The following is a 57,671-nucleotide window of genomic DNA, read 5'->3' on the forward strand; positions in this document are numbered from 1 at the left end:
TCGGTTCTGTCCCCGTGAATTTCAAGGATTCCGGACTGGCCGCCATGTCCATCAGTGGCCATAAGATCGGCGGACCAGTTGGTGTTGGTGCCCTTCTACTGGGCCGTGCCGTGAAGCTGACGCCGGTGCAGCACGGCGGGGGACAGGAGCGCTCTGTCCGCTCCGGCACCTTGGACACGGCCGGCATCGCAGCCTTCGCCGCGGCTGCCCAGGACGTCACGGAAAACCTGGCCACCGAGAATCCCCGCATCGCGGCCCTCCGTGACGGGATCATTGCGGCCGTCCGCGCCGCTGTCCCCGAGGCCGTGCTCCGCGGAGTCGACCCCGCCGTGAACCCGGATGGACGCCTGCCCGGCAACGCCCACTTCACCTTCCCCGGCTGCGAGGGTGACTCCTTGCTCTTCCTGCTTGACATGGCGGGCATCGAATCCTCGACCGGCTCGGCGTGCACCGCCGGGGTGCCCCGCCCTTCCCATGTGCTGCTCGCCATGGGACTGGATGAAGACACGGCACGTGGCGCACAACGCTTTAGTTTGGGGCATACATCAAGCCAAAAAGACGTTGACGCCTTTGTGGCCGCGTTGCCGCAAGCACACGCACGCGCAAAACAAGCTGGAATGGCCGGGCACAAATCAAGTATTGAAACCGCGAGCACACGGTGACGACCGCCCGCCAGGCGGCAGTGCCGGAGGCCTTACAGGGTCCCGGGAGCGGCTTCGGGCGTCCGCGAAGCGGGCGGGGATCCCTGTCAGGCGGAGGCTCTGCAGCCTCCGGGTGGTCGGCACCACGGTCCGCACGAACTGAATTTTTGCACCAATTGAAAGGTACGTAATGCGAGTATTGGCCGCCATGAGTGGTGGAGTTGACTCCGCCGTCGCAGCAGCACGAGCAGTGGATGCCGGGCACGACGTCGTCGGTGTTCACCTGGCGCTCTCCCGCATGCCCGGAACTCTGCGCACCGGCAGCCGTGGCTGCTGCACCGTGGAGGATTCCAATGATGCGTGGCGTGCCTGCGATCTGCTCGGGATTCCGTACTACGTCTGGGACTTCTCCGAGCGGTTCAAGGAAGATGTGGTCCAGGACTTCATCGACGAATACGCCGCCGGCCGCACACCCAACCCGTGCATGCGTTGCAACGAGCGGATCAAGTTTGCCGCGCTGTTGGAAAAGGCCATCGCCCTGGGCTTCGACGCCGTCTGCACCGGGCATTACGCCAAGGTCATCACGGACGCCGACGGTAACCCGGAACTACACCGCGCCGCCGATTGGGCCAAGGACCAGAGCTACGTGCTCGGCGTGCTGACCCACGAGCAGCTCAAGCACTCCATGTTCCCGCTGGCCGACACACCGTCCAAGGCTGAGGTTCGCGCCGAGGCCGAGGCCCGCGGCTTGTCCGTGGCCAAAAAGCCCGACAGCCACGACATCTGCTTCATCCCCGACGGCGACACCGCCGGCTGGTTGGCCGAGAAGATCGAGATGACCGACGGTGAGATCGTCGACGAGACCGGGGCAAAGGTAGGCGGCCACACCGGCTCCAACCAGTTTACGGTTGGTCAGCGCCGCGGCCTGAAGCTCGGCACCCCGGCCGCCGACGGCAAGCCCCGCTTCGTGCTGGAAATTCGTCCCAAGGAAAACAAGGTCATCGTCGGCCCCCACGCACTCCTTGCCATCGATGAGATCAATGGCATCAAGGTTTCCTGGGCCGGGCTGCCCATCGCCGAGGTCGCCACCGGGGCCGAGTTCGATTGCTACGCCCAGGTTCGCGCGCATGGCGACCCCGTTCCGGCGCGTGCATTTGTCACCGAGGTAGCGGACGACGGCGTCTCCCGCCAGCGCCTGAATGTCACGCTCGTCGAGCCGCTGCGCGGCGTCGCCCCCGGTCAGACAATTGTTTTGTACCAAGGCTCCCGCGTGCTGGGACAGGCAACCATCGACACGGCTAGGTCCCTGGCCCGCCCCGACCTCCCTTAATTCAAACGCCGCATCACCTTACGGCCGTTTTTTCTAAACGCCGCATCACTTCCGGGTTCGTTATTATCGCCCCCGGTACAAGGTGATGCGGCGTTTGTGTTTTATGGCCCGAAAGTGGTGCAGGGTTGCCAAGAAAGGGCCCGAAAGTGGTGCGGCGTCTGAGGGGTCTAGCAGGATGTCCATGACTTATCGGCGTGGCCCTTGCGGTGTTGGCGTAAACTTCCGTTAAAGGTGATTTGGCACACGGAAGGTTTACATAATGCCCCCGCACACAATTCCCAACCCGCTCCAGTTTCTGGACAACGCACTTAATCAGTGCGCTGAAATCATAAGCGCCATTGCGGCAAATCAGGCGACCTGGCCCACGCCCTGCGCCGACTGGAATGTCCAGGATCTCCTGCACCACTTGGTGGTTCAGGACTTGCATAACTACACCATCATGGCCCGTGGTCACCACATTGACCCGATGGCATCGGGGGCAACGGTGGGTGCCGATTGGTCAACACGTTTCAGCGATGGAGCTGCCCTGCTGATGCGGGCCTGGTCCAGCGCAGATCTCAGTGCGCAGGTGGCCTTGCCGGGCGGGGGAGAGGCGCCACTGCGCAGCCGCATTGGCCTGCAAATCGCAGAGTTCACTGTCCACTCCTGGGACTTGGCGAAGGCTACGGGGGTACCTGTCATCCTGGACCCGGTACTTGCCGATCAGTCCCTGGCATGGTCCCAGCGCATGATGAAACCCGAATATCGCGGTGTTGAACGCGGCTTCGGCCCGGAAGTGCAGGTTCCCATCGCTTCAGACTCGTACACAAAGCTTGCCGGGTGGTTCGGGCGCAATCCCCACTTTCAGGCAGGCCCCCGGGCGGAATCACTTAGGTAATTTCAGGTGCTTCTTGTACTCGTTGGTAACCTTCTGGTTGCAACTCGGTGTCTGATGCAAGTAGGTGCGTTGAAGTCTGGTAGATATTGACTATCAGGCGCGTGTTTTGGATCACACGATGGGGTGTGCTCGGTTACACGCAACGCACAAGAGAAAGTTTGCTGATGGCTAAGAATATGTTTGGGTTCAAGTCGGTCATGGCTGTGGCGGGCGTGTCCGTTTTGGCCATGACCGCGTGCACGGGACCGGCGGGCGACGGCGGTACCGAAAGTAGCGGCTCCACCGGAGCGCCGGTTGTCGTTGGCACCACCGATAAGACCACCTTCCTCGATCCTGCCGGTTCCTACGACAACGGCTCGTTCATGGTTATGAACCAGATCTATCCGTTTGTGCTCAACTCTGCACCGGGCAGTGCCGACCCCAAGCCGGACATTGCCGAGTCGGCTGATTTCACCTCACCCACCGAGTTCACGGTCAAGCTCAAAGCCGGACTGAAGTGGGCCAACGGAACGGACCTTGACTCCAAGGACGTGAAGTTTTCCTTCGACCGCCAGATCAAGATCAATGATCCCAAGGGCCCGGCATCACTGTTGGGTAACCTGGCCAGCGTTGAGGCCCCCGACGCCACCACCGTGGTGTTCACGTTGAAGGCTGCCAACGACCAGACGTTCCTGCAGATACTGCAAAGCCCGGCCGCGCCCATCGTGGACGATTCGGTCTTCAGTGCAGATGCTGTCACGACAGATGAAGACATTGTGGCCGGCAAGTCCTTCGCGGGCCAGTTCACGATCGATTCATACAAGAAGAATGAGCTCATCTCCTTCAAGAAGAATCCCGATTACAAGGGCTTGCTGGGTGCGGCGAAGTCGGAATCGGTCACCATCAAGTACTACGCCGATTCCAACAACCTGAAGCTAGATGTCCAGAAGGGCAATATCGATGTAGCCTGGCGCACTCTGACCGCGACGGACATCGACAGCCTCAAGGAAGACAAGAACGTCAAGGTTGATGTTGGACCCGGTGGCGAGATTCGCTACATCGTCTTCAACATTGACACCATGCCGTTTGGCACCAAGACGGCAACTCCGGACGCCGCCAAGTCCCTTGCGGTCCGCCAGGCCATGGCCAATACCATCGACCGTGAAAAGATTGCCGAGCAGGTCTACAAGGGCACCTACCTGCCGCTGTACTCCCCGGTACCGGCAGGATTCACCGGAGCCATTGAACCGCTGAAGTCCGAATACGGTGACGGTAAGGGTGGCCCGGATGTAGACAAGGCAACCAAGGCGCTGGCTGATGCCGGTGTTGAAACGCCGGTAACTCTTGACCTGCAGTACAACCCGGACCACTATGGCTCCTCTTCCGGTGACGAGTACGCCGCCATCAAGGCTCAGCTGGAAGCAACCAAGTTGTTCAAAGTGAACCTGCAGTCCACAGAGTGGGTTTCCTATTCAGATCAGCGCGTCAAGGATGCCTACCCCATGTACCAGTTGGGCTGGTTCCCGGACTACTCAGATGCTGACAACTACCTGACTCCGTTCTTCAGCAAGAAGAACTTCCTCAACAACCACTACGACAACCCGGAAGTCCAGAAAATGATCACCGAACAGGTGACCACGACTGACGCGGCCAAGCGGACAAAGTTGATTGAGGACATTCAGACGGCGGAAGCCAAGGACCTGTCCACACTGCCGCTGCTGCAGGGTGCTCAGGTTGCCGTTTCCAACGTCAGCGTCAGCGGCACCAAGGACACCTTGGACGCGTCATTCAAGTTCCGGTTGGGCGTCCTGTCCAAGTAATGCCCGCAAGGCATTAGGTAGAGACACAGACACCTAGAGACATAGTCACACGGCACAAAGGCGGGGCCATCTTCCACAGGATGCCCCGCCTTTTGCACGAAACCGCATTGCACGAAACCGCACTGCACCGACAAGCACCCAAGATTCCCTGCAGTAGAAGAAATAGGCGCACATGACCGCACTGATTGACCTGCCGGTGGAAGACCCCGCCGCGCGGGTGCCCAAAAGCAAGAAGAAGTCCGGCGGAAGCCTGGGCAAGTACCTTGCCATCCGCTTTGTTTTGATTTTCCCCACGATCTTCATCCTCGTCACCATGGTGTTCTTCCTTATTAGGATCACCGGTGATCCCATTTCTGCGGCGCTGGGGGACAGACTTCCGCCCGACCAGCTGGCCATCCGCGTCCACGAGGCCGGATATGACCGGCCCATTTTCATCCAATACCTCGAGTATCTGGGTCAGATCTCCACAGGCAACTTTGGCCGCACCATCACAGACAACCTGTTGATCTCAGACATGCTGTCCACCTACGGTTCGGCTACCCTTGAGCTGGTCATCAACTCGCTGGTTGTAGCCTTGGCCATCGGCATCCCGCTGGGCATGCTGGCCGCCTACAAGCGCGACAAGTGGCAGGACGCCATCTCCCGCGTCTTGGCCATCACCTTCTACGCAACGCCGGTGTTCTTTGCTGGGCTGTTGATGAAGCTGATTTTCGCCGTTTGGCTGGGCTGGTTGCCCGTGGCCGGACGCGCATACATCACCACCGAAATCGCCATGACCCAACTCGAGGCGCCCACCGGAATCTACTGGCTGGACGCACTACGCAGCGGCAACATGAATGCTTTTTGGGACGTAGTCCAACACTCAATACTGCCCGCCGTTGCCTTGGGCCTGCTCACGGCCGGGGTCTTCCTTCGTCTGGTGCGTACCAACGTCATCGGCACGTTGAGTAAGGACTATGTTGAAGCCGGTCGCTCCCGTGGCGTCAGCGAATATCGGCTTCTCACCAAGCATGCCTACAAACCTGCGCTGATCCCCATCATCACCGTCATGGGTCTGCAGATCGCACTGCTTCTGGGCGGCGCCGTACTGACCGAGACCACCTTCGAATGGAAGGGCTTGGGTTTCCAGCTGGCCCATTACCTGACCGCGCGTGACTTCGTTGCTGTGCAAGGCATCGTGGCGTTGCTCGCTGTCGTTGTGGCCCTCACCAACTTCATCGTGGACGTTATCGCCGCCCTGATCGACCCGAGGGTGAGGTACTAGCCATGGAGACCAAAAAGTCGCTCTTTAGCCGGCTGCCGATCATTTCCCAGCTGAAGAAAAGCATGGGACTCCAACGCGGCATGCTCGTTGCCGGCGTCGTGCTCACGTTGATGTTCCTGCTTACGGCGGCCCTTGCTCCGTTGCTTGCGCCGTACGGCGCAAGTGAACGCTTCGATGAAACCCAGGCAGCGCCGTCGTCCGCCCACCTGTGGGGCACGACGGCGGGAGGTTACGATGTCCTATCCCGCACCATTTGGGGAACCCAGACAGCGTTCCTCGTGATTGTGGTGGCGGTGGCGCTCTCGATCTTCCTTGGTGTAGCCCTTGGCTTGCTCTCCGGCTACATTGGCGGATGGCTGGACCGGATCCTTGTGGTGGTGGCTGACGCCATCTACGCCTTCCCCACCTTGCTACTGGCAATGGTCATGTCGATCGCGCTTAGCCAGGGCCGTTCGAGTGTGTGGTCTGGTATTTTCTCCGCGGCGATCTCCATCACGGTGGTGTTCATCCCGCAGTACTTCCGTGTGATCCGGGCAGAGACCATCCGCCTGAAGGCCGAACCGTTTGTTGAATCGGCCATTGTGGTGGGTGCTTCAAGTGTGCGCATCATGGCCCGGCACATCTACAAGAACGCCACGCGGACGTTGCCGTTGATCTTTACGCTTAACGCCTCCGAGGCGATCCTGACGCTGGCTGGCCTTGGCTTTTTGGGCTTCGGCATTGAACCGTCGACGGCGTCCGAATGGGGCTACGACCTCAACCACGCGCAGTCCGATGCCACCTCCGGCATTTGGTGGACCGGCCTGTTCCCGGGCCTGGCCATCGTCATGACAGTGCTTGGCCTGACATTGCTGGGCGAATCAATGAACGACCTCAATGACCCGCGGTTGCGCGGGCGCAAGCGGGCAGAGAAAAAGTCTCGCAAGAACAACGGCAAGAACAAGAAGGAGTTGGTGGACGCATGAGCCGCTCCACAACGAAATTCGGCACCTCACCAACAGGGGAGTCTGCTCCGCGGCCCGTGCTGGACATTGCAGATCTGAAGATCACCTTTGCCACAGACCAAGGTGATGTGAAGGCGGTCAAGGATGTTTCCTTTACCGTGGCACCGGGTGAGATCGTCGCCATTGTGGGCGAATCCGGATCCGGCAAGACCGTCACTGCCAAGGCCATCCTAGGCTTGCTGCCGGAGACTGCGCAGAGCAGCGGTGCCGTGGTTATCAGTGGCAACGACGTCATTACAGTCAGCCCGCACCAGCTGCGCCAGATCCGGGGCCGTGATGTGGCCATGGTGTTCCAAGAACCATCCACCGCGTTGAATCCTGTCTATACGGTGGGTTGGCAGATCGCCGAGGGGCTGCGTGCCCACCGGCCCGAAGGCAAACGCGTGGGTAAACGGGAAGCCCGCAAACTGGCCATCGAGGCGCTGGCCAAGGTGGGCATCCCGGAACCCGAAAAGCGGGTCGACTACTACCCCCATCAGTTCTCTGGCGGGCAGAAGCAACGCGTAGTCATCGCCGCAGCACTGGCCCTGAACCCGGGCTTGATTGTGGCTGACGAACCAACCACTGCCCTTGACGTCACGGTGCAGGCCGAGATCCTGGAACTTCTGCGAGACCTGCGTGACCGCTATGGCACCTCCATTGTGTTGATTACGCACAATATGGGCGTTGTGGCCGACCTCGCCGACCGCGTGGTTGTCATGTTCGAAGGCGACGTCGTAGAAGAAGCCACCGCGGAGGTGCTCTTTGCATCTCCGAAGGAGGACTACACGAAGAAACTGCTAGCCGCGGTTCCGCACCTTGGCCGCAATTCCGCCTCGGCGGGGTTCACCGAACGTGCCTTCCAGGACAAGGAAGTTCTTGTCCGTGCCACGGATCTTGAGATTGAATACCCCGGTAGGCTGGGCAGCCCCGCTTTCAAGGCTGTGGATCGGGTGTCCTTCACCATCAGCGCCGGCGAGGTGTTCGGGCTGGTTGGTGAGTCGGGTTCCGGCAAGACCACGATTGGCCGTGCCATCGCGGGGCTGAACCGGACAACGGGTGGTTCCTTGAACGTGCTGGGGTACGAGATGCTCAATTACAAGGAGCGCACCTTCCGTCCGCACCGGAAGGACATTGGTTTCGTTTTCCAGGATCCGGCAGCCTCCTTCAACCCGCACCTGACCATTGGTGAGTGCGTTGCCGAGCCGCTGCTCATCCACACGGATTTGTCCAAGACAGCGGTCATCAAAAAGGTGGAGGATCTGCTGGAATCGGTACAGCTGCCACGTGCGTGCGCCAGGCGATTCCCGCACGAGCTCTCCGGTGGACAACGCCAGCGAGCCTCCCTTGCCCGAGGCTTAGCCTTGCAGCCCAAGTTGCTCATAGCCGATGAGCCCACCTCGGCACTTGATGTCTCCGTTCAGGCCAAGGTGCTTGAACTCTTCCGTGAGATCCAGGCCGAGCTTGGCTTTGCTGCCCTGTTCATCAGCCACGATCTGGCCGTGGTGGACATTTTGGCCGAGTGGGTCGGGGTGCTCTACAAGGGCAAGATGGTGGAGCAAGGGATCGGGAACCAGATCATGGGCAATCCGCAGGATGCCTACACCAAGCGCCTGCTTGCCTCGCTGCCGGTTCCCAACCCGGCCGAGCAAGCGCAGCGGAGGGCCGCCCACCAAGCCCTGATTGCGGCGAGCTAGGCGAAAGTCGATCGCAGGCGCGTTTGGGCGGTGCCCGGAGTGGACAGGAGTTTTGTCCGCCCGGTGCACCGCCTAAACTGTCCCTATGACCGAACCGAGCCACACGCAGCACTTGTCCGTTGAAGACTTTGATCCGGCCGCCAGTTCCCTCTCGGGGGCAGTGGATCCAGCCGTCATGGCCGAACTGTTGTCCATCCGTTCCAGCATCGACAACTTCGACGCGACACTCGTGTACCTGCTCGCCGAACGGTTCAAGGCAACCCAGCGTGTGGGCATCCTCAAGGCCGAGCACCAGCTCCCTGCGGCTGACCCCAACCGCGAAAAGGCCCAGATTCATCGCCTCCGGGCCTTGGCCGAATCGGCCAACCTTGACCCGGCCTTTGCCGAAAAGTTCCTGAACTTCATCATCAGCGAGGTCATCCACCACCACCAGGCCATCTCGGAGAGCCACTCGGCGGTGGCGGCAACCGGTGTGATTCCCGTGGTCAGCCGTGATGGGCAAGGTTTCGTTGCACAAACGGACGACGGCGGCACGCAGTCCAAGTGAATGCCTCACCCAACGCTTTTCCCGAGCAGGTCACTGTCACCTCCCTCGGCGTCTGGCCCGGCACGGATCCGGTGGAGGCCACCAAGGTTTCCCTCGGCTTGTTGACCAGCCCGCACCTTCCGTCGCTGGCGCAGCTGCCTGCGCGCGGCGTCGGATCGGACGCCGTAGGGCGCAGTGCCTCGCTACTCCTTGAGCTCCCCGTTGACGTCCAGCCCTATGGTTGGCGGTTTGTCGACAGGGCTGGACACGATCATCGCCGCGCCGTTTCGGCGCTGTCCACGGACATCAACGTTCTCGCCGACGTTGCCGGTGCCGGTGACATCACCCCCTCCGCATTCAAGGTCCAGGTCATGGGGCCGATCTCCCTTGCCGCTGCCATTCACCTCCACTACGGTGAACGAGCCTTGCGCGATTACGGAGCCCGCCGCGACATCGCCCAGTCATTGGCAGCAGGCTTGGCCGTGCATGCGCAAAAGGTCCAGGCAGCAGTTCCCGGGTCGGCGCTGACCCTGCAAATAGATGAACCAGGTGTGGCCGCGGCGCTGGCCGGCACCATTCCCACGGCCTCTGGATACCGCACCCTGCGGTCCATCCCAGTCTCCGAACTGCGCCACACGTGGAGCACCCTGGCCGCGGCGGCTCGTGAGGCAGGTTTCGCTCAGGTGGCCATCAACTTGGCGCCTGCCGAATCAATCGCAGCGACCAGCGGACCCGGTGACGAAGAAGCCCAAAAAGCCGAAAACAACTCATGGCGCAAGGCACTGGAAACCGCACTTGAATCGGGCATCGACGCGGTGGCCCTTCCGCTGCAGAAACTGGATACGGGGCACTGGGAAATGTTGGCCGGAGCCGTCGAATCCGGCCTTGGCGTGTGGGCCGGAACGGTACCTGCCAGCGCTGGGGCCATGCCGCCGTCGTACTCGGTTTTGGAGGAGAAGATCATGCGCCCTTGGCGTGGATTGGGACTTGGCCAATCATTGTTGAACCAGTTGCGGATCACCCCCGAGTCAGGGCTCGCCGGGCTGACTCCCCACGAGGCCCGCACTGTCCTGAACCGGGCCCTGGAAGTTGCCGAAAGATTGAGCGAGATTCGTTACCTTTAGTTCGCCTGTGATTAATTACCGCAGCCTATGATTGCCTTCTGTAGCTAAGAAAAAGGGAGTCTGGGGCATGGTGCGACGCAGGATATTGGGGGCGACTGTGGTGGTTGCGGCACTTTCTCTCGCGCTTGTCGGGATTGGCCCGAGTGCTGGCATGCCGGTCTCTGGTGCGGTTTCTGAGGCCGATGCCAGCGGGCAAGGAACTCCAACAGCCGCACCCGTCCTAAACATTCCAGACCGCAATGCTGTTCCCGACGGCGGACGTGCCCACGCCGAGAACCCCAAGGATGAAGTCACCACGATTTGGGACCTGCCGGCGGGGACGTTGGTCATGAACCCAGTGTCAGGCAGGCAGGAGGTCATTGACCCGGAGATTGCCCGGTCTGCCGTGCTGATTGGCGATTCGCAATCCGCCGGAGCCGGCGGTGTCAAGCCGGCCGACACGTGGGTGGAACGGGGTTTGTCGGCATCCGGCTACAACGTGCGGTTCATGGGAGCCGGGGGTATCGGTTTCACGGCCACGACGTCCTGGGCAGGGAACTATCCGGACTCACTGGAGAGCGGAAAAATGATCCTCCCGTACGGCAACCCAGCACTCGTGGTTGTCCAAGGTGGGGGTAACGATGCCTCGGCGGGTTCCAGTGATGCGGCGATCCTGACTAATGCTGAGCGGCTGCTGCGTGCATTGAAGGCCAGCTACCCGGAGTCCAAATTCTTGTTCATCGGCACGCTCGCCAGCGGTCATCTTGCCGGTGGACGGCGTACCGAGGTAGATACTCTCCTGTCCGAATTTGCCCAACGCAATGGCGTCCCCTTCGTTAGCGCCGGAGACTGGCTGACCCGATACGGTGTGAGCAACAAGATGGCCGACAGCGTTCACCTCACTGCCGCCGGTCACAAGGAACTCTCGAAGGCCCTCGCCTCGGAGCTGAAAATACTGGGCTTGCAGGCACCTACCTTCACAGGCTGACTTCTGCGGCCATGACCGAGGTGGGTCTTAGAGGCGTCCTGCTGCTTTGAGCCGGATGTACATGTCAGCAAGTTGCGGTGGGAGATCCAGCGGCGCAGCATCGACCACTTCTACGCCTGCTTGCTTCACAACTGCCGTGATGGCGGCCCGGCGATTGAGTGCATGTTCGGCGGCTGCCGCCCGGTAGGTGGAGGTGGTGGAGCTGCGGTCCAGCCTGGCTTGGTCGACGGCGGGGTCGCGGACGGCGGCCACCACCACAACATGTTTTTGAGCCAGACTTGTCACCAGGGGGATCAGGCCTTCTTCGGCCGCACCGGCATCCAATGAGGTCACCAGGACCACCAAGGCGCGATGGGCGGTGACGGAGCGGACGGCGCCGGCCACCGCTTGGGTGTTCAATTCGATCAGCTCTGGTTCCAGCGGCGCGAGGGCCTGCACCATGGCGTTGAGCATATTGCCCTTGCCGGTGGAAGATACCTTGGCCCGGACCCGGCGGTCATAGGCGATGAGGCTGACCCGGTCTCCGCCACGTTCGGCCAGAACGGCCAGCAGCAAGGACGCCTCGATCCCGGTGTCCAACGCTGTTTCATCGTCAATCCGGGCGGCCGACGTCCGCGAGGAATCCAGAACGATGACAACGCGGCGATCCCGTTCCGGCCGCCACGTACGCACCACAACGTCGCGCCGTCGTGCGGTTGCACGCCAGTCGATGGAACGGACATCGTCGCCACGAACATAATCGCGCAGGGAATCAAATTCCGTTCCAGCTCCGCGGATCTGAACGGCTGCCTTGCCGTCAAGTTCACGTAATTTACGCAATTTGGACGGCAAATGTCTCTTGGAATGGAAGGGCGGCAGGACCCTCAGCGTGCCGGGAGCTTTGACGGTGCTTTGCCGGGCAGCCATGCCCAGCGGGCCAAATGATCTGATGGAAACATGGTGTGTCAGCAGGTCACCACGTCGCGATGGGGTCAGATCAATCGTCAACGCCGCCCGTTCGCCTGAGCGGATGATCACCCGCTGCAAAGCATTGACCGCTCCGGCCGAGGGCTGCCAGCCATCCTTGACGTGTGCGCGCATGGGCCGCCGGGATTCATTAGCGAGATGCAGCACCGCAGAACTGGCTTCACCCAGCCGGACCCCGGTTGGGAGTGTTCGGCGCAGCGCAACCTTGCGGGGTGACGCGGCCAGGATCAGGTCAAACACCACTACGAGCGCCAGTACGGAGAGGGCCAACACCCACGTCAGCGCTCCGGGCAGGGCGATAATAGGCACCAGCGCCGCGAGTGCCAGATAAAAGAACCTGCCCGAAATTGCCATAGTTATTTGTGTCCGTCGTCAGAAATCGGTGGCTCAGCGGGGGACCGGCACGGTAGCCAGGATGGATAGCAGAATGCCGTCCACGGCAACGCCGTCCATCTCGGCTTCGGGGCGAAGCGCAACCCTGTGCCTGAGCGTCGGCAATGCCAGGGCCTTGATGTCATCGGGGGTGACGAAGGTCCGCCCGGATAACCAGGCATAGGCGCGGGCGGACTTCAGGATTGCCGTTGCGCCGCGAGGGGAGACCCCCAGCTGGAACGACGGCGCCGTGCGGGTTGCGCGGACCAGGTCAACCACATAGGCCAGAATCTCACCGGCCACCGCAACCTGCGCTACTTCTGCTCGGGCCGCAGTGAGCTCGGCCGCACCTGCCACGGGACGAACTCCTGCCGCGTGCAGGTCTTGCGGATCAAAGCCAAGACTGTGCCGGCGGACCACCTCAATTTCTTCATCGCGCCCCGGCAGATCCATGGTGAGCTTCAGGAGGAAACGGTCCAACTGGGCCTCGGGCAGCGGGTAGGTGCCCTCGTACTCCACGGGGTTTTGGGTTGCCGCCACCATGAAGGGTTGCGGCAGGCGCCGTGAGATCCCGTCCACGGAAACCTGGTGCTCCTCCATGGCTTCCAGCAGCGACGCCTGAGTTTTGGGAGGGGTCCGGTTGATCTCATCAGCCAAAAGAATATTGGTAAAGACGGGTCCCTCGCGGAAGGTGAAAGCGGAGGTGCTGGCGTCATAAATCAAGGAACCCGTAACATCGCCGGGCATCAGATCCGGGGTGAACTGCACGCGCTTGGTGTCAAGGCTCAAAGCAGTTGACAGTGCCCGAACCAACAGTGTTTTTGCGACGCCGGGGACGCCTTCCAAAAGAACATGGCCACCGGCCAGCAGAGCAATAAGCAGGCCGGTTACTGTGGCATCCTGTCCCACAACAGCCTTGGCAACCTCGCTGCGCACCGCGAACAGGGCCTGTGCCGATGGGCTGGCCCCCTGCTGGTGCGGGAGCGTTTGCTGATATTGCCCCGCAACTGCAGGAGCGTTTGGGTGGGTGATCGGGGCCGTCGCCGGAGGCATCGGGGCTGAATTCGTCAATTCTGGGTGGGGCAGGCTCATCGCTGTGCCACTTCTTCCTCTAGTGCCGTGAGTTCAACGGCCATGGACAACATTTCTCGTTCGGTGTGCGGCGCTTCGCCGAGCAGCAGGGCATACACCTGCTGGTGGGGGCGCCCCGTCGCGGTGGCCGCAGCCTCGACGACGGCGGCCGGATCGGCGGCGGCGCCCAGCCGTAGGGCGCGTGCCAAGCGGGTCAAGGTGGCGTGCCGCAAGGTGCGTGATGCCGTGCCAACGGCCCGCGCATCCTGATACAACCTTGCCCGGCCCGTCAAGGTTTCCGACGCCTTAACGATGACCGGCAGCGGCTCGGCCACCAACGGCCCATTCCGCCGACCCTTCCACAGCATGCCCAGCACGGCCACCAACAACAGCCATGACGACGCCGGAAAAATCCACTTGGGCGTCAACTCGGCTAGTGACGGTGCCTGCTCGGCCACCGGAATGTCCTTCAACGAGACGGTGTACCAGAGCAGATGGGGCTTGCTGCCAAGTAGCCTGAAGACCAGGGCTGCGTTGCCCCGGTTCGCCAGGTCTTGATTGATCATGATGCCGGGATTGCCCAAGGCGACAATGTCGCCCGTTGTGTTGAAGGCAAGATGACCGGCCGTGCTCGCGGCCGGGGCGAAACAGGTCTCCGCACCCTTGTACAGATTGATAGGAAGGCTGACGGGTGCCAGGACACCCAAGGCGGGGGATCCGCCGTCGAGCGTTCCGGCCGCAATGGCATCAGGATCGCTGCACCCAGCGGAGACAGATGCGGTTCCCCTGACAGTTCCAGCGCTGGCCAGATCCGGGCTGAACTGTGCCGCAGTCAGGGGCGCGGGGGAGACGGCAACCAGCCTGCCGCCGGCGTCCTGGACGGCTCTGGACAATGCGGCGGCCTGATCGGTCGACAGGAGGTTTTGGGGATCGTAAAACAGCACCGTACTGGCACCGGACCCATTCTCGGAGATCGCCTGTGTGGTACTGGCCAAGGAATCAGTGGCAGTGACATTGATTCCTTGTTTGCGTAGGACCTCGGCGGCACCCTGAGCCCCAGCGGGAGCCGGATTGTTGATCGCGAGCGTGCCGGTGGACTGGTTTCCGGCATTGGCGAGGACGAACCCGATAATCGAGAGGACCACGAAGATGGCGGTGCAAATGACCCAGAATCTGCCTTTTCGCCACACGCCGCCGACCCGCTGTGCGGTACTGGCGGGCTCTGAGCGAAAGGTTTTGGTTTCCGGCGGCGCCGGCGATGACGGTGCAGATGGTGCGGCGGTACTCATGGCTGCACCGCCAAGCCATCATCGGCATAGACGGGCTTGGTGGCCGAGACAGCCTGATCGGTGGCCGTGAGTTCGTTGTACATGGCCGCGGTGGGAGTGACCTTTCCATAGCGGACGGCATTGAAGACTTCGGCGCTGTGGTGCAGCGCCTCGCCGTGGGCAGGGAATGCGCGCTCGAGTTGCACTGCGATCTCCACGGCTGTCCGGCCAACGGCCGGGAGGCTCACATCGCGTTCCTCGGCGGACCGGATCATGGCCCGAAACTGCTCGGTGACCGCGGTATGAAAATCTCCTGCCGAGGCCGCAGTACGGGCCAGGGCCCGGTGTTGTTCGGCTGAAAGCAGGCGTGCACCGGCAAAGACCTCCTCGGTACTGGCGATCTTGCGGTTGAGGCGGGGCCGGATAATGAAGATTATCGCCACGATGGCCAGCAACACGACACCAACGCCGATGGCCAGAGCAACAGAGCCGTTGGGACCGCTGACATTGTTGAAGAGCTCATTGAAGGCGCTCTTGATGAGCGCACCAATTTGCTCGGCCAGCCCAGGCTTGGCATCCTGGTACGCCTTCCGGGCAAGCTCCTCCTGAGCCCATTGCCTGGCTTCATCGGCACCGGGTACCACCGGGATATCAATGGGGAGAAGGGTGGGCAGCGATGCCAGGGTAGTCAGCGAAGACGCCATGGACAGCGTCCTACTGCCCGTAGGGTCCGGGCTGCTGGCCGGCGGGGACGGGGGAGCCGGGGATCCCGCCGTCGTCCTTGCCTGTTTCAGACTCTTTCAGCAGTGCAATGTCGAAGCCGTCGCGGCGCATCCGCAGGTCAACGTAGATCAGGGACATGACCCCAGTCTGGAAGGCCAATGTCACGGCACCAACCAGTGCACCAACCAGGCTGGCGATACCCTGGGCGATGAAGATGGCGTTGGTCATTTGCTCGGGATCGGGCTCGGTGCCAAACATCAGGGGCACGAGGAAGCTGGCCAGCATGCTCACAGGGGTGGTGATGACCGAACCAATGACACCGGCGATGACGGCGGCAAGGATGGAAATGCCAAAGGTCCGCCACCAGTTGTTCCGGGTCAGAATCCAGGACCGCTTGATGCTGGCAATGGGGCCAACGTTTTCCACCACAATGGCGGCGGGTGCCAGCAGTATCTTGGTGCCAATCCATACAGAGGCGGCCACGAACGGCAAACTGATCAGCAGCGAAAGGGCGATGGCACCGAGTGCATTTCCGCCGCTTGATAAGGCGTCCATGCCCACAATGAGGGCCACCACAATCAGGATGTATATGCCCATGGTGACAAAGACGGCACCCGCATATAGCAGTGCCAAAAGCAGGAGGCTGACGATGCGCGGCCGCACCAGCCGCCACATCTGAGTGAAGCTGGTCTTCCGATTCAACACCGCCCGAAGCACCGGAATGACCAGCGCACCCTGCAGGATCATCTGAATCACCACGGCCAGAATGCTGGTCAGTAGCAACGACACCGAGAATGACACCAAACTGCCGCTCATGGATTCGAGGGCCGCCGAATCCGGGGTGACGTTGGGGTCCATGGTGAGGAGGTCCCCGAAGGCCTGGCCAAAGGCCAGATACATGACCAACAACGTGATGGCCGTGGTGGCCAATTGGAAGATCAGCGCCGACCCAAACATGGCCTTGCCGTTGCGCCGCGCCGCCTGAAAAGCGCCGTCGAGGATTTCTCCCAAGCCCAGCGGGCGCAAGGGAATGACGCCTGGCTTGGGTGGGGCCACGTAATTATTGAAGCCGGGATTATTCAAACCTGGCTGTCCATACTGCTGGCCAGGCTGTCCGGGGTAGCCGGGCTGTCCGTACTGCTGTCCGGGCTGGGCGTACTGTCCCCACTGCGGCTGGCCATACGGAGATTGCTGTGGCTGCTGCGGCTCAACATACGGTGGCTGTTGCGGCTGGCCATACGGCGGCGCAGGCGGTTGAACCTTGGCGTCCTCGCCCTCTGGCTCCACCGGTGGTTGCTGCGGTACCTGCGTCATCTTGCTCCCCTGAAATAGTCCCCCGATATGACATCCGCGGTGCGAACATCGGGTGGTCCCGAGGTCAAGGGTTTTTACTTCCTGCCTCGGACCCGTTGCCAAGCTACGTCCTTACGTCAAACACTATCGGGAAGAACCGGTTTTTCCCGATGCAGGCCCGGGCATTGCGGAAACAATTGAGCCCGTATTGCCCGGAAAACAAGGAAAAACAAGGAAAAACCACACAAGGGTCAGTTCCCATGGAGCGTCGATAGGGACATTAGGCAGCTAATAGGCAAATATAGAACCATGAAGGCACGCATTTTAGTTGTTGACGATGACGAGGCACTGGCCGAGATGATCGGCATCGTGCTTCGCAATGACGGGTTTGACCCCGTATTTTGTGGAGACGGAGCCAAGGCATTCGAGGTATTTCAGGCCAATAAGCCGGACCTTGTCCTGCTTGACCTCATGCTGCCCGGAATGGATGGCATTGAGATTTGCCGATTGATCCGGGCCGAGTCGGACGTGCCCATCGTGATGTTGACGGCCAAGTCGGATACCTCTGACGTTGTCCGCGGGCTGGAATCGGGGGCCGACGATTACGTTGCCAAGCCCTTTAAGCCTGCCGAGCTTGTGGCACGTGTCCGGGCCCGGTTGCGTCCGGGCGACGTCAAACCGCCGGAGACTCTTGTCATCGGTGAGATCACCATCGATGTAGCCGGCCACTCCATTCGCCGTGCGGGTGAGAAGATTTCGCTGACGCCCCTCGAGTTTGACCTCCTGGTGGCGCTGGCCCGCAAGCCGTGGCAGGTATTTTCCCGCGAGCTGCTCCTTGAACAGGTGTGGGGTTACCGCCACGCTGCAGACACCCGCCTGGTCAACGTCCATGTGCAGCGTCTGCGCTCCAAGATTGAACGCGATCCCGAGGCCCCCGAAGTTGTCCTCACCGTCCGCGGCGTCGGCTACAAGGCTGGATCATAGCGTCGGCCCGCGGCGGTGAAGATGCCATGAGCGAGAACTCGCACACCACGGACGACGGCGTCAGTGGACCTGACGCTGGAACTTCGGCTGATGCCGAAACTCCGGCTGACGCTCGGCCGGATGCTGCCGTGGATGGCCCACACGCCGAGCACACTGCTGTCCGCAGCTTGGCAGAACGGGCCGTCGTCAAGGCAGGCCACGGGCTGGCAACGGCTGGCCGTGCCGTGGTTCGTTTGGCTGGAAAGTTCCGCAGGGGCTGGTCCAAACGCTGGCGCACCTCACTGCAATTTCGCACCGTTGTCACCACGCTCCTGATTGCCTCGGTGGCCGTGGTGGGCGTTGGTGGATATTTGGCTGGCCAGATCTCCAACGGCTTGTTCAAGGAACGGCTCATTCAGGCTCAGCATGAATCCGCACGTGGCGCTACCCAGGTGCAGGAGAGTTTTTCCAATGCGAGCGTGAGTGACCAACCACGTGTTTCAACCTACGTGCGTGACACCTTGAAGCTGCTTGAAGTTGGCGGTGCGGACGACAACCGCAAATATCTGATGCTCATCATCCCGGGCCAAAACAGCAGGCTTGCCGTGAGTTCATCCGATTCCGGCGGTGTCACCTCCACCATCATTCCCGATGAATTACGCAAGGCCGTACAAGGCGATGCAGACGGCCAGTTCTGGCAGTCGATCGCCTTGCCAACCGGTAGCGAAGGTGTTCATCCGGCCGTTGTTGTCGGCAGCCAAGTTGAGTTGCTGAACACCAACTATGAGCTCTACATGATCTATGACCTCAATGGTGCTCAGGTAACGCTGAACTATATTCAGTCGGTGCTATGGCTGGTCGGTGGCATCTTGCTGATACTGATCGGCGTCATCATTTGGTACGTGACCCGCACGGTGGTGAACCCCGTCAGTCAGGCGGCGGCTGTGTCGGAGAAACTGGCCGCCGGCGAGCTTGAGGAGCGCATGGTTGTCAGTGGTGAGGACGAGATGGCAAGGCTTGCCACCTCCTTCAACAAGATGGCCACCTCGTTGCAGGACCAAATTACGGCGTTGGCAACGCTGTCCGAGATGCAGCAACGTTTTGTCTCGGATGTCTCCCATGAATTGCGTACCCCGTTGACAACGGTGCGGATGGCAGCGGAGGTCCTTTTCGATGCCCGTGAAGACTTTGACCCCATAAACAAGCGCTCCTCCGAGCTGCTCTTTCACCAGGTTGAACGGTTCGAGCTGCTCTTGGCGGATCTGCTGGAAATCTCGCGGTTCGACGCCGGTGTGGCCGACTTGGACGCGGAATCGCTGGACATTTTCTCCGTGATTCATTCGGTGATCGACGGCGCCCTGCCGGTCGCGGAGGCCAACTCCTCCGAGCTGTCGGTGGTGACCCGACTTCGCAACCACAAGTGCGTGGTTGAGATGGACGCCCGGCGCGTGGACCGGATCCTGCGCAACCTTGTCCTCAATGCCCTTGAACATAGTGAAGGCCGGCCGGTGAAAATCTTTGTCTCGGCTGATGACAGTGCGGTAGCAGTTGCCGTCCGCGACTATGGCGTTGGCATGTCGCCTTCTTCGTTGGAACACGTCTTCTTCCGTTTTTGGCGTGCCGATACGGCACGCGCCCGGACCACTGGCGGCAGCGGCTTGGGCCTGTCGATCGCCATGGAAGACGCCAAGCTCCATGACGGATGGCTTGAGGCCTGGGGCAGTCCCGGCGAGGGCTCCTGCTTCCGATTGACCCTGCCCCGGCGCAGGGGAATCGTCCTGGATCATTCCCCGGTTCCGCTCCCGCCCGATGGCGGACACGCCGGCAGCTCCGCCTCGCTATCCAGTGGACCAATTCTGACCAACACCGGCTCCATCGGGGTGGTGGGCGCTCTGGGCGGGCTGAAGGGCTCCGCCACGGTTGAGTCAAGCGGTGTACCTGGGAAAAAGGTGGCCGAGAACAAGGCTTCAGAGAACAAGGCTTCAGGGAATCACGTGGAGGGCACCCGCCCGGAGAAGGTGGAGTGGTGAGCAGTTCCGTAACGACAAGGCAATCCCCCAGTCGCCCCAGTCGTCACAAGGGTGCACGGCGGAACTGGCTTGCCCTGGCTCTGGCGATGGCCGCCGTCGTTCTTCTGGCCATCACGGGCTGTGCCGTGATCCCAACGCATGGCTCCGTGGGCAAGAGCGATCCGTTGACACCGCGCAACAACGAGGTCAATGTCGGTTTTCAACAATTCGCGCCGGTTCCGGGTGCATCGCCGGAGAGTATTATTCGCGGATTCATTGACTCCGGCACCGGACTCAGTGACGATTTTCAGTTTGCCCGGCAGTACCTGACGCCGGGACGGGCACAATCGTGGGCACCTGACAAACGCACCCTGGTCTACAAGGACACGTTTTCGGTGGCGCCAGGAACCGAAAAGGACACTTTTGAGCTCAAATTCAATGTTGTTTCCAGCGTGGATGCCACGGGCGTACTGACACCGGCAAAGGGTTCCGGCACCGAAAGCCTGACCATGAAAATGGTGCAGGTGGATGGCGAGTGGCGCATTTCTGAAACGCCCGACGGCGTGGTGCTCACCGAAGCGACGTTCCAGACGCTTTTCAGTCCATTTTCGCTCTACTTCTACGATCCAACATTTACCTATGGTGTGCCGGATGTGCGCTGGCTGGCTGGCCGCTCATCACGTACGGCAACGGCAATTGTGCAGGCAATGTTGGCCGGACCGGCACCGTATTTGCAAGGTGCAGTTGTCAGCGCTTTCCCCAACGGCATCGCGCTGGAGCGTGACTCAGTTCCCGTCAATGAAAGTGGCGTGGCGGAGGTTGGCTTGACGGCCCAACCTTTGCTGGAGACCAGCGTTAAACAACGGCAGCAAATGCAGGCGCAATTGCTCGTGACGTTGCAAAAGAGCCTCAACACGGTCACGGGGGTGCAGTTTCTGGCCGACGACAGGGAAGTCGATATGGGAGGCGCCGGTGACGCCATCAACCCCATAACCATTGATAACCCGGTACCTCCCACGCAGGTGGCCCTGGCCAAAAATGAGCTGGTCACCTTTGACGGCACGAAGATCTCGACCATTGCCGGCATGACCTCGGTTGCAGACCTGCTTCCCTCGGCACCAGCGATGTCCTATTCCGGCAAGAGTTTTGCATTCCGCTCCGGCGTTGGCAACCAGATCTATGCTGTTAGCCCGGGACAAGAGCCGGTCCTGGCAATTTCGGCGGTCGCCCTGACGCCGCCGTCCTTTGCCCCGAATGGGTGGCTGTGGTCTGCCGCCGGAGACGGCTCCGGCACGGTGATCGCCGTCAACCCGGACGACGGCGGTGCCTTGGGTAAGGCTGTGGTGATGACCGTTCCCTGGCTGGTTGGGCAGGAGGTGACATCCCTGAGGATTTCCCGCGATGGCACGCGGGCGCTGGTGGTGTCCAATGCCAAGGGCGTGAGTGTTGTCAGCGTTACCGGGATATTCAAATCTGGCGAGATACCCAAGGAGCTGACATCGCCGCTTAGCTTGAGCCATTCCGGCTCCCCGGTTCTTGGGCTCTGGGTTGGTGAGTCAAGTGTGGCTGTTACTGCCACCTCGGCCACCGCAGCCGTGAGTATCGAAGTCCTCGATTTGGCGCTGGAACCAGTGGCTCTAGAGGAACTGACTGGGATCGAGTGGATCAGCGCAAGCACCGGTGTGCGCAATGTCCATGCACAGACGGCAACCCAGTACTATTCGAACGCCTCCAATACGTGGGAAGTGGTTGCCAAGGACCTGCGGCAAGCGTCCTTCGCCGGCTAATTCCCCCACAGCCCTGCTAGGCCTGTCCTGCGTCCACACTTGACTCTATTGCCCTAGTAAGCCTGACACGGCAAGTCCATGCTGGCTCCATGGATACATCAGGAGGCACCGGACCGTTTCACGTTTCCCCGCTGCTGTTTTCCCCGCTGCTCCTTTCCCCGCAGCAAGTTTCTCCGCCGCGGCGGGGACATCTGGGCCGGCCTCGGGCCCGCTGGTTGCGGGCCTGGTTGTGGTGCGAAGGTGCTTGGAAAGACTTCCTGAACCTCGTCTTGCCTGCGGAGTGTGTGGTGTGCGGCTGTGAAGACCACGCCATCTGCCCGGCATGTTCATCCCTGTTGCGCCGGCAAACGAAGAAGCCGTTCAGGGCAGAGGGCGCGGCAGACGCCTTGGTTGGCGTGCTGGGGGAGACACATCTTCCCGTGGTTGCGGCCGGGGACTATCGAGATGCTCTGGCGGCCACCATCCTGGCCTATAAGAACCATGGCCGCACCGAACTCAAAGGCCCCCTTGGGCGTTGTCTGGCCCGGGCACTTGGCGCCGCGACGGAGTTGGTGCCGATTCCACCCAACGAACCCCTGTGGCTGGTCCCCGTCCCGAGCACTGGCAGCGGCTGGCGCCGCCGCGGTTATGACCCCGTGGCCCTTGTTCTGCGTGCGCTGGAAGGTGAAGGCAGAGTGCCGCCGCGGATGGTGATTGCGCCGATTTTGGGGATCAGGGCCAGGCTGCCGTGGCGGGGGCACCACCAGAAGGGTTTGGGGCGTGAAGCTCGGCGCAGAAACGTTCGTAACACAATGAGAATCAGGCGCAATGGACGCCGGGGCATTTGGCCGTCAGTGAACTTCGCTGGTCCTGCCGTAGTGCTCGTTGACGATGTGCTCACCACCGGATCCACCCTCCGCGAAGCCGCCAAAACCTTGGAAAGAGCGGGGTTTACCGTGTGTGGCGCCACGGTCCTGGCCGCCACTCGGGCACCCGATGGAGGGCACGAAAAGGCGCCTTGATGAGGACGCGCAAAAAAATATTTGCCGCAATAGATGAATAAACGGATGCAGTGAACTAACGTGAGTGAACGGGTACCTCTTCCAAGAGGAAACCACCCGTCGGCGGTCAGGATTCCTGCACCAATTGCTAGCCGGCCGCCGTGTCACCGAAGATATTTGGAGGGCACCATGGAGTTCATGATCACGGGTCGCAACTTGAGCGTTTCGGACCGATTCCGCGAATACGCTGGCGAAAAGCTCACGAAGATCGAACAGCTGGCCAACAAGGTTCAGCGTGTTGATGTGAAGGTTTCCAAGGAGAGCAAGGCCCGCACGGCAGACACACCACTTACGGTTGAGCTGACGGTTGTGGGCCGGGGTCCGGTGATCCGCGCCGAGGCTGCCGCAGCGGATAAGTTCGCAGCGTTTGATCTGGCCTACGGGAAGCTGCTCGAGCGGCTTCGGAGGGCAAAGGACAAGAAGAAGGTCCACCACGGCCGCCACGCCCCCGTTGCCGTCAACGAAGCCACGGGTTCACTGGCGACGGTGAGCAGCACCGAGCCGATCTACGCACAGAGCACCCCGGAAGCTGCCGTCGAGGAGAAGTCGCCCTACGACATCGAGAACGACATCCCGGCCGGCGACTCACCAGTGTTGATCCGCCGGAAGGTCTTCCCCGCCACCGCATTGTCCCTGGATGACGCTGTGGACAACATGGAGATGGTAGGACACGATTTCTACCTGTTCATCGACGCGGCCACCGGCATCCCCTCAGTGGTCTACCGTCGCAAGGGCTGGACCTATGGTGTCATCTCGCTCAATGAGAATGCAGATGTCACCGAGGAAATCTCCGCCTACCGTTCAGCGGACGAACCAGCCCGCGTCTGAGGCGCTTGGCGAAAAATATAGCCACAACCAACCAGTTAAGGGAATTACGCAATGACTGCACGGCTGAGCCTGCAACAGGCCCGCCGCATGGCACTTAATTCCCAAGGGCTGGCAAAAGTCCGGCCCACGGAACCCGTCACAGCACGGTCCGTGGGCCGGACTTTCGCGCAGTTGCAATTGGTCCAGATCGACTCGGTCAACATAATTTCCCGCAGCCACTTCCTGCCGTTTTTCTCGCGCCTAGGAAACTATGACCGCAACATCCTCTCAACAATGGCGGGCACCGCGCCGCGAAAAATGATGGAGTACTGGGCTCACGAGGCCAGTTTCATCCGACCCGTCCATTTTCACGATCTGAGGGTCTGGCAAAGCCGGGCCTGGGTTGGCTCGGCGCGGCTCGATCCCACGTTGCGCGAGGATCTCGAAGCGCAGATTCTGGAATTGCTGGCTGGGAGCCGGCCATTGACGGCCCGCGAGGTCAAGGCGCGCATCGGCCACGTGGAGCACAACAACAAGGACGGCTGGGGCTGGAATTGGAGCGCCGTCAAACGCACTCTCGAGGGACTCTTTGAAAAAGGAGTCGTCGGTGCGGCCTCCCGCAACGACCAATTTGAACGTAAATATTCATTGGTGGGAAAGGTCCTGCCTGCGGGGGGCCGGGTCGATGTTGATGACAACCCGAATAAGCAAGAAGCCATGGAACGGCTCATGGAAGCATCGGCGCTGGCCCATGGCATTGGCACTGTGCGCTGCTTTGCTGATTACTTTCGACTCCCTGTCCGCGAAGGCTCGGCGGCAGTAGCCGCGCTGGTGAACAAGGGCGTGCTGAAACCCGTAACAGTGACTGGGTGGAATGCCGAGGCGTTTGTCCACACTAAGGCAACTGTGCCGCGACACGCCCAAACACGCGCCTTGCTCAGTCCTTTTGATTCGCTCGTTTTTGAGCGCCGACGCCTCGAGCAACTCTTCGGTTTCCATTACCGCCTGGAGATCTACACACCTGCGGAGAAGCGGAAATACGGATATTACGTGCTTCCCTTTCTGCTGGGCGAGAACATCGTGGCGCGGGTGGACCTGAAAGCCGATCGACAGGCCGGTAAGCTCGTGGTTCGGGGAGCATTCGGTGAGCCGGACGCCCCCTTGAACACCGCCGTCGAACTGGCCGGGGAACTGGCGCTGATGGCGCAATGGCTGGGACTTGGTGACGTCGTCGTACAAGCCAACGGCGATTTGGCACCAGCACTGACGGTTGCGCTGGGGTGAGGTGCACCGGTTCCGAAGGCACGCGTCCACAGGAAACACGCAGAAACTGGCGGGAAGCTCTCTGTCTTCTCCCGTAGACTGAACACGCCACTTTTAGGCAGCAATAGATTGGGAGCAATTTCGTGCCATCACTTCTTGAGCGGGTCCTTCGCACAGGCGATCGCAAGACGCTAAAACGACTCAACGTCCTTGCGGACGCCATCGATTCGCTGGAGGACTCTTTTCAGACCTTCACCGATGCTGAACTGCGTGAAGAAACGGACAAGCTCAAGGCGCGCCACAAAGATGGCGAGACCTTGGATGAACTTCTCCCGGAGGCATTTGCCGCCGTTCGTGAAGCGTCCTCCCGTACCTTGGGACTGCGCCACTTCCGCGTCCAGCTCATGGGTGGAGCGGCCCTGCACCTTGGCAACATTGCGGAAATGAAAACCGGTGAAGGTAAAACCCTAGTGGCCACGGCTCCGGCTTACCTGAACTCGTTGACCGGTAAGGGTGTTCACGTGGTTACCGTGAACGACTACCTGGCGCAGTACCAGTCGGACCTGATGGGACGCGTTTTCCGGTTCCTGGGCCAGAGCAGCGGTTGCATCGTCTCCAATCAGGACCCTGCGGTCCGCCGCGCCCAGTACGCAGCCGACATCACCTACGGCACGAACAATGAATTTGGCTTTGATTACCTGCGCGACAACATGGCGTGGAGCAAGGATGAGCTGGTCCAGCGCGGCCACAACTTTGCGATCGTCGATGAAGTTGACTCGATCCTCATCGATGAAGCCCGTACACCGTTGATCATTTCTGGTCCGGCGTCCGGTGACGCCAACCGCTGGTACGGCGAGTTCGCCAAGGTGGTGCTCCGCCTAAACAACGAAGATGACTACGAGGTTGACGAGAAGAAGCGCACCGTTGGTGTCTTGGAAGAGGGCATTGAAAAGGTTGAGGACTACCTCGGCATTTCCAACCTCTACGAGTCCGCCAACACCCCGCTGATCGGATTCCTGAACAACGCCATCAAGGCCAAGGAACTGTTCAAGCGCGATAAGGACTACGTCATCATGGACGGCGAAGTTCTCATTGTCGACGAGCACACCGGGCGTATTCTTGCCGGCCGCCGTTACAACGAAGGCATGCACCAGGCCATTGAGGCGAAGGAAGGTGTGGAGATCAAGGCTGAGAACCAGACCTTGGCCACAGTGACCTTGCAGAACTACTTCCGCCTGTACGGCAAGCTTGCCGGCATGACCGGTACTGCCGAGACCGAAGCCAGCGAATTCATGGGCACGTACTCGCTCGGCGTTGTTCCCATCCCCACGAACAAGCCGATGCTTCGTGTTGACCAGTCCGATCTTGTTTACAAGAACGAGGTGGTCAAGTTTGATGCCGTGGTTGCCGACATTGCCGAACGCCACGAGACCGGCCAGCCGGTTCTGGTGGGTACCACCAGCGTCGAGAAGAGCGAGTACCTCTCCAAGAAGCTGGCTGAGGCAGGCGTGAAGCACGAGGTCTTGAACGCTAAGAACCACGCTCGCGAAGCCGCTATCGTGGCGCAGGCAGGCCGTCGCGGGGCCGTAACCGTTGCCACCAATATGGCCGGTCGCGGAACTGACATCATGCTTGGTGGTAATGCCGAGTTCAACGCTGTTGCTGTTTTGGCCGCGCGTGGGCTGGATCCGGAAGATACGCCTGAGGAGTACGAGGCCGCATGGCATGAGGCCTTCGAGGAAGCCAAGCTAGCCGTCAAGGATGAGCATGTGGCAGTGCTGGAAGCCGGTGGCCTGTATGTTTTGGGTACCGAGCGTCACGAATCTCGCCGCATCGACAACCAGCTCCGTGGCCGCTCCGGTCGCCAGGGTGACCCGGGCGAATCCCGTTTCTACCTGTCCTTGACAGATGATCTGATGCGTTTGTTCAACTCCGGTGCTGCCGAACGCCTGATGTCGCGTTCATCCATGCCGGACGACGTTGCATTGGAATCAAAGCTTGTTTCAAAGGCGATCGCCTCGGCGCAGGGCCAGGTCGAGGGTCGCAACGCTGAACAACGTAAGAACGTTTTGAAGTACGACGACGTCCTGAACCGTCAGCGCGAAGCCATCTACAGCGACCGTCGCCACATCCTCGAAGGGGACGATCTTCACGAGAAGGTTCAGCACTTCCTCGAGGACACCGTCAATGAGATTATCGATGCAACGCTCAGCAACGGGAACATCGGCGATTGGGATTTCCCGAGTCTCTGGAACAACCTGCGCACCATCTACCCGGTAACCGTTTCTGTTGACGAGATCGCCGAGGAAGTTGGCGGCGAAGGCCGTATCACGGCTGAGATGCTCAAGACCGAACTGCTCTCCGATGCCAAGGTTGCCTACCAGGAGCGTGAAGCAGCACTGGGGTCCGCAACCATGCGGGAACTTGAACGCCGGGTTGTCCTTTCCGTGGTGGGCCGCAAGTGGCAGGAACACCTGTACGAAATGGATTACCTCAAGGAAGGCATTGGCTTGCGGGCCATGGCCCAGCGCGATCCCCTCGTGGAATATCAGCGTGAAGGCTACGAGATGTTCCAGTCCATGATGGCCGGCATCCGCGAAGAGAGCGTTGGCTTCCTGTTCAACCTTGAAGTCCAGGTGGAAAATGCGCCGGAGACCGCCGTTGGTGTCGTTGCTGATGCTCCTTCGGCGCTGATGGACCGGGTAGCCGGCTCCACTGACGCTGGCTCCGCCGATGCCGATGCGCACGCCGGACACGATCATGCTCCGCGCATCACGGCTCCTGGGCTGGAGGCTCCGGCCAAGCCCGCACAGCTGCAGTTCACGGCCCCCGATGCACAGGGACAGGCCGAAACGCACGTTGAGCGCCGCGGCAGTGATGGCTTGCCGCCGTCAGCCAAGCGGCCGGCTAACAAGGGCAGCAAGAAGAAGAAAAAGCGTTAGGTTTCAGAGTTTCGGTGACAGCTTGTCGCCGAAATCCTGAATCACCGAAAGTCTGAATCGCTGAAAGCCGTCGTTGCGGAAGTGGTGCCACACCAGGGCATCGTTTCCCAACGACGGCTTTTTGTTTTCGAGCTCTTGACTGACCCTCTTGCTTACCCCTCGGCTACCCGATCTGCAGTGCTGTGACCTTCCAGAGGCCCTTGGTCAGCTCGAAGCGCAACGCGATGGCACGAAAACGGGTCTTGTCGGCAATGACAACAGAGGACTCAAAGATCCCCGGCGCGACAGCGCTGCAATGGACCGAGTGCACCACTGGCTGGTGGTGCAGGGTCCTGACATTCCCGCCGCCGGGTTCATGGCTGTGACGCCTCGCCTCGGCCCTGCACGCATCAGCATGCAGGCGTGCCCGGGTGGTTAGGGCGCTCATGCACATGGTGTCGAGCCAACGGGAGAGCTGCTGAACTGACCGAACGCCGCTGAGAACTTCCAAGGCGGCCTGGGCGATCTTGGACGACATCGCCCCGACGACGGCACGCTCGGCGGCCTCCGGGCTCAGTGTCCTTATGCTGGCGTTGGCACTGACGCTGATACTGGCCCCCGCTGCGCTCCGCTGCTTCGATCGTTCCTCCCTAGTGGGTAGTTTCACCACAGTTCCGCCGGTGAGGCCGGAGTCCTCCTGGCCCTCGATAGGCGTCGGAACGGGCCGGACCACCAAAAGCTGTGGGCGGGATTCTTTAGAGATGGCTGCTGTACTCACTGTGTGCTCCTTTGCACTGCGCTTACCTACTGTAGGGACGGCTGACGTCCTGCTTTTGACATGGTTCCAAGCTATTTGCTGACTGACCCGGGCTGACTGACCCTGGCCTACTGACCCGGACTCACTGGCCCGGTGGCGGGTGCAGCACCTGCCCGGGCAAGATGAAATTCGGGTCGGCACCGATGGCTTCACGGTTGGTGTTGTACCAACGTGGCCACGCGAGTGCCACGTCAACGTCATTGGAGAATGGACCAAGCGTCGCTGCCACGATGCTCCACAGGCTGTCACCACTTTTCACGACGACATCTGTCTCGGTGTTGCCTTCTTGCGGATCTGTCGACGGAACCTCCACGGCGGCTCCCTGCTCGCCGCCGGCCTCCGCCGCTGTGGTCCGTGCGGGTGGGCGTACCAGCAAGTCGGGATCCGTCACGGCGGTACGAGGTATCCACGCAGGCTCAATGGGGGCCGAAGTTGCCGGCGGAAGAATGTTATCGCTAGCTGCGGACGTGCTGGGTTGGCTGGCCACCGATGGTGCAGTAGAACGTGGGTCAACGCCCTGTGGTGTCGCAGGCGCCGTTGCGACTGTGCCCGGTTGCCAACGAGGATCGGTTCCTCCAGATGGGGCGGCACTGGCCAGCGGTGCGGCGATGAGGTTCAGTCCCACCACGGCAATGACTGCCCTGCGCATGAAAGCAGGTGAGCAGGCTCCGGTGAATGCAGCGACCCGGACTGCACCAAGGCGCTGGGCCACAGGCGAAACGAGTGCGCAGATCATGGCCACGAGCCACCAGCACAGGAGGGCAATTCCCGCACCGGCTCCTCCCACACCCAACAGCTCAGGCAGAGTCAGGGGCTGGCCGGATACGATGCTGGTCCACCGGAGCCTCAGAAGTGAGAATCCACTGAAAATCAGCGATCCACCGAGCAGCAGGATTGCCGCCGTCATAGCCAAGTCTGCGACAGTTTGCCGTCTCACCGTGAACTCCTTTGACCTCGTTTGATATGTTTTATCATCATTGGAACGTCTAAGGCTTATTTTGAACCCTTCAATGGTGTTCTGTCCATAGCATGGAAAAGACTGGGGATAGCGTGGCGCCGGGATCTGGCCCTTCTGTTGACGCGACGTCCGGTGGGGCCTAGCGTGGCGCCATGCGATGGGAACTGCTCTTTGGGGATCTGGAAACGCAATTGCATGCCACCACACAGCAGGATCTGGAGCAGCACATCAATGAATTGGCTCGTGTGGAGTCCGCTCAGATCACCTTCTCGGAGGTCCTGAGGGGTGCCCTGGGCAGGCAGCTTTCCGTGGTCATGTGTAACGGCACGGCATTTCACGGCGAGGTCCATCGGGTGGAACAACAGTGGATGCTGTTGGGCGAGGACACCCGTTCGGTAGTGTTGCCGCTGGCTAAGATTCTGCGTGTTCAGGGAGCTGGTGCCCAGCGAGTGAGGTCGTCGTCGAAGATCCCGTATACGTTTCAGGCCGCGCTGCGGGTGCTGGCTCGCAATAGGTCGGCCGTGGTCCTTGAGCTGGATGGCAGTAGGCCGGCAACGGTCCGCGGGGTGTTGGACCAAGTGGGCGCCGATTATGTCCAGATGATGCAAATGGCCGACGGCGTGGGCCGGGACCGTGGCAACGTGCAGGGAAGCGTTGTGATTCCCCTAGTCGCGTTGCTTTCGATCGCTTCTGCCTCAGACAACGAATTCTGAAGCAACGAATTCTGACACGCAGGACTGAGGCTGCACGGTACGGTCGGGTTCGCTTAAGAAAGCAAGGATGCTAGTTTGCTGGCGTAGAATTCCCCGCCGACAACATGGCGCGGGCTGCGGCATGGCGGTCATCGATGAACTGCTCAAACTTGGCCGCGTCCACGCGCCACTGGCCGCGCCCGCCAATTTGGAATGCGGGCAACTCACCGCTGTGCACCAAGGCGTAGCATGCGGCGGCTGAGATCTGTAGCTGTTCGGCAACGTCGGCCAGAGTCAGGAAACGGGGCATGTCTCCATTATTCCCCCTTTTGATCGTGTTTGGCGAGGTTCGGCGACGATATCCACAGCTATTTTCGGTGCAGTCCGGAGCATGGCACCGCGGACAGGCATGGTCAATGTTGGCGGAGCGCTCACGGCGACTTATCCACAGAATTCAAGCAATTCCCCAATGGGGGTATCTCCGGCGCCGGATCGACGGTACAAATGGTAGACGGCAACAATCCTCAGACCTGCGAGCGATGGCTGCCCACACTGGATGCAATGGTGATCGCGTTCCACTAATGCCGATCGGCTCCATGTGGTGGCAAGTTCCCTGAGGGGGGAGGAACTATGGCTGTGGAAGAGCATGGATCGGCACCTCGGCTCAGCAAGCCGTCATGGAAGGATCCGCGGCTGCTCATCGGCATACTGATGGTGCTGGCATCGGTGGCTGGCGTCGTGGCTCTCGTGGGAAGCGCTGACAAAACGGTACCCATGTATGTGGCCAAGGATGCCCTGGTGGTTGGCCAGAAGCTAAGCAATGATTCCTTCACCATTGTCCAGGTTCAGCTGGGCGACGTTGACGGCAAATACCTGAATCCGCAGGAAGGGCTGGCTGAAAACTCAGTCGCCGTGCGCATGGTGCCCAAGGGTGAGCTTGTCTCCCTTTCCAGCGTCGGCCAAACAGACTCCCTAGACCGCAAACCCGTCTCTGTCACGGTTGACGAGCCGCTGCCCAAGGAAGTCCTCGTGGGTACCTACGTTGATGTGTGGGTTGCCCTGCCCGATGAACGCAACGGTTTTCAGGCTCCGGTCCTGATGCTTCCTGGCGCCGAAGTTGCGGCACTCAATGTTGCCGCTTCGTCATTGGGATCCGGAAAGAACACACAGCTCATGGTTCTGGTAACTGATGCCCAGATGCCAAAATTCCTCGGCGCCGTTGCCAACAAGGCCAAGGTGGCAGTTGTGTGGAATCCCGGGGCCGCACCGTGAAGACGGTGACCGTCGTTTCGGTGGGTGACACACCTGCTGGGGTGATTGCGGAGCTCGCCCGCGCACACGGGATCGTGCAAGTTGTGCGGCGCTGCCCGGAACTCTCGGAGCTTCTGGCGGCCTGCCAGAGTGGCTTGGCCCAGGTTGCCGTGGTCGCCGAATTTGGCGAGGAGCTCACGGCAACGCTTATCGATCGGCTCACTGCCGTGGGCGTCATTGTTGTGGCAGTTGCGGCCTCTCCGGAGGAATCACGTCGATTACGGGGTGCCGGGGCCACAACTGTCCCTGAGCACGTCACCGTGGAGACCTTGGCTGAAATGATCCGTGTGGCAGTGGAGGGCCGGCGACACCCCGGTTCCAGCGGATACTCGGTGCCAACCGCGCCGTCGGACATCGAGGCGCAAACCACACAAAGGTACGACGGCGGTCACCAGCCTTCCACAACAATCGACGGCGCAGGCGTGGGAGCCAAGGTGACGAACCCTCACGGCGTGGCCCCTGCAGGCGCCGAGCCAGGAGCGGGGGACGTGGCGGAAACCGCGAGACAAACCCCACCGGAAGGCAGCGCCGCGCCCAATACCCATGGTGAAGAACCAACTGGCCAAGGCAGGATGTCCAGTCGCGGCGCAGCAATTGGCACGCGTGGCGGACCGCGCTCCGGACCGCGTGCCGACCTGGCAACGGGACATGGCCTCAAGGCAAGGATTACGGCAGGTTTGCACCTGCGCGGTAGAGACTTTCGGCGACGACATCCTGCTCCGGAGAGAACTTTTGGTCCCGCGGATCAGCACTCCAACGGTACCGACCACCGTACCGAAAGTGGCACCATCGTGGCCGTCTGGGGTCCAACCGGGTCACCCGGGCGAACCACTGTGGCCATCAACCTTGCCGCGGAACAAGCCGCCGCGGGACGCAAGGTTTTGCTGATTGATGCGGACACGTATGGTGCCAGTGTTGCTGCTGCCTTGGGGTTGTTGGACGAGGCCGCCTCGTTCGCCCAAGCATGCCGGGCAGCCGATCAAGGTGGACTTGGCGTTGCTCATCTGGCCAAGACTGCAACGCAGGTGATCTTTGACGGCGGCACCTTTTCGTTGCTCACCGGGTTGACGCGGGCCGATCGGTGGCCCGAGTTGCGGGCGGCCGCCGTCGAACGCGTCCTTGCCGCTGCACGGGAATTGGCGGATCTGGTGATTGTGGATTGCGGGTTCGCGCTGGAAAATGACGAGGAGCTGAGTTATGACACAGTTGCACCGCGGCGCAACGCCGCAACGCTCGCGGTGCTGAGGCAATCGGACGTGGTCTATGCGGTGGGAAATAGCGATCCAATAGGCATTCCACGCCTGATCCGGGGACTGGATGAGTTGGGTCAAGCCTGCCCCGGCGCTTGCGTTCGGGTTGTGGTGAACAAGGTGCGGCGCAAGGCCGTGGGTGGGTCTCCGGAGCGGTCGCTGGTGCAGGCGTGGGAGCGGTTTGGGCCCGAGGAGGGCATCCGTCATTTCCTGCCGTGGGATCCCGAGTTGACGGACAAGGCGCTGCTCGAGGGGAGACTCTTGCGCGAGCTCTCCGTGGACGCCCCATTGAGTCTGGCCATCCGCGGCATGAGTTGTGCAGCTGACCAGTGAATCTTGACAAACCCTGTAACAAAAGCCACAGCGAGGGTTGATATTCAGGGCTAGGCTCAGGTGTACTGCTCGCAATGAAGCGATCATTTTCCCTTGACGGAGGCGCTATTTTCATGTCATCGCACTCACCCAGCCACGAGACGGCCTTGGATCAAGCCCGGTTTGGCGGCGAGGGGTTCCTTGCGGACTACTTTGTGCAACTCTCTGAGGAGGACGGGGCACTCTACGACCCGGAAGTGCTCAACGCACGGGCCTACTCACACCAAAAACTGGCGGCCAACCGCATCCCCGGGCAGGCCAATGTCGAAATCCTCGATGAACTCGATAGCAGTGTTGTTTACATCATTACCGATGACATGCCGTTCCTAGTTGACTCGGTCAGTGCTGAACTGGTTCGGCAAAATCAAGCCATCCACCTCGTCACCCACCCGGTGTTTGTGGTTTCCCGGGACAAGTCAAGCCATGACCTGACAAGCGTGACCAAGGTTCCCTCCCATGCCGGCGTCGCCAGCGGAGACACCTCGGCCATGCCAAATATTGCCCACCTCCTTGGTGACGGCGGGCATGCATCCTTCCTGGAATCGTGGATCGCCATCGAAATACCCAAGATTGGCGACGACGCCAAGGCGGAACTGTTGGCAGGGTTGGACCGCGTTCTGGGCAACGTACGTGCCGCGGTTGAAGACTGGCCAGCCATGTGCGAAAAAGCATTGAGCAGGGCCGAAATCCTGGCCACGGTGCTTTCCGGGGAGTCCTTGGTAGACCTGCGTGAAGCCGAGGACCTCCTCCACTGGATGGAGGCGGACAACTTCACCTTCCTTGGCTACCGTGAATACGATCTGGACAAGCGCGACGGCGAAGATGTCTTAGTCAACCGCGAAGGCAGCGGCTTGGGCCTACTCCGCGACGGCTCCAGCCACCCAACCGTGCAGCACCTGACCGTCACGGGGCAGCGCAAGGCCCGCGAAAAACGAGTCCTGGTCATCACCAAGGCGAACTCCCGTTCCACTGTGCACCGAAGCGCCTACCTTGACTACATCGGCGTCAAGTCCTTTGATTCACAGGGCAACGTCAACGGTGAACAGCGTTTCATCGGACTATTTTCCTCCGCCGTGTACACCGGTTCCGTTCGTAACATTCCGGTCGTACGGGAAAAGGTCGATGCGGTGCTGAGGCACTTTGGCTTCCCGCCTAATTCGCATTCGGGCAAGGACCTTTTCGCGGTTCTTGAGACCTACCCCCGCGATGAGCTTTTTCAGATCGAGGTTTCTGATCTCATCGAGATCGCCACCGGCATCCTGAGGCTGGCCGAACGCCGTCGTACGCGGTTGTTCCTGCGCCCTGACATTTATGGGCGGTTCATGTCCGCGCTGGTCTATATTCCGCGTGATCGTTACACCACCGCCGTGCGTCACCGCATCGAGGATGAGCTCATGCGCACTTTTAGCGGCGTTTCGATCGATTTCGAGGCGCGCATGAGTGAATCGGCCCTTGCAAGGCTGTTCTTCCGCATCCGCCTGCCCAAAACTCACGTCCTGCCGGCCGACCTGCAGCCGGCGGAACTTGAAGAGCGTCTGGTGCGGGCAGCCCGGTCGTGGCCGGAGGGCATTGCCCAGGTGCTGCGTGATTCTCAGTTCCAGGACCGTGCAGACCACCTTGTCGCCAAATGGTCAGAGGCCTTCCCCGCTAGTTACCGAGTGGATTTCGAGGTCGAGGACGCGCTGGCGGATATTGCGCGCTTCGAGGCTTTTGATGCCAAGTACAAGGCCTCGACCGATCAAGGAAAGGCTCCCGGGCAATGCACGCCGGGCATTCAGGTTTATCTGCCTGCCGGGCACGGGATGGAGCTGGCGGAGGACGCGCGCGTCAAGCTGTACATGGCGAATCCGCAGAGCCTGACACGGATTCTGCCGTTCTTCCACAACCTCGGTTTGGAGGTCATCGATGAGCGTCCCTTCGAGATTGAAACCGCTGACAAGCGTGACTTCTTCCTCTATGACTTGGGCTTGAAGTACCCAGCTGGTGTGGATCCCTTGGCTACCGCCGATCTCCTGGCTGAGGCTTTTGGTGCAGCGATCACGGGGCTCAGCGAATCGGATAACTTTGATCGACTGGTCTTGACCGAGGGTATGGCCTGGCGCCAGGTTGTCATTCTTCGCGCCTACGCCAAATACCTACGCCAAATGGGAAACACCAATTCCTTCGGCTTCATTGCCACCACCTTGCTTGAGAATGTTGCCGTGACTCGAGGGCTCGTGGAACTTTTCGCGGCGCGCTTTGACCCTTCGATTGACGAGACTGCGCGCCCCGGTTTGCTGGCGGAGGTCCAGGGGAGGCTCGACGCCGCTCTGGAAAATGTCCCAACGCTCGACGCCGACCGGATCCTGCGCACCTTTGCCAATTTGGTTGATTCCACCTTGCGGACCAACTATTACCGCGGCCGCGAATTCCTGAGTCTCAAGCTGAACCCCGCCGGAATCATTGGCCTGCCGGCGCCGGTGCCCATGTTTGAAATTTGGGTTTACTCACCACGTGTTGAGGGCACGCACCTGCGTTTTGGCAAGGTTGCCCGCGGCGGGCTTCGGTGGTCCGATCGTCGCGAGGATTTCCGCACGGAAGTGCTGGGTCTCGTGAAAGCGCAAACGGTCAAGAACGCCGTGATTGTTCCTACAGGAGCCAAGGGAGGGTTCTTCCCCAAGTCACTGCCCAACCCTGCCGTTGACCGCGGCGCCTGGATGGCAGAGGGACAGGCGAGTTACAAGATGTTCATTAGGGGGCTGCTGGATGTTACTGACAACCTTGTGGCCACTCCCGACGGTGAGGTAGTGGTGCCACCGGAAAATGTGGTCCGCCACGATGCTGACGACACCTACCTTGTGGTTGCTGCGGACAAGGGAACAGCGTCCTTCTCCGATACCGCAAACGCCATCTCGGCCGAATACGGTTTCTGGTTGGGCGATGCCTTCGCCTCCGGCGGCTCGGTCGGATACGACCACAAAGCCATGGGAATCACTGCGCGGGGTGCGTGGGAGTCGGTCAAGCGGCACTTTAGCGAGTTCGACGTCGACACCCAGACGCAGGAGTTCACGGCAGTTGGCGTCGGGGACATGTCAGGAGACGTGTTTGGCAATGGTCTCCTGCGGACTCGCCACGTGCGTCTCGTTGCGGCCTTCGATCACCGCGATATTTTCCTTGACCCCACCCCGCTTGCTGGCCCGGCATTTGATGAACGGCAGCGTTTGTATGAGCTGCCGCGTTCCTCTTGGCAGGATTACAATCAGGACCTCATCAGCCGCGGAGGCGGCGTCTTCTCGCGGTCGTTGAAGTCGATCCCGATCTCCCCTGAAGTCGGCTTGGCCTTGGGGTTGCCCGAAGGTACCGTGAAGCTCAGCCCGCCTGAACTGCTCAAGGCTGTGCTGCTCGCACCGGCTGATCTGCTATACAACGGCGGCATCGGTACCTATGTCAAGGCACGCTCGGAGAGCAACGTCTCGGTGGGTGACAAGGCAAACGATTCCATTCGCGTTGACGGCGCTGACCTGCGCGTGAAGGTTGTTGGCGAAGGCGGAAATCTGGGTATGACCCAGCGCGGACGCGTCGAAGCGGCCCTGAACGGGGTCATCCTCAATAGCGATGCCATTGATAATTCAGCGGGCGTGGATTGTTCTGACCATGAGGTCAACATCAAGATCTTCGTCGACCGCATGGTGGCTGCAGGCAAGTTGGACGCGGGCGAACGTACCGAATTCCTGATGTCCATGACGGATGAAATCGGACACCTTGTTCTCGAGGACAACATTGAGCAGAATATCCTCCTGCTGAATGACCGGCAGCAAGTTGTGGAGTGGACGCCCAGCTATGAACGATTCATGGACTGGCTGGAGGAGCACGCGGACCTAAACCGCGAGCTTGAAGCACTTCCCAGTAACGCGGAACTGCAGGAACGCGTTGCCGCGGGGCAAGGGCTCACCTCCCCGGAGCTCTCCGTGCTGCTGGCCTACGCCAAGATGGAATTGACGAAGGTCCTCAGTGCCAGTGATCTGGCCAGTGATCCGTGGTTCAAGGCGACATTGCGGAGCTACTTCCCGGCTGCCGTGGCTCAGCGATTTAATGATGAGCTCGATACTCACCCCTTGCGCAAGGAGATCATTGCCACGGTCGTGGCCAACGACATGGTCAACCTCGGAGGTATCACCTTTGCCTTCCGGGCCATGGAGGAGTCCTCTGCAACCGAGGTGACTGTTGCCAAGGCGTTTGTAGCGCTGCACGAGATCTTTGATGTGGCCTCGATGCGGTCTGCGTTACGGGAGTTGCCGCCGTCGTTCCCCACGGAGCAGTGGTGCCAGGTCCATCTGGATATGCGCCGCCTGCTGGATCGAGCCGTCCGCTGGCTCGTCAACGAAGGCATCGGCAATCAAACTGTCGAAGAGGTGATTAGCCGCTTCAAGCCAATTGTTAGTTCATTGGGTAGCCGCATGGCTGATTTCTTCCAAGGTGTTGAGGTGGATCGCGTCGCTACGTGGTACAGCCGTGCCGCTGCCGTCGATATGCCGGTGGCCCTGGGCCGCCGATGGTCCGAAATGTATGAGACCTACCCGCTGCTGGACATCGCGGTGGTCAGCGAGTCACTGAACGAGGCGCAAGCTGCCGTGGCCAGCGTGTACTACGCGCTGTATAACCGGTACGGTGTGGATGCACTCCTTGAGCGCATTACCGCGCTGCCCCGCAACGACAGGTGGCAGGCACTGGCCCGCGCTGCCCTGCGCGATGATCTCTACGCCACCACGGCGGACATGACACGCAACGTCATGGACAGTACCGACGCCGGTGGAGAGCCCATGGAACGGATCGAGGCGTGGGAGCTCGCGAACAAGGAGCAGCTCACGCGGGCAGTGAAGATGTTTGCCGAGGTCAATGAGCTTGAACGCGACGACATGGCGTCTTTGTCGGTAGCATTAAGGCTCTTGCGTTCAATAGTGCGGCGTTAACGCGTTAACGCGTCAACGCAATTGTGCGGTTGCGGCATGAAAGCTGCAACTATTTGTGTGGTGCCCGCTGAAAGCTTGGCGGGCACCACCACCCATCTTTAAGGAGCCCCATGGCAATCTTTGGCGACATGATTCGGGAACGGTCAGGATTGGGCCCGGGCGACGCCGAATGGCTGCATTTGTTGGTGGGTGATTGGCAGATGATCGCCGATCTCTCCTTCGCCGACCTCGTGCTGTGGTTCCCCACACCTGAGGACGACGGTTTCGTGGCGATCGCCCACGTACGACCCTCCACTTCCCACACCATGTTCCACGCGGACTTTGTGGGGGAGCGGATCCAGCCGGCGCTTGAGCCGCTGGTGGAGATGGCCTGGAAGAGCCAGAATATTGAGCGCTCGCATGAGACCAAAATCTGGAACACCGACATGGCCATGCGGGTCGAAGCGATTCCGATGGTGCGCAACGGCGTGACTCTGGCCGTCATCACCACGCATATGGATCTCTCCAGCTCACGGATGCCCTCACGGCTGGAACTCACTTACCGCCAGTGCGCCTTCGACCTCTTGAAAATGGGCACCCTGGGCCTTTGGCCTGACTTTGCCTCGCCCACGGGTTCGCGCCGTGGGGCGCCCCGCGTTGGTGACGGGCTCTTGCGACTGGATGTTGACGGCATTGTGCAGTACGCCAGCCCTAACGGAGTCTCTGCCTTCCGCCGGCTGGGTGATGCTGAGTCCTTGGAAGGCCGCTCACTGGCCGAGCTCACCACGCGACTCCTCAAGGATCGCCGCATGGTGGATGAATCACTGCCGCTGGTTGTGACCGGCAGGATGCCATGGCGCACCGAGATCGAATCCCGCGGCGTGAGCCTGTCCCTGCGAGCCATTCCCTTGCGTGATTCAACGGAGCGGTTCGGGGCCCTGGTGTTGTGCCGCGATGTGTCCGAACTCCGTCGCCGGGAGCAGGAGCTGGTGACCAAGGATGCCACGATTCGCGAGATCCACCACCGTGTGAAAAACAATCTCCAGACGGTTGCGGCCTTGCTGCGCATGCAGTCCCGCCGAATGCACAGCGAGGAAGGCAAGATGGGGCTCGAGCAGGCCATGCGCCGAGTGGCCACCATTGCCCTAGTTCACGAAACGTTGTCCCAGGGCCTTGCCCAGAACGTGGACTTCGATGAGTTGATTGACCGGCAGTTCCGGCTTTCCGCCGAGGTGGCTTCCCCGTCGCAGCGGGTGCGCACCGAACGTGAGGGTGCTTTTGAGGAGCTGCCCAGCGACTTCGCGACACCGCTGGCACTGGTGATCAATGAATTGGTGACGAACGCCGTCGAACATGGGCTGCAGGATCGCGAGGGAACTGTTTGGTTGTCGGCCCATCGGTTCAAGACTGCCGAAGGGGATGACGCGTTGACGGTGCAGATCGCGGACGACGGCGTCGGGTTGCCCGAGGGGCACATCGCCGAGGGGCTGGGACTGCAGATTGTGCGGACTCTAGTCACCAGTGAGCTCGGCGGAACCATCGATTGGTCCCCGCGTGAAGGTGGCGGAACAGTGGTGGAGCTGCAAATGACACTCATCAGCCGGAATTAAACAACTGACCCGCAGTAGTGGTCGAAAAAGTCACGATTTCCGTGAATTTTCAGCCACTACTGCGGGTCAGTTGGTGGGGATGAGAACTAGCTAGCGCGGCGGGCGCGAGCTGCGCGGCGCTTCATGGCGCGGCGTTCGTCTTCGCTCAAACCGCCCCAAACTCCTGCATCCTGCCCGGACTCAATGGCCCACTTCAAGCAGGTGTCGATCACGGGGCAGCGACGGCAAACGCTCTTCGCTTCCTCAATTTGCAGCAGGGCCGGGCCGGTGTTTCCCACAGGGAAAAACAATTCCGGGTCCTTGTCGAGGCAGGCTGCGCGACTACGCCAGTCCATGCTGATCACTCACTCCTTATTAAAACAAAAAGACATCTTGTGAAAATTTTCACTTTGTGCCACATAAGAAAAGGCCCTGTTTGGGCCCCTTTAGGTCATTGAGTTAAGCGTGTCATGTTAACTCTGTGTAAACAAGGGGTAAGGATGGAATTATTAGCGTATAACCATGAGCGATACATCACAATGGTTCACGGCTATATGACTGCTACACGGCAATCTCCGATAGGGTGCTGATGTGCACAAGGAACCCGATAACTCCACTGAAATGCCCCAGCCCAAAAAGCCTGACGTTGTAGCGGGCACCGTCCCGTTGGGTGAATTGCGCCGCCCGTTCGGTGTCTACGTTGTTGCCTGCGTCGTCGGCGTTGAAGCACTTGCCTTGGGCATCGCTGCCGTGTGGGCGATCATATCGGCCATTTCAGCACCCATGTTCTCTGCGGCCAGCGGCATATTCCTGGTTGTGTTGATCGCAGCGATGGCAGCGGGGCTAGCAGCAGTGGCCATCAACGTGTTCAAAGGAATGCGCTGGACCCGTTCGGCTGCATTTGTATGGCAGTTGCTCATGGCTGCCTTGGCCGTTCCGGCACTACTTGAGGGGAACGTTCTGCTGGGTCTGGTGATGCTCCTTCCGGCCGTGGCGGCAGCCTATTATCTGTTCACACCCACCGTCGTGGCGTTTTCGCAGCGAACGGGCGGGGACGACGACGCTTCGGGCACCGCTGTTCTGTAATCACTACACTGTTTTTCTTTGGGCGGGGTACCTTTCTGCCGGCGTTTAGTCAGCCTGCGGACATTGAAACCAGGTGCTGCGGCCCCGGTTGAGGAGTACGGCGCGGCCCGGAGGCTCCGCGCCCACGGTGTCCAGACGCACACCGAACAGCTCAGCGTCGCCCGGTCGTTGGGGTGCGAGGACGATGCCCTGCTGTGGATTTCTCAGCCCCCATTCCGCAGGGAGGGCGGACAAGCTCGGGCCGGGGTAGGGGAATGCTGCCACAATCACTGCTCCTTGCGACAGATGTTGCGTGGCTTCTTGGATCTTGGCTGGTGGAAGGGTGGCCGCATCGTCCAAATACAAGATCCGGGTTGGATTGGCTTCGCCGTTCAGCAGCATTTCGCCATTCAGGAGTTCCAAAGCCCGAAGGTAATCTGACTTACCGCATCCGGGCGAACCGACCACAGGCAGGACGGATCCCGGCACCACTGCGATCTCCACAGCTTGGCCGCCGTCGCCGCCAATACCGAGAAGAATTGATGGTCCTCGGCCACCTACGGGTTGGAGACCTTCCCCGGTAGACCTGCGGGAGTTGCGGCTCATAGCAACGTGTAGTTGGGCCAGGGTGAGCGTCCGTGGCAGCGGACTGACGTGCAGGATGCCTTCTGCCTGGCGTCCGGCCATGGATGTGGGATCAATGGTGGTGTGGGCCGGCCGGGCAAGTTGGGCAATATGTAAGTCCTCCGTACCAATCTGATGAGCTGCGGAATGAGTGTTGAGAGGTCCCGCGATGGACGCGCGTCCAGGAACGGGGTCGAATTGGGGGAGTCGCGGCCAAAGCATGGTGGATTCGGCGCTGCTGCCATGGGTCAGGTAGATCCTGTTGGGTATGGATGACAGAAACGGTGCGGTCACTAGCTCACGCGCTCCTCCGATGACCACCACGAGGTTTTGGTGGCCGAACCGGATCAACTCGGCGATTCCGTCCTCGGCTTGATGCCAGGGACTTGAGCGCAGGGCCGTTGCCCATCGGCCCCAATCGGATATGCAGAGGACCAGCATGCTTTCGGGGTGGGAACGAGCCGTCTCCGCCAACTTCTGCACCAGATGGGCGGCGGTCCGTAGATTCTGAGGCGTAATGTAGGCACCCACAAATTCGCTGCTCGAACTGGCCTGCAGGGAACCGTTCCCGTCCAACAGATACAGCAGATGCGGGCACATGCGCTCCTGCTCGGCGTTGGCCGTCAGCAATTGCCCCACGACCAGTTCCGTGGCGGTGGAAGTTTCAGATTGGGTTCCAAAGAAGGCCAGATGGGAGTGCCCTAGAGGGTTCCATCGAAGTGTGTGCAGGGATTGACTTTGAGGGACATCCACAATCCCGAGCACCACCTCACACCCCGCCCCGTCGTCATTTGTACTGGTGGCAGGAGTATTTATGGGTATTTCCACTTCACTTGGAAGTTCATCAGCCACAACGCAAGGCGCGTTCCGCTCCGGACCGCGTGCTTGGACGACTTGCCAGGCTTCGGTAAGCAGTTTGGCGACTGCGGCGACGTCGCTCTGGCGGAGCCCGGCGCCGGTGTCCGTGCCAGAGGTTGGCACACGCGCCAACCGCGCAGTGGCTAGCTCAACGGTAGGCAGCCCTCCATGGGCCACATCAGGCAGGCGCAGGGTGGCGCTTTGAAACTCCTCGGGGATTGCCCCCGCTCGGCTAATAAATGCGCGGCCCGGGGTGCCAACGCTGATGGATGCAGCGACGCCCGTGCCGATGACGTCCGTGGAGTCAAAGACCGATTGCACTCGCAAGCAGATTGAGCTCGTGACGTTCGCCCGGATATCGGCATTCACGGCTCCCTGCGGCCGTTGGGTGGCCAAGACTAGGTGGATTCCCAAGGACCTGCCCACCGCGGCGATGCGCATCAGCTCAGCCATGGCATCAGGAAACTGATCCACCAATACCCTGAACTCGTCAACGACAATGATTAGATGGGCCATTGAATGACCGTCTTGGACTGCCCCAGATTTGCCGATCATCGCCCGATACCCTTGGCTGTCGGCCGCCTCGACACTGGCCAGGGCAGCTTCGCGGTGGCGGATCTCGGCTCGCAAGGACGCCAAGGTACGGTCCATGCCGTGCCCACTGAGATCGGTAATGAGCGAGGTAGTGTGTGGCAATTTCACTAAGACCCCCAACCCCGCGCCACCCTTGAAATCGATGAACACAAATTGAAGATCGGCCGGTGAGTGGGCAATGGCCAAATTTCCCACCAAGGTCCGCAAGATCTCGGACTTACCCGAGCCGGTGGTTCCTCCGACGAGAAGGTGCGGACCGTCGCGCAAGAAGTCAAACATTGTTGGACCGGTTTCAGCCAGACCCAATTGGACAGGGCACAGTTGACCTCCGGAGCTCCGGCCCCACTCGCGCACAATGGAGGCTACGGAGCTCCGCTCCAGCAAAGGGAGTGTATTCGCCCGCAACGATCGTTGTTCCCCGGGTCCCCAGGAATCGCTGACGCCGCCGCACTGAAAAGCACGACGACGGGCGTAGTCACCAAATACCGAGGAAGAGACGCCGTCCGGAACAAACTGACTCCCTTTGAACGTCCCAGTTATGTGGTTGCCCGCGGCCTCCAAAGACACCGAAGCAGCATCTGGCGCGCTGGCGGAACCGCTGCCACCCAGCGCCATCATCGGGGCTGCGGCAACTGCGCCAGTAGGTCCGAGGGGTTCAGTGCTCCGTGGTCTAGTGCCCAAGGAGCGGAGAGTAGTGGAGGAACCACCCAAGGAATTTGGGCGCGGTAGCGCAAAGTGAAGGACGTGCAGCCCGGGCACGGAAGCAAGGAGGCCAGTTACCGGCTCGTTAATGGCCACCAGAACGGCCCCTGGACTGACTCGATTTGTTCCGGGGCTGACGTCAGCCAGAGCAAGGGCCGCGGCTGTCAATGAAGTCGCCAGTACGGTGAGGGGCAGGAATCGAGCCTCCAAGGGAACGATGTCCGCGGAGCCAAACAGAACCACTGGGATCTGGGCGCTGTCCAGCTGCATGAGAGCAAAGTTGAGCAGTTTCAGCATAGGGGCGGACGGGCCGTTTATGGTGACAGGTCGCGGCCCTAAAGGAACCGTTATGGGAAGGGAGGGTATCTCAGGCGGGATGAACGTTGAATCATTCGCAGACACCGCAATGGCAGCAGATGCGGTCCCTATGCCCAGGCGCAAGGCAACATCCAATGACGGCCTTGCTCGTGGTTTCCCCTCAGCCTGCTCCACGGCGCTGGTCCGCGTAGCGATCATCAAAGAAGCCGCGTCAGGGAAGGCAGCTGCTCGGCGGGCCCAGTCCTGCCGAGTGGCGTCAGCAATGGCGGACCGAAAAGCCCTCCGCCGTTTCGAACCGCCAATGAGCGGTATCACCACAGCTGTGGCGCCCATGGCAGAAAACGCAAGGAACATCCACGATCCCATCAACAGCGCCAGCCCGATGCCCAACACTAACGGCAGGGTGCCCGCAACGATCATTGCCACGCGATTGCGCACGGAGCCCGAATCGCTTGTGACCACCAGCGGTTCCAACGCTGCTGGATCAAGAAGGGCATTTGTGCCGTCGGGCATGGACGTCGGATCGAGCAATCCGGAATCCGGGAACCGTAGCTCAAACTCGGTGGACCCGCAGTGAACCCTTTGCCCCACCAGAAGTACTCTCGTACCCTTGATCGGTTCGGCGCTCGCAGTGGGGGAGTCTAAAGTGCGGCGAAGCGTGAACCCGGTAGATCCTCTAATGGCCGTTAGCGTGATGTGGTGGGAGCCAACACGCAACGTGCCGTGGTGTCTGGACAACGCCGGGTCCGAGACCGTAATTCGACAGTGGCCACGGCCGAGAGAATATTGGCCACGGTGTAAGGCAAACACGGCACCAGCACCCGGGCCTGAACAGATACATAGCAAGGCAGCGGTACCGGCGCCAGATTCGGCGGGCTTGAACCCTGTCGAAACCTCGCGACCCGGCCCACCAGCACCTGCGTCCCGGGGCTGTGCCACCACAACCGCTCCATCGACCAGGGGAGCTGTTCCGGCGTGCAGATATTGGAGCTCCTCCCCGCTGACGAAAAAGTTGTACCCCGGCCAGCGTTCATCGAGGGCGCTTCGGAGCGAGACGCCGGAATCATCGGCCCCTTGCGCTTCACAAGGCCACATGATGGTGAGCTCGGTGGGCGGAAACGGCGCAACGCCAAGTCCGGCCACGATCGTGATCTCAAGTAACACGGCGCCTCCCTCATGCCTCCACTCGCTGTTCCACGAGCCTAGGCTCGCCGAACGGGGCAGTGGGGTCCGACGTCGTACTTTGTGGAGAGATTGGTAGGCAGGCGACTGTGTGGAGGAATGTTCCTAGCAAAAGGCTGTGAGCGCGGCCACGTAGGAACGGGCAAACAGTAACGTTCAGGTAACCTAAGGAGATAGACCACGGCACCACTGTGCCTATTATTTGCTACCTAGCTACACAGGAGAGTTTGTGAACGCTGACCTAGTCGTCGTCGGTTCGGGTTTCTTTGGCCTGACCATTGCAGAACGTGCCGCCACCGAGTTGGGGTTGAAGGTAGCTGTCATTGACCGTCGTCACCACATCGGCGGTAATGCCTACAGCGAGAACGAGGCACAGACCGGCATCGAGGTGCACCGCTACGGGGCGCACCTGTTCCACACCTCCAACGAGCGCGTGTGGGAGTACGTGAACCGCTTTACAGCCTTCACCAACTACCAGCACAAGGTGTACACCTCCCATAAGGGTGAGGTCTACCAGATGCCAATTAACTTGGGCACCATCAACCAATTCTTCCGGTCGTCCATGGGCCCGGGTGAGGCGCGTGCGCTGATCCAGGAGCAGGCCGGCGAGCTCGCAGGCACCGATCCTGCGAACCTGAACGACAAGGGCATTCAGCTCATTGGGCGCCCCCTGTACGAAGCTTTCATCAAGCACTACACGGGCAAGCAGTGGCAGACCGACCCCAAGGACCTGCCGGCCGAGATCATCTCCCGCCTGCCTGTGCGTTACAACTATGACAACCGCTACTTCAACGACACCCACGAGGGCCTGCCGGTTGACGGCTACACAGCGTGGATCGAGCGCATGGCCGATCACCCCAACATTGAAGTTGTGCTGAACACCGATTTCTTCGACGACGGCGAGTACTCCCGCAAGGCTGTCACCGGCCAGGTTCCGGTCATCTACACCGGCGCCGTTGACCGCTACTTCGACTATGCCGAAGGTGACCTTTCCTGGCGCACCATCGATCTGGAGCAGGAAGTTCTGCCGATCGAGGATTACCAGGGCTGTGCCGTTATGAACTACCCGGATGAAGAGCAGAAGTTCACGCGCATCCACGAGTTCCGCCACTTCCACCCGGAACGCGAGTACACCAAGGACGCCACGGTCATCATGCGTGAGTTCTCACGCTTTGCCGAAAAGGGCGATGAGCCGTACTACCCCGTCAACACCAGCGATGACCGCAGCAAGCTGCTGGCCTACCGCGACCTGGCTCGCGGCGAGAAGGACGTACTGTTCGGTGGCCGCCTGGGCACCTACAAGTACCTCGACATGCACATGGCCATCGGCTCTGCGCTGAACATGTATGACAACAAGATCAAGCCGCACTTCACCGGCGGTGCGAAGCTGCAAAGCGGAGGAGTTGACGCGTGAGCGTAACTGAGAATTTGGAAAGCACGACGGCGGCACCCGAGGCCCAGCAGTGGCGCACCCTCCAGCGAGTGATTTTGCCGAAGCAAAGCCAAATGGATACAGCTCCGCTGTACATGGATACCGGCAGCGCCACGGGCGTTCAGCTGCCCACGATTGGTGGCGGACGCACCGACACGCCAGCCCAGAGGGTAAGCGGGCCTTCGAAGGAAGTTCACGTTGAAGACTTCCTTTCTCGCTACTCAACGTCTGTCCGCCCGGGCGAGCGCGTCTCGTTCGGCACATACTTCAACGCATTCCCGGCCAGTTACTGGCGGCGCTGGACAACCGTTGACAGTGTTCGTTTGTCCGTCGAAACTTCCGGCACGGGCTCAGTTATTGTTTACAAGTCCAACGCGCGAGGAGCCTTGCAACGCGTCGATTCGGTGCGAGTAGACGGCGAAGCTGTAAGTAACTTTGACTTGACGCTGAAGCCGTTTGGTGACGGCGGCTGGTACTGGTTCGACCTTGTTGCTGGTTCAACCCCTGTGGTATTGAAGGCAGCCGAGTGGCAGGCTGAAGGTGACGCTAAGACGCCAGGCACCATTACCCTCGAAATCACCACACTCAACAAGACTGATTTTTGCATCAACAATTTGCGGCTGCTCGCCGAGAACCCCCAGGCTCTGGAGCACGTCAAGGAACTGATCTTGGTTGATCAGGGGACCCAGAAGGTGGCCGACGCTGAAGGTTTTGCCGAAGTGGCCGAAGCGCTGACCGGCAAACTACGCATCATCAACCAGGACAACCTCGGTGGTTCTGGAGGATTTGCCCGCGGCATGTATGAAGCCGTTGAAAACGGCAGCGACTACGCACTCCTGATGGATGACGATGTGGTGGTGGAGCCCGAGAGCATCATCCGCCTATTGACGTTCGCGGATCTTTGCAAGACGCCAACCATTGTTGGTGGTCACATGTTCGATCTATATAACCGAACGGTGCTTCACACCTTCGGTGAAACTGTAAATCCTTACTCTTTCCAGCCAGACCTGCCCAGCGACGAGATGACCTTGGGGCACGATTTCCTCAGTTCAAACCTGCGCCAGACTGGGTGGCTGCACCGCCGTACCGACGTGGACTACAACGGTTGGTGGATGTGCATGATCCCCACCAAGGTGATCCGCGAGATTGGTCTGTCCCTCCCCGTTTTCATCAAGTGGGATGACGCAGAGTATGGCCTGCGCGCCAAGGCCGCTGGCTACCCGACCGTTTCAATGCCCGGAGCTGCTGTATGGCATGTTTCTTGGATTGACAAGGATGACCTCGTAGGTTGGCAGGCGTATTTCCACGCCCGTAACCGGTTCATCGCGGCATTGATCCACAGCCCCTATGAGTATGGTGGCAAGGTTGTCCGCCAGTCTTACTCGTTCGACGTCAAGCACTTGGTATCGATGCAGTACGCTACCGCGCAGGGACGCATCATGGCGCTTCGTGACTTGCTGGCTGGACCGGATCAGCTCCACAGCCTTTTGCCGGGCAAGCTGCCGGAGATCCGGTCCATGATGAGCGGATACTCGGACTCACAGTTCTCTTCGGATCCTGACTCCTACCCGGCGCCGAAGATGGACAAGCCTCCCAAGCATGGGCATGGGGTCCGTCCGCCGTCTTACGTTGGGCTCCTACCTTGGGCTGCCAAGACCGTAATTCGCCAACTGTCTGCGCCCTTGACTCAAGCCAGCAATGACCGGCCACAGGCAAACGTGGCCCATCAGGATAACCGCTGGTGGCGCATGTCTCAGTATGATTCTGCTGTGGTTTCCAATGCCGAAGGAACCGGAGCCTCCTGGTACAAACGGGATCCCAAGCAATTGCGCAGGATGATGGCCGAAAGCGCCAAGCTCCATGCAGAACTGCTGAAGGACTGGCAAAAGCTCAGTATCCAGTACAAGAATGCACTGACTGAAATTACATCCATTGCGGCGTGGGAAAAGACATTCGCGGCGCACAGTGAGCAGATCGAGAAATAATCACAGATGACGCAAACGAACAGTGAGCTAGTCCGCCCGGGAGTCAGCGGCGGGCTAGCAGATGTGGTGCGGGCACGCTTTTTGCTTAAGCTTTTGGTTCGCAAGGAACTTAAGGTTCGCTACCGCGGCTCTGTGCTGGGCCTCTTGTGGTCCTATGTAAAACCCGGCGTTCAGTTTGTGGTCTTTTATGTTGCTCTTGGCGTTTTCTTGGGTCTGGAACAAAGTCCGACCAACAAGGGAGGACTGCCCAATTACGCTATTTACCTGTTTTCCGGAATTGTACTCATTAACTTTTTCACGGAGGCTCTGGGAAACGCATCCAGATCCATTGTTGGTAATGGCGGGTTGATCAAGAAGATCTATCTGCCCCGCCAACTTTTTCCAGTCGCATCGGTATGGGTTTCGGCAGTACATTTTTTCCCGCAACTGATGATTTTGCTGGTGGCTTGTTTGTTCAGTGGCTGGCATCCGTCGCTTCTGCAACTGGCCGCTGCAGTGGTTGGATTTATTATTGTGGCGCTTCTGGCCACGGGTTTAGGCCTGCTATTCGGGGCCGCAAACGTCTATTTCCGTGATTCGGAGAACTTTGTCGACATGCTGTTGATGATTGCAACATGGGCTTCTCCTGTCATGTATGCGTGGACAATGGTGCACGACAAACTGGGCGAAGCGTGGTTCACCGTTTACCAGCTCAACCCGATCACCATAGCTGTGGAAACTTTCCATTTTGCTTTTTGGCTACCGACTACAGACGGTAGCGCTGGCATTCCACCAAACTTACTGTCTTTGTGGGTTCCGTTGGCACTCATCATTTCGGCTGGAGTCCTGTTGTGGGGTCAGCTGACTTTCCGCAGGCTTGAAGGCCGATTCGCGCAGGAGCTCTAGGATGACTACGGCAATTGAAGTAAAAGGTATCAACAAGCAGTTCGTCTTGCGCCACTCGCGTTCCATCAAGGAAGCCTTTGTTTGGCTGATCAAGGGCCGTAAAGGTGATCTGTCGGAGAAGTTTCATGCGCTCAAAGCCGTGGACCTTGATGTTAAGCAGGGCGAGACCGTTGCGCTGCTGGGATTCAATGGTTCCGGAAAGTCGACCCTCCTCAAGCACATCTCAGGTGTCATGATCCCAGACAGCGGCACCGTGCGTACGCGCGGCCGAGTGGCGGGCTTGATCGAGGTTGGTGCGGGCTTCCATCAGGACCTTTCTGGTCGGGACAACGTCTACCTCAACGGTGCCATTTTGGGTATGACAGAGGACCAGATTAACGAGCGCTTTCAGTCAATTGTTGATTTTGCCGAAATTGGCAAGTTCATCGATACTGAGGTGAAGTTCTATTCCTCAGGAATGTACCTGCGGCTGGCGTTTTCCGTAGCGGTTCACACCGATCCTGAGGTTTTCCTTGTGGATGAGATTCTGGCCGTTGGCGATGAGCCGTTCCAGAAAAAATGCATCGCCAAGATTCAAGAACTTGCGGCCGAAGGAAAGACCCTGGTGGTGGTAAGCCACGACTTGGACCTAGTCTCACGTATTTGTGCCCGAGGCGTCTTGTTGGATCATGGCGAGGTCAGATTTGATGGGTCAATCCATGACGCTGTAGCCAAGATGCGTGGCGAGTGAGCCAGCAGGCCTCATCGGTTGTGCACATACAGCGCCTGGACATCCAGGGGCTGAGAACCTTGGCTGTCGGACTGGTCATTGTCTATCACTTGTACCCTGGGAAGCTGCCAGGCGGATTCGTCGGCGTTGACATCTTTCTGGTCATTTCCGGGTTTCTCATTGTGGGATCGCTGGTCCGTGAACTGGCGAAAACCGGAACGGTGGGCCTTGGCACCTTCTATGCCCGACGCATCCGCCGCCTGCTGCCGGCAAGCACCGTAGTCCTGCTTGCCGTTGTTGCCGCGACAATCTTCGTTTTGCCCCAGGGCCGCTGGCAGGAAGTTGCCCGTGATGTGGTGGCGTCTGCCCTGCAAATTCAAAACTGGAATCAGGCGTTCGGATCTACCAGCTATGAATCTGCAGGTGCCATGGTCTCACCTGTCCAGCATTTCTGGTCATTGGCGGTGGAGGAGCAGTTCTATCTGGTTATTCCCTTGTTGCTGGTGTTGGCCGTTGCAGGAGGGCGTAGCCTAAAACTGGGTGCCAGGACGGCGAGTCTCTGGTTCTTGGTCGCACTGTCCATCGCATCGTTTATTCACTCCGTGGCCTTCTCCCTTCAGAGCCACGACATCGCCTATTTCGCCACGACCACCAGAATGTGGGAACTGGGCCTGGGCGGAATCCTTGCACTGATGCTGCCCGCGATCACGCTCAGTCCCATCCTCCGCTTTGCCGCAGGATGGGTAGGCATGGGCATGCTTCTTGTAAGTGCCATCGCCTTTCAGACCACAATGGCTTTTCCCGGCTTTATCGCCCTTGTGCCGGTCCTAGGCACCATCCTGATCATTGTTGCCGGGGCGCCGTCAGGCTCAGTCCGGCCGCTGGGACGTCTGGGGCTGTCACATTTTCTCAGCCTGAGACCCCTCACGTATTTGGGTGACATCTCTTATTCGTTGTATCTGTGGCACTGGCCCGTCATAGTTTTCTACATCTTGATACAGGGACATGAACCTGGCCTTGCCGGTGGGGCTGGAATTCTGACACTAAGTCTTTTGTTGGCGTCGCTGTCCTACCATCAGGTTGAACAGCGGTTCAGGTTCGCCAAGCCAGCGTCCCCGAGTGCCAGACGGCGATACCGTCCCACTACTCGCAATCGCTCGGCCTACGCCCTTGCAAGTGGGCTGGTCATCGTCAGCTGTGTTGCTGCGGCGGCGCCTTGGACCGTTGTTCAAATCAAATCGCTGGAGGCAATATCCGCTGAGGGTTCGCCAGACTATCCGGGCGCGATGGCCTTCGACCAGGAGCATCCGGCACGCGTACCAGACGGGCTTCCCATTAGCCCGGATCCTGCCGTGGCCGGTAAGGACGTCCCGCTAACGTTCATCGACGGTTGTGGCAGCTACGACCCGGGCAAGTTCACCGACGCGCAGTGTTGGTACGGCAACCCGGCCGGAAGCAAGCGCATTGTTCTTGTCGGCGACTCGCACGCCGGCCAATACATAGACCCGCTTGCCTCAATTGCAAACAAACACCGATGGCAGGTTCGAGCCCTGGTGCGCAATGGCTGCCCATTTTCGGCGGCACCTCCGGCAAGCGCCACAACCACCTACACAAATTGTTCAGACCAAAACAAAGGCACGCTCAAAAAAATCCTTGCCATGAAGCCTGAAAAGGTGATTGTCGCGGGAATGGCGCCAGAGGGCTACCGGAAAACCCTGAAATGGGGGTGGCCCAGCGATTCTGCGTTGGTTGACGGTTACGTCGAGATGCTCAGGCCCATGATCGACGCAGGCATCCAGGTGAGCGTCGTGGCAGACACGCCATACCCGGCAATGTCTGTGCCTGACTGCGTAGCGAAAAAGGGCCCCTCCTCGGATGACTGCCAGATACGAAGAAATCCCAACGTTGACCCACTGCGGGCTGCGGCCGAAGAAGTCGGATCAGTTCAAGTGATCGATTTCACTGGGTACCTCTGCAGAAACGACACCTGTCCACCGGTGATCGGAAACGTCCTGGTTTTTAGGGACAACCACTTGACCACAACATTTGCAAAGACACTCGCGACGCCCCTACAGGACGCATTGCAGCTGGATTAGCCGTCACCCGAATAGCGAACGAACTTGTGAATCCGCCGTGCACGCTGTTATCGGCGGGCCAGCAACATAGAGAGATTAGGCTAAACACGTGAAGATCGCAGTTATTGCACTCGGCAAGATCGGCCTGCCCCTGGCTGTCCAGTTTGCTTCAAAGGGCCACGAAGTTGTTGGCGTCGACGTCAACAAGGCCGTCGTGGACTTGGTGAATGCCGGAACGGAGCCGTTCCCGGGAGAAGCCTATTTGCAGGAAAAGCTCTCCGAGCTGGTACCTGCAGGCAAATTACGTGCGACGACGGACTACGCCGACGCTGTCCCAGGCGCCGATGCCGTGGTCTTGGTTGTTCCGCTATTCGTGGACAAGGATGCCAACCCGGACTTTGGGTGGATGGACGCAGCAACTGCCGAACTGGCCCGTCACCTGACGCCCAATACGCTCGTTGCCTACGAAACCACCTTGCCCGTTGGCACCACCCGCACCCGCTGGAAGCCGGCCCTCGAAGCTGGCTCGGGCCTAGTGGAAGGCAAGGACTTCCACTTGGTATTCTCGCCTGAGCGAGTCTTGACGGGACGAGTATTTGAAGATTTGCGCAAGTACCCCAAGCTCGTCGGTGGTCTTTCCGAGGCTGGCGCCGCCAAGGCCGTTGATTTCTACGAGTCCGTTTTGGACTTTGATGAGCGCGCGGACCTGACACGAGGAAACGGTGTCTGGGACCTTGGCTCAGCCGAAGCTTCCGAGCTGGCCAAGCTCGCGGAAACCACGTATCGAGACGTCAACATCGGCCTGGCCAACCAATTTGCCCGGTTCGCAGCCAAGACAGGCATTGACATTTATCAAGTCATCGATGCTTCCAACTCACAGCCATACAGCCACATCCACCAGCCCGGCATTGCCGTTGGCGGGCATTGCATCCCCGTCTACCCGCGCCTGTACCTCTGGAATGACCCGGAGGCAACGGTCGTCCGCGCAGCCCGTGCCGCGAACGCCGATATGCCCGATTACACCATTGGCCTGCTGGAGGGTGCCTACGGTGATTTGACCGGCGCGCGCGTGGTGGTCCTTGGTGCGGCCTACCGTGGAGGTGTTAAGGAAACAGCATTCTCCGGCGTGTTCGACGCGGTGGAGTCCATTAACCGTCGTGGCGGGACTGCGCTGGTTCATGACCCCATGTATTCGGATGCTGAGTTGACCAAGCTCGGTTTCCTTCCCTACCACTTGGGCGAAGAAGTTGACGCCGCCGTTGTGCAGGCGGACCATGCCGAATATCGCGAACTGACACCAGCAGATTTGCCTGGTGTGAAGGCTTTTATCGATGGCCGGCGAGTCAGCTCAGTCGAAAAGTGGGACGGCGTCACCTACCGTGTCATTGGCAGGGCGTAGATAGAACGTGCGTGTTCTCGTCCTCACCACCTGGTTCCCGGATACTGGGAATCAAGCCACGGCACCCTTCAACCTCAAACATGTTCAGGCCATTGCGGACGATCATGATGTGCGCGTGGTCCACGTCCGTTTGGGTGGCACAGGTGCCGTGGTTTCCGAGAACTATGGCGGTGTCCCTGTCACCCGGATCTCGATATCCCCACTCAGACCCTTGGGTTATCTCGCTTTGGCGCGCCATGTATGGGCGGCGTTGAAAGAGGCAGACGTGCTGCACACCATGGCGTTCACTTCGGCCGTGGTTGCAGCCCCAATTCATGCATTCCGGCGGACTCCCTGGGTACACACGGAGCACTGGAGCGGAATGGCCGATCCAGCCAGCGTGTCCAAGCTGTGGGTGGCGCTTTCCTGGCTGAGATATATCTTGAAGCTGCCCAACGTTGTTACTGCCGTGAGTACCGCTCAAGCTAAACAACTAAGCCGTTTTGCTCGAGGCGGGCGGGTGGACGTAGTTCCCAATGTGATTTCCGTGAGTAAGGAAAAAATTAACAGGACGGCCCCGGCAAACGGTGTGACACGACTGATCAGTGTGGGCGGGTTGGTATTAGGAAAACGCCCGCTATTGGCTGTTCAGACCCTGGCGCTACTTCGCAATCAGGGAATTGACGCGTCATTGACCTGGGTGGGCGACGGACCGCTCCGGGCAAACATGGTGGCGGCCGCTGCGGCGGCCGGTGTCACTGACCATTTGTCTGTGACAGGGTGGGTGGAGCCTCAGCGGGTGCAGCAGGAACTCCGTAAGGCTGACGTATTTTTTCTGCCGACGAGCCATGAAACGTTCTGTGTCGCCGCCGCCGAGGCCGTTGCGGCAGGTCTGCCCGCAGTGGTGACGGACCTGCCCGCAGTCAGGGATTTTCTAACGGCGGAGAATAGTGTTCTGGTCGGAAATGACAGCGCACAGGACTTTGGTGCCGGCGTCGAACTTGCGTTGCGGAGGTTTGCCAACGTGTCTGGGGAAACTATCGCCGCTACCATCCCGTCTGCGTTCGCACCAGTGCTGGTTGTGGAAGAATTCACTAGAGTCTATGCCCGTGCGGGGGCGCTTTCACTGTGACCGTAATAGTGGAAAAGCGGGCCCCAAGAGGTGAATTCAGTGCGCAGCGAGAGGAAATCAGGGCATGAGTTACGTAGCACCTAGCGCCGATGTAGCAGAACAGGCCAGCCTTGGCGATGGTACGAAGGTGTGGCATCTGGCCCAGATCCGGGAGGATGCCGTACTTGGTGCGAACTGCGTTGTAGGCAGGGGAGCGTATGTGGGCCCGGGCGTGCTCGTAGGTGAAAATACCAAGATCCAAAACTACGCCCTGGTCTATGAACCGGCTGTGTTGGGCAAGGGTGTATTCATCGGACCCGCGGTGGTACTTACTAATGACACCTATCCCCGTTCCGTGAGTCCGGACGGAACGCTGAAAAGCGCTCACGACTGGACTCCGGTTGGTGTCACGATTGAAGACGGGGCATCTATCGGTGCCCGGGCAGTCTGTGTCGCACCCCTGACCATTGGACGTTGGGCCACCATCGCTGCTGGCTCCGTCGTCACGAAAGACGTTCCAGCGTTTGCCTTGATGGCAGGCGTTCCCGCCCGTCGCTTGGGGTGGGTCGGCAAGGCCGGTTTCCCTCTCAAGCAGGACGGACGGTTCTGGGTGTGCCCGGAAACAGGATCAAAATATATTGAAGATTCAAACTCCCTTAAAGAGGCGGCAGACAGCGCATGAGCCAGGACTTTATTCCGGCAGCAAAACCGATTATTGGTGACGAAGAGCGTGCAGCTGTTGATGCTGTCATGGCTTCCGGCATGTTGGCACAGGGCCAGCAAGTCGCCAGCTTTGAGAATGAGTTCTCAGATGTCCTTCTTGACGGTCGCGCAAGCGTTGCCGTGAACTCAGGCACCTCGGGCTTGCACCTTGGCTTGCTGGCCTGCGGCGTTGGCGCCGGAGACGAAGTCATTGTCCCGTCGTTCACCTTTGCAGCCACCGGTAACTCGGTAGCTTTGACCGGCGCAACCCCGGTCTTTGCCGACATCGAATTGGACTACTACACGCTCGATGTAGACCACGTGGAATCCCTCATTACCGACAAGACCAAGGGCATCATGCCCGTGCACCTCTATGGGCACCCGTTTGCTGCGGAGGCATTTTCAGCCTTGGCAAAGAAGCATGGCATAGACCTGTATGAGGATGCTGCCCAGGCTCATGGCGCGGCACTGAACGGTAAAAAGGTCGGAACCTTTGGCAAGTTCGGCATGTTCAGCCTTTACCCGACGAAGAACATGACCTCCGGCGAGGGCGGCATGGTCTCCACCTCGGATTCCACTGTTGAACGCAAACTGCGTTTATTGCGCAACCAGGGCATGGAAACCCAGTATCAAAACGAACTCGTTGGCTTCAACAACCGCATGACGGACCTGCACGCCTCCATTGGCCGTGTGCAGTTGACCAAGGTTATGGGCTGGACCAAGCAACGCCAGGACAACGCCGCGTTCCTCACGGCCAACCTTGAAGGCGTCGGAACGCCCACGGTTGCTGAGGGCGCCGAGCACGTCTACCACCAGTACACGATCCGTGTGCCGGAAGGACGCGATGAGCTTCATGAGCGGTTGCGCTCGGAGTTCAACATCGGTTCTGGCGTTTATTACCCGATCCCAAACCACCGCCTGCCGTCCTTCAACAGCCCCGTAGAGCTCCCCAACACGGAGATCGCGGCCAAGGAAGTCCTGTCCCTGCCGGTTCACCCGTCGCTGTCCCAGAACGATCTGGAACGCATTGTGGCTGCCGTAAATACCATCGTGAAGGCCGGTGCCTAAGATATGGCGAACTTGCGAGTAGGCCTTATTGGACTTGGCATGATGGGCCGCCACCACGCCCGTGTCATCCGCGAGGTTGAGGGCGTTGACCTGGTGGCCGTCGCCGACGCGTTCGGCGATCCCCATGGCGTTGCCAAGGAACTTCCTGTTCTGCGCAGCGTCGAGGAACTGATTGCAGCCGGTATCGACATGGCTGTTGCCGCTGTTCCCACCGGCATGCATGAAGAAGTTGGCTTGGCCCTGGCCGAAGCGGGCATCCACACGTTGGTGGAGAAGCCCATCGCTGCCAATGCGGCGGCTGGCCGACGACTCGTCGAAGCCTTTGCTGCAAAGGGTCTCATTGGCGCGGTAGGTCATATTGAGCGTTTCAACCCCGCACTGCAGTCGCTCCGCCAGCGGATTGCCGATGGCGAGCTTGGCGAGGTTTACCAGATCGCCACCCGCCGGCAGGGTCCTTTCCCGTCTCGAATTGCCGACGTCGGAGTGGTCAAGGATCTGGGTACGCACGACATCGACCTGACTGCATGGTTGGCGCAGAGCCGCTACGAATCCGTGTTTGCGCAGACCTCGACGCGTAGCGGGCGGCCGGACGAGGACATGGTGTCCGTCACCGGAAAGCTGGCCAACGGCGTCATCACCAACCACCTGGTCAACTGGTTGTCTCCGATGAAGGAACGCCTAACAATTGTGATTGGCGAAAAGGGTGCTTTCGTGGCCAATACGGTCACGGCCGACCTCACTTTCTATGAGAATGGCACCGTCGCCACGGAATGGGACTCCATTGGAGCGTTCCGCGGCGTTTCGGAGGGCAACGTCACCAGGCTGGCCATCGCCAAACCGGAACCCCTGCGCACGGAACATGAGGCTTTCCGTGATGCAGTGCTCGGGCTGCGCCAAGACATCGTGACCATGGCCCAAGGGCAAGACACCCTGATGGTGGCGGAAGCCGTGCTGAAGTCTGCACGGACATCTCAGGTCGAAAGGATCCTGAGCTGGTGACACAAGACAAACCGCTCCGGGTTGTTGTGGCCACAAGGCTTTTTGCGCCTGAAGTTGGGGCGGCTGCCTTTCGTCTGAAAGCCCTCGTCGATGGCCTCGTTGAGCAAGGCGCAGAGGTCAAGGTCCTGACCACCATGCTTCCTGCCGGAGGTCCTGTTTTCAAGCCGTCTTACAGACTGAGCCGATGGCCCGTGCTTCGCGATTCCGGTGGATATGTGCGCGGGTATGTCCAGTATCTGAGCTTCGACATTCCAGTATTTTTCCGGTTGCTGCTGACCCGCGCCGACGTTGTTGTCTCGGAGCCACCGCCCACCACGGGGGTGGCAGTTGCGCTGTCCTCGATGTTGCGCCGTCGTCCTTTTGTTTACTACGCAGC

44 protein-coding genes (2 of these 44 only partly in view) are annotated in these 57,671 nt (G+C 60.0%); 34 read left to right on the top strand and 10 right to left on the bottom strand.

Annotated elements, in window-relative coordinates:
• The 10 genes from ACP7B9_RS02945 to ACP7B9_RS02990 form a co-directional block, all read left to right on the top strand.
• Positions 1 to 662: the 3' portion of a cysteine desulfurase family protein gene (locus ACP7B9_RS02945; RefSeq protein WP_425860593.1), read on the top strand. The gene continues 559 nt to the left of window position 1, outside the view; only the last 662 of its 1,221 coding nucleotides appear in the window; its start codon lies beyond the left edge, outside the window; it ends in the stop codon at positions 660 to 662.
• Positions 663 to 849: 187 nt separating this feature from the next.
• Positions 850 to 1,971, top strand: coding sequence for a tRNA 2-thiouridine(34) synthase MnmA (gene mnmA, locus ACP7B9_RS02950; protein WP_425860595.1), 1,122 nt, complete (start codon positions 850 to 852; stop codon positions 1,969 to 1,971).
• Between the two features lie 259 nt (positions 1,972 to 2,230).
• Complete coding sequence (locus ACP7B9_RS02955; RefSeq protein ID WP_425860597.1) at positions 2,231 to 2,848, top strand: TIGR03086 family metal-binding protein; 618 nt, start codon at positions 2,231 to 2,233, stop codon at positions 2,846 to 2,848.
• Between the two features lie 164 nt (positions 2,849 to 3,012).
• Entirely contained in the window at positions 3,013 to 4,647 is a 1,635-nt protein-coding gene (locus tag ACP7B9_RS02960; protein ID WP_425860599.1) for an ABC transporter substrate-binding protein, read from the top strand.
• Between the two features lie 172 nt (positions 4,648 to 4,819).
• Complete coding sequence (locus ACP7B9_RS02965; RefSeq protein WP_425860600.1) at positions 4,820 to 5,911, top strand: ABC transporter permease; 1,092 nt, start codon at positions 4,820 to 4,822, stop codon at positions 5,909 to 5,911.
• A gap of 2 nt (positions 5,912 to 5,913) precedes the next feature.
• A complete protein-coding gene (locus ACP7B9_RS02970; RefSeq protein ID WP_425860602.1) occupies positions 5,914 to 6,876 on the top strand; it encodes an ABC transporter permease in 963 nt (320 codons plus the stop codon).
• Positions 6,873 to 8,591, top strand: a complete 1,719-nt coding sequence (locus ACP7B9_RS02975; RefSeq protein ID WP_425860603.1) for a dipeptide ABC transporter ATP-binding protein — start codon at positions 6,873 to 6,875, stop codon at positions 8,589 to 8,591. Before ACP7B9_RS02970 ends, ACP7B9_RS02975 begins: the two co-directional genes overlap by 4 nt.
• An 85-nt stretch (positions 8,592 to 8,676) precedes the next feature.
• Positions 8,677 to 9,138, top strand: coding sequence for a chorismate mutase (locus ACP7B9_RS02980; RefSeq protein ID WP_425860605.1), 462 nt, complete (start codon positions 8,677 to 8,679; stop codon positions 9,136 to 9,138).
• On the top strand, positions 9,135 to 10,241 hold the full coding sequence (locus tag ACP7B9_RS02985) for a hypothetical protein (protein WP_425860607.1): 1,107 nt from the start codon (positions 9,135 to 9,137) through the stop codon (positions 10,239 to 10,241). Before ACP7B9_RS02980 ends, ACP7B9_RS02985 begins: the two co-directional genes overlap by 4 nt.
• 151 nt (positions 10,242 to 10,392) lie before the next feature.
• Positions 10,393 to 11,208, top strand: a complete 816-nt coding sequence (locus ACP7B9_RS02990; protein WP_425860608.1) for an SGNH/GDSL hydrolase family protein — start codon at positions 10,393 to 10,395, stop codon at positions 11,206 to 11,208.
• 27 nt (positions 11,209 to 11,235) lie between these two features.
• On the opposite strand, the gene ACP7B9_RS02995 is transcribed toward ACP7B9_RS02990, so the two are convergent.
• The 5 genes from ACP7B9_RS02995 to ACP7B9_RS03015 are packed head-to-tail and all read right to left on the bottom strand — an operon-like array spanning position 11,236 to position 16,922.
• Entirely contained in the window at positions 11,236 to 12,528 is a 1,293-nt protein-coding gene (locus tag ACP7B9_RS02995; protein ID WP_425860610.1) for a DUF58 domain-containing protein, read from the bottom strand.
• A gap of 33 nt (positions 12,529 to 12,561) precedes the next feature.
• The gene (locus tag ACP7B9_RS03000) at positions 12,562 to 13,638 is read right to left on the bottom strand and encodes an AAA family ATPase (RefSeq protein ID WP_425860612.1); all 1,077 of its coding nucleotides are present in this window, start codon (positions 13,636 to 13,638) and stop codon (positions 12,562 to 12,564) included.
• Entirely contained in the window at positions 13,635 to 14,906 is a 1,272-nt protein-coding gene (locus tag ACP7B9_RS03005) for a DUF4350 domain-containing protein (RefSeq protein ID WP_425860614.1), read from the bottom strand. The genes ACP7B9_RS03000 and ACP7B9_RS03005 overlap by 4 nt, the downstream gene beginning before the upstream one ends.
• On the bottom strand, positions 14,903 to 15,589 hold the full coding sequence (locus ACP7B9_RS03010; protein ID WP_425860616.1) for a DUF4129 domain-containing protein: 687 nt from the start codon (positions 15,587 to 15,589) through the stop codon (positions 14,903 to 14,905). The genes ACP7B9_RS03005 and ACP7B9_RS03010 overlap by 4 nt, the downstream gene beginning before the upstream one ends.
• A gap of 10 nt (positions 15,590 to 15,599) precedes the next feature.
• The gene (locus ACP7B9_RS03015; protein ID WP_425860618.1) at positions 15,600 to 16,922 is read right to left on the bottom strand and encodes a hypothetical protein; all 1,323 of its coding nucleotides are present in this window, start codon (positions 16,920 to 16,922) and stop codon (positions 15,600 to 15,602) included.
• Between the two features lie 288 nt (positions 16,923 to 17,210).
• Between ACP7B9_RS03015 and mtrA the strand changes: the two genes are divergently transcribed.
• The 7 genes from mtrA (at position 17,211) to secA (ending at position 27,712) form a co-directional block, all read left to right on the top strand.
• Entirely contained in the window at positions 17,211 to 17,885 is a 675-nt protein-coding gene (gene mtrA, locus ACP7B9_RS03020) for an MtrAB system response regulator MtrA (protein ID WP_044575184.1), read from the top strand.
• A gap of 26 nt (positions 17,886 to 17,911) precedes the next feature.
• Complete coding sequence (gene mtrB / locus ACP7B9_RS03025) at positions 17,912 to 19,894, top strand: MtrAB system histidine kinase MtrB (RefSeq protein ID WP_425860620.1); 1,983 nt, start codon at positions 17,912 to 17,914, stop codon at positions 19,892 to 19,894.
• Positions 19,891 to 21,660: an LpqB family beta-propeller domain-containing protein gene (locus tag ACP7B9_RS03030; RefSeq protein WP_425860622.1), complete on the top strand. Its 1,770-nt coding sequence runs from the start codon at positions 19,891 to 19,893 to the stop codon at positions 21,658 to 21,660. Before mtrB ends, ACP7B9_RS03030 begins: the two co-directional genes overlap by 4 nt.
• 89 nt (positions 21,661 to 21,749) lie before the next feature.
• Complete coding sequence (locus tag ACP7B9_RS03035) at positions 21,750 to 22,661, top strand: ComF family protein (protein WP_425860624.1); 912 nt, start codon at positions 21,750 to 21,752, stop codon at positions 22,659 to 22,661.
• A 168-nt stretch (positions 22,662 to 22,829) separates the two neighbouring features.
• Positions 22,830 to 23,528: a ribosome hibernation-promoting factor, HPF/YfiA family gene (gene hpf / locus ACP7B9_RS03040; RefSeq protein ID WP_425860625.1), complete on the top strand. Its 699-nt coding sequence runs from the start codon at positions 22,830 to 22,832 to the stop codon at positions 23,526 to 23,528.
• 51 nt (positions 23,529 to 23,579) lie between these two features.
• The gene (locus ACP7B9_RS03045) at positions 23,580 to 24,791 is read left to right on the top strand and encodes a winged helix-turn-helix domain-containing protein (protein ID WP_425860627.1); all 1,212 of its coding nucleotides are present in this window, start codon (positions 23,580 to 23,582) and stop codon (positions 24,789 to 24,791) included.
• A 122-nt stretch (positions 24,792 to 24,913) separates the two neighbouring features.
• Positions 24,914 to 27,712 carry a preprotein translocase subunit SecA gene (gene secA, locus ACP7B9_RS03050; RefSeq protein WP_425860629.1) on the top strand — a complete coding sequence of 933 codons (2,799 nt, stop codon included), beginning with the start codon at positions 24,914 to 24,916 and terminating at the stop codon, positions 27,710 to 27,712.
• 163 nt (positions 27,713 to 27,875) lie between these two features.
• On the opposite strand, the gene ACP7B9_RS03055 is transcribed toward secA, so the two are convergent.
• Positions 27,876 to 28,469: an Rv3235 family protein gene (locus ACP7B9_RS03055; protein ID WP_425860631.1), complete on the bottom strand. Its 594-nt coding sequence runs from the start codon at positions 28,467 to 28,469 to the stop codon at positions 27,876 to 27,878.
• Between the two features lie 121 nt (positions 28,470 to 28,590).
• Entirely contained in the window at positions 28,591 to 29,445 is an 855-nt protein-coding gene (locus ACP7B9_RS03060) for a LysM peptidoglycan-binding domain-containing protein (protein WP_425860633.1), read from the bottom strand.
• Positions 29,446 to 29,618: 173 nt separating this feature from the next.
• On the opposite strand from ACP7B9_RS03060, the gene ACP7B9_RS03065 reads away from it, so the two are divergent.
• A complete protein-coding gene (locus tag ACP7B9_RS03065) occupies positions 29,619 to 30,179 on the top strand; it encodes a hypothetical protein (RefSeq protein WP_425860635.1) in 561 nt (186 codons plus the stop codon).
• Between the two features lie 70 nt (positions 30,180 to 30,249).
• Here ACP7B9_RS03065 and ACP7B9_RS03070 read toward each other — a convergent pair whose 3' ends face one another.
• Positions 30,250 to 30,468: a helix-turn-helix domain-containing protein gene (locus tag ACP7B9_RS03070; protein ID WP_425860637.1), complete on the bottom strand. Its 219-nt coding sequence runs from the start codon at positions 30,466 to 30,468 to the stop codon at positions 30,250 to 30,252.
• A gap of 320 nt (positions 30,469 to 30,788) precedes the next feature.
• On the opposite strand from ACP7B9_RS03070, the gene ACP7B9_RS03075 reads away from it, so the two are divergent.
• The 4 genes from ACP7B9_RS03075 to ACP7B9_RS03090 all read left to right on the top strand — a co-directional run bounded on the left by ACP7B9_RS03075 (position 30,789) and on the right by ACP7B9_RS03090 (position 39,629).
• Complete coding sequence (locus tag ACP7B9_RS03075) at positions 30,789 to 31,430, top strand: hypothetical protein (protein WP_425860639.1); 642 nt, start codon at positions 30,789 to 30,791, stop codon at positions 31,428 to 31,430.
• The gene (locus tag ACP7B9_RS03080; RefSeq protein WP_425860640.1) at positions 31,406 to 33,052 is read left to right on the top strand and encodes an AAA family ATPase; all 1,647 of its coding nucleotides are present in this window, start codon (positions 31,406 to 31,408) and stop codon (positions 33,050 to 33,052) included. Before ACP7B9_RS03075 ends, ACP7B9_RS03080 begins: the two co-directional genes overlap by 25 nt.
• 113 nt (positions 33,053 to 33,165) lie before the next feature.
• The gene (locus ACP7B9_RS03085; protein ID WP_425860641.1) at positions 33,166 to 38,040 is read left to right on the top strand and encodes an NAD-glutamate dehydrogenase; all 4,875 of its coding nucleotides are present in this window, start codon (positions 33,166 to 33,168) and stop codon (positions 38,038 to 38,040) included.
• Positions 38,041 to 38,150: 110 nt separating this feature from the next.
• Complete coding sequence (locus tag ACP7B9_RS03090) at positions 38,151 to 39,629, top strand: sensor histidine kinase (RefSeq protein ID WP_425860643.1); 1,479 nt, start codon at positions 38,151 to 38,153, stop codon at positions 39,627 to 39,629.
• Between the two features lie 86 nt (positions 39,630 to 39,715).
• On the opposite strand, the gene ACP7B9_RS03095 is transcribed toward ACP7B9_RS03090, so the two are convergent.
• Entirely contained in the window at positions 39,716 to 39,964 is a 249-nt protein-coding gene (locus ACP7B9_RS03095) for a WhiB family transcriptional regulator (RefSeq protein WP_038469266.1), read from the bottom strand.
• Between the two features lie 235 nt (positions 39,965 to 40,199).
• Between ACP7B9_RS03095 and ACP7B9_RS03100 the strand changes: the two genes are divergently transcribed.
• Complete coding sequence (locus tag ACP7B9_RS03100) at positions 40,200 to 40,694, top strand: hypothetical protein (protein WP_425860645.1); 495 nt, start codon at positions 40,200 to 40,202, stop codon at positions 40,692 to 40,694.
• A gap of 45 nt (positions 40,695 to 40,739) precedes the next feature.
• Here the strand turns inward: ACP7B9_RS03100 and ACP7B9_RS03105 are convergent, their stop codons facing one another.
• Positions 40,740 to 44,933 carry an FtsK/SpoIIIE domain-containing protein gene (locus ACP7B9_RS03105; RefSeq protein WP_425860647.1) on the bottom strand — a complete coding sequence of 1,398 codons (4,194 nt, stop codon included), beginning with the start codon at positions 44,931 to 44,933 and terminating at the stop codon, positions 40,740 to 40,742.
• 247 nt (positions 44,934 to 45,180) lie between these two features.
• Here ACP7B9_RS03105 and glf point away from each other — a divergent pair, with 247 nt between their 5' ends.
• The 11 genes from glf to ACP7B9_RS03160 all read left to right on the top strand — a co-directional run.
• Positions 45,181 to 46,365: a UDP-galactopyranose mutase gene (gene glf, locus ACP7B9_RS03110; protein WP_425860649.1), complete on the top strand. Its 1,185-nt coding sequence runs from the start codon at positions 45,181 to 45,183 to the stop codon at positions 46,363 to 46,365.
• Between the two features lie 92 nt (positions 46,366 to 46,457).
• On the top strand, positions 46,458 to 48,368 hold the full coding sequence (locus ACP7B9_RS03115) for a glycosyltransferase (RefSeq protein ID WP_425860735.1): 1,911 nt from the start codon (positions 46,458 to 46,460) through the stop codon (positions 48,366 to 48,368).
• 6 nt (positions 48,369 to 48,374) lie between these two features.
• A complete protein-coding gene (locus ACP7B9_RS03120; protein WP_425860651.1) occupies positions 48,375 to 49,253 on the top strand; it encodes an ABC transporter permease in 879 nt (292 codons plus the stop codon).
• 1 nt (position 49,254) lies between these two features.
• On the top strand, positions 49,255 to 49,983 hold the full coding sequence (locus tag ACP7B9_RS03125; protein WP_425860653.1) for an ABC transporter ATP-binding protein: 729 nt from the start codon (positions 49,255 to 49,257) through the stop codon (positions 49,981 to 49,983).
• Positions 49,980 to 52,058: an acyltransferase family protein gene (locus tag ACP7B9_RS03130; RefSeq protein ID WP_425860655.1), complete on the top strand. Its 2,079-nt coding sequence runs from the start codon at positions 49,980 to 49,982 to the stop codon at positions 52,056 to 52,058. The genes ACP7B9_RS03125 and ACP7B9_RS03130 overlap by 4 nt, the downstream gene beginning before the upstream one ends.
• 88 nt (positions 52,059 to 52,146) lie before the next feature.
• On the top strand, positions 52,147 to 53,436 hold the full coding sequence (locus ACP7B9_RS03135) for a nucleotide sugar dehydrogenase (RefSeq protein ID WP_425860657.1): 1,290 nt from the start codon (positions 52,147 to 52,149) through the stop codon (positions 53,434 to 53,436).
• Positions 53,437 to 53,443: 7 nt separating this feature from the next.
• Positions 53,444 to 54,547 (top strand): glycosyltransferase, encoded by a 1,104-nt coding sequence (locus ACP7B9_RS03140; protein ID WP_425860659.1) that lies wholly within the window; start codon positions 53,444 to 53,446, stop codon positions 54,545 to 54,547.
• A 64-nt stretch (positions 54,548 to 54,611) separates the two neighbouring features.
• Positions 54,612 to 55,208 carry an acyltransferase gene (locus ACP7B9_RS03145; RefSeq protein WP_425860661.1) on the top strand — a complete coding sequence of 199 codons (597 nt, stop codon included), beginning with the start codon at positions 54,612 to 54,614 and terminating at the stop codon, positions 55,206 to 55,208.
• Positions 55,205 to 56,296, top strand: a complete 1,092-nt coding sequence (locus tag ACP7B9_RS03150; RefSeq protein WP_425860663.1) for a DegT/DnrJ/EryC1/StrS family aminotransferase — start codon at positions 55,205 to 55,207, stop codon at positions 56,294 to 56,296. Before ACP7B9_RS03145 ends, ACP7B9_RS03150 begins: the two co-directional genes overlap by 4 nt.
• Before the next feature lie 3 nt (positions 56,297 to 56,299).
• On the top strand, positions 56,300 to 57,295 hold the full coding sequence (locus tag ACP7B9_RS03155; protein ID WP_425860665.1) for a Gfo/Idh/MocA family protein: 996 nt from the start codon (positions 56,300 to 56,302) through the stop codon (positions 57,293 to 57,295).
• Positions 57,292 to 57,671, top strand: partial view of a glycosyltransferase family 4 protein gene (locus tag ACP7B9_RS03160; protein WP_425860666.1) — the start only. The gene runs 790 nt beyond the window's last position; only the first 380 of its 1,170 coding nucleotides appear in the window; the start codon lies at positions 57,292 to 57,294; its stop codon lies off the right edge, out of view. Before ACP7B9_RS03155 ends, ACP7B9_RS03160 begins: the two co-directional genes overlap by 4 nt.

This window comes from Arthrobacter sp. TWP1-1 (assembly GCF_049897845.1).
Lineage (GTDB): Bacteria > Actinomycetota > Actinomycetes > Actinomycetales > Micrococcaceae > Specibacter.

Bases quoted from the DNA above. Each gene is read 5' to 3' on its own strand.
- hpf (WP_425860625.1), top strand. From the start codon at position 22,830: ATGGAGTTCATGATCACGGGTCGCAACTTGAGCGTTTCGGACCGATTC.
- ACP7B9_RS03045 (WP_425860627.1), top strand. From the start codon at position 23,580: ATGACTGCACGGCTGAGCCTGCAACAGGCCCGCCGCATGGCACTTAAT.
- ACP7B9_RS03000 (WP_425860612.1), bottom strand. From the start codon at position 13,638: ATGAGCCTGCCCCACCCAGAATTGACGAATTCAGCCCCGATGCCTCCG.
- ACP7B9_RS03150 (WP_425860663.1), top strand. From the start codon at position 55,205: ATGAGCCAGGACTTTATTCCGGCAGCAAAACCGATTATTGGTGACGAA.
- ACP7B9_RS03015 (WP_425860618.1), bottom strand. From the start codon at position 16,922: ATGACGCAGGTACCGCAGCAACCACCGGTGGAGCCAGAGGGCGAGGAC.
- ACP7B9_RS03005 (WP_425860614.1), bottom strand. From the start codon at position 14,906: ATGAGTACCGCCGCACCATCTGCACCGTCATCGCCGGCGCCGCCGGAA.
- ACP7B9_RS02960 (WP_425860599.1), top strand. From the start codon at position 3,013: ATGGCTAAGAATATGTTTGGGTTCAAGTCGGTCATGGCTGTGGCGGGC.
- ACP7B9_RS03065 (WP_425860635.1), top strand. From the start codon at position 29,619: ATGCGATGGGAACTGCTCTTTGGGGATCTGGAAACGCAATTGCATGCC.
- ACP7B9_RS02980 (WP_425860605.1), top strand. From the start codon at position 8,677: ATGACCGAACCGAGCCACACGCAGCACTTGTCCGTTGAAGACTTTGAT.
- ACP7B9_RS03115 (WP_425860735.1), top strand. From the start codon at position 46,458: ATGGATACAGCTCCGCTGTACATGGATACCGGCAGCGCCACGGGCGTT.
- ACP7B9_RS02955 (WP_425860597.1), top strand. From the start codon at position 2,231: ATGCCCCCGCACACAATTCCCAACCCGCTCCAGTTTCTGGACAACGCA.
- mtrA (WP_044575184.1), top strand. From the start codon at position 17,211: ATGAAGGCACGCATTTTAGTTGTTGACGATGACGAGGCACTGGCCGAG.
- ACP7B9_RS02990 (WP_425860608.1), top strand. From the start codon at position 10,393: ATGCCGGTCTCTGGTGCGGTTTCTGAGGCCGATGCCAGCGGGCAAGGA.
- ACP7B9_RS02995 (WP_425860610.1), bottom strand. From the start codon at position 12,528: ATGGCAATTTCGGGCAGGTTCTTTTATCTGGCACTCGCGGCGCTGGTG.
- ACP7B9_RS03075 (WP_425860639.1), top strand. From the start codon at position 30,789: ATGGCTGTGGAAGAGCATGGATCGGCACCTCGGCTCAGCAAGCCGTCA.
- ACP7B9_RS03090 (WP_425860643.1), top strand. From the start codon at position 38,151: ATGGCAATCTTTGGCGACATGATTCGGGAACGGTCAGGATTGGGCCCG.
- mnmA (WP_425860595.1), top strand. From the start codon at position 850: ATGAGTGGTGGAGTTGACTCCGCCGTCGCAGCAGCACGAGCAGTGGAT.
- ACP7B9_RS03035 (WP_425860624.1), top strand. From the start codon at position 21,750: ATGGATACATCAGGAGGCACCGGACCGTTTCACGTTTCCCCGCTGCTG.
- ACP7B9_RS03125 (WP_425860653.1), top strand. From the start codon at position 49,255: ATGACTACGGCAATTGAAGTAAAAGGTATCAACAAGCAGTTCGTCTTG.
- ACP7B9_RS03070 (WP_425860637.1), bottom strand. From the start codon at position 30,468: ATGCCCCGTTTCCTGACTCTGGCCGACGTTGCCGAACAGCTACAGATC.
- ACP7B9_RS03145 (WP_425860661.1), top strand. From the start codon at position 54,612: ATGAGTTACGTAGCACCTAGCGCCGATGTAGCAGAACAGGCCAGCCTT.
- ACP7B9_RS03155 (WP_425860665.1), top strand. From the start codon at position 56,300: ATGGCGAACTTGCGAGTAGGCCTTATTGGACTTGGCATGATGGGCCGC.
- ACP7B9_RS02975 (WP_425860603.1), top strand. From the start codon at position 6,873: ATGAGCCGCTCCACAACGAAATTCGGCACCTCACCAACAGGGGAGTCT.
- ACP7B9_RS03010 (WP_425860616.1), bottom strand. From the start codon at position 15,589: ATGGCGTCTTCGCTGACTACCCTGGCATCGCTGCCCACCCTTCTCCCC.
- ACP7B9_RS02970 (WP_425860602.1), top strand. From the start codon at position 5,914: ATGGAGACCAAAAAGTCGCTCTTTAGCCGGCTGCCGATCATTTCCCAG.
- ACP7B9_RS02965 (WP_425860600.1), top strand. From the start codon at position 4,820: ATGACCGCACTGATTGACCTGCCGGTGGAAGACCCCGCCGCGCGGGTG.
- ACP7B9_RS03120 (WP_425860651.1), top strand. From the start codon at position 48,375: ATGACGCAAACGAACAGTGAGCTAGTCCGCCCGGGAGTCAGCGGCGGG.
- ACP7B9_RS03085 (WP_425860641.1), top strand. From the start codon at position 33,166: ATGTCATCGCACTCACCCAGCCACGAGACGGCCTTGGATCAAGCCCGG.
- mtrB (WP_425860620.1), top strand. From the start codon at position 17,912: ATGAGCGAGAACTCGCACACCACGGACGACGGCGTCAGTGGACCTGAC.
- ACP7B9_RS03095 (WP_038469266.1), bottom strand. From the start codon at position 39,964: ATGGACTGGCGTAGTCGCGCAGCCTGCCTCGACAAGGACCCGGAATTG.